Source organism: Pseudomonas sp. RW3S2 (genome assembly GCF_014268955.1).
Classification (GTDB): Bacteria; Pseudomonadota; Gammaproteobacteria; order Pseudomonadales; family Pseudomonadaceae; genus Aquipseudomonas; species Aquipseudomonas wayambapalatensis.
This window is the reverse complement of the sequence record NZ_JABWRM010000003.1, coordinates 1-56,541: the sequence shown is the minus strand read 5'-3', so window position 1 is coordinate 56,541 and position 56,541 is coordinate 1. Positions and strand designations below refer to the sequence as shown.

50 protein-coding genes, 1 tRNA gene and 2 pseudogenes (1 of these 53 only partly in view) are annotated in these 56,541 nt (G+C 62.0%); 17 read left to right on the top strand and 36 right to left on the bottom strand.

What is annotated here, in order from left to right; all coding sequences use genetic code 11:
- The 5 genes from malQ to HU748_RS05555 form a co-directional block, all read right to left on the bottom strand.
- Window positions 1-499 carry the start of a 4-alpha-glucanotransferase gene (gene malQ, locus HU748_RS05575; protein WP_186719594.1) on the bottom strand. 1,571 nt of this gene lie to the left of the window's left edge, so 499 of the gene's 2,070 nt are visible here — the first part of the coding sequence; it begins with the start codon at window positions 497-499; the stop codon falls past the left edge of the window.
- Window positions 496-2,238, bottom strand: a complete 1,743-nt coding sequence (gene treZ, locus HU748_RS05570) for a malto-oligosyltrehalose trehalohydrolase (RefSeq protein ID WP_186709730.1) — start codon at window positions 2,236-2,238, stop codon at window positions 496-498. Before treZ ends, malQ begins: the two co-directional genes overlap by 4 nt.
- Window positions 2,239-2,253: 15 nt before the next feature.
- Window positions 2,254-3,813: a glycogen synthase GlgA gene (gene glgA, locus HU748_RS05565; protein WP_186669459.1), complete on the bottom strand. Its 1,560-nt coding sequence runs from the start codon at window positions 3,811-3,813 to the stop codon at window positions 2,254-2,256.
- A 445-nt stretch (window positions 3,814-4,258) separates the two neighbouring features.
- Window positions 4,259-4,717 carry an SgcJ/EcaC family oxidoreductase gene (locus HU748_RS05560; RefSeq protein WP_186719592.1) on the bottom strand — a complete coding sequence of 153 codons (459 nt, stop codon included), beginning with the start codon at window positions 4,715-4,717 and terminating at the stop codon, window positions 4,259-4,261.
- A 178-nt stretch (window positions 4,718-4,895) separates the two neighbouring features.
- Window positions 4,896-5,063: a DUF6026 family protein gene (locus HU748_RS05555; RefSeq protein WP_186669448.1), complete on the bottom strand. Its 168-nt coding sequence runs from the start codon at window positions 5,061-5,063 to the stop codon at window positions 4,896-4,898.
- Between the two features lie 180 nt (window positions 5,064-5,243).
- Between HU748_RS05555 and gnd the strand changes: the two genes are divergently transcribed.
- Complete coding sequence (gnd, locus tag HU748_RS05550; protein ID WP_288375576.1) at window positions 5,244-6,251, top strand: phosphogluconate dehydrogenase (NAD(+)-dependent, decarboxylating); 1,008 nt, start codon at window positions 5,244-5,246, stop codon at window positions 6,249-6,251.
- Entirely contained in the window at window positions 6,248-7,753 is a 1,506-nt protein-coding gene (zwf, locus tag HU748_RS05545; protein WP_186719588.1) for a glucose-6-phosphate dehydrogenase, read from the top strand. Before gnd ends, zwf begins: the two co-directional genes overlap by 4 nt.
- A gap of 176 nt (window positions 7,754-7,929) precedes the next feature.
- Here zwf and HU748_RS05540 read toward each other — a convergent pair whose 3' ends face one another.
- Window positions 7,930-8,307 (bottom strand): glycine zipper domain-containing protein, encoded by a 378-nt coding sequence (locus HU748_RS05540; RefSeq protein WP_186669443.1) that lies wholly within the window; start codon window positions 8,305-8,307, stop codon window positions 7,930-7,932.
- Window positions 8,308-8,382: 75 nt separating this feature from the next.
- On the bottom strand, window positions 8,383-8,562 hold the full coding sequence (locus HU748_RS05535) for a hypothetical protein (protein ID WP_186719586.1): 180 nt from the start codon (window positions 8,560-8,562) through the stop codon (window positions 8,383-8,385).
- Between the two features lie 224 nt (window positions 8,563-8,786).
- On the opposite strand from HU748_RS05535, the gene HU748_RS05530 reads away from it, so the two are divergent.
- A complete protein-coding gene (locus HU748_RS05530) occupies window positions 8,787-9,932 on the top strand; it encodes a GGDEF domain-containing protein (protein ID WP_186669658.1) in 1,146 nt (381 codons plus the stop codon).
- A 21-nt stretch (window positions 9,933-9,953) separates the two neighbouring features.
- Here HU748_RS05530 and HU748_RS05525 read toward each other — a convergent pair whose 3' ends face one another.
- The 3 genes from HU748_RS05525 to HU748_RS05515 all read right to left on the bottom strand — a co-directional run bounded on the left by HU748_RS05525 (window position 9,954) and on the right by HU748_RS05515 (window position 12,786).
- The gene (locus tag HU748_RS05525) at window positions 9,954-10,907 is read right to left on the bottom strand and encodes an ABC transporter substrate-binding protein (RefSeq protein WP_186719584.1); all 954 of its coding nucleotides are present in this window, start codon (window positions 10,905-10,907) and stop codon (window positions 9,954-9,956) included.
- Between the two features lie 9 nt (window positions 10,908-10,916).
- On the bottom strand, window positions 10,917-11,981 hold the full coding sequence (locus tag HU748_RS05520; protein WP_186719812.1) for an LLM class flavin-dependent oxidoreductase: 1,065 nt from the start codon (window positions 11,979-11,981) through the stop codon (window positions 10,917-10,919).
- 178 nt (window positions 11,982-12,159) lie between these two features.
- Window positions 12,160-12,786 carry a glutathione S-transferase gene (locus HU748_RS05515; RefSeq protein ID WP_186708637.1) on the bottom strand — a complete coding sequence of 209 codons (627 nt, stop codon included), beginning with the start codon at window positions 12,784-12,786 and terminating at the stop codon, window positions 12,160-12,162.
- Window positions 12,787-13,052: 266 nt separating this feature from the next.
- Here HU748_RS05515 and HU748_RS05510 point away from each other — a divergent pair, with 266 nt between their 5' ends.
- Entirely contained in the window at window positions 13,053-14,375 is a 1,323-nt protein-coding gene (locus tag HU748_RS05510; RefSeq protein ID WP_186719582.1) for an OprD family porin, read from the top strand.
- A gap of 105 nt (window positions 14,376-14,480) precedes the next feature.
- Here HU748_RS05510 and glsB read toward each other — a convergent pair whose 3' ends face one another.
- Both glsB and HU748_RS05500 read right to left on the bottom strand, forming a co-directional pair.
- Window positions 14,481-15,401: a glutaminase B gene (gene glsB, locus HU748_RS05505; RefSeq protein ID WP_186669433.1), complete on the bottom strand. Its 921-nt coding sequence runs from the start codon at window positions 15,399-15,401 to the stop codon at window positions 14,481-14,483.
- 94 nt (window positions 15,402-15,495) lie between these two features.
- Entirely contained in the window at window positions 15,496-17,469 is a 1,974-nt protein-coding gene (locus HU748_RS05500) for a DNA topoisomerase III (protein WP_186719811.1), read from the bottom strand.
- 249 nt (window positions 17,470-17,718) lie between these two features.
- On the opposite strand from HU748_RS05500, the gene HU748_RS05495 reads away from it, so the two are divergent.
- Window positions 17,719-19,569 (top strand): polyurethanase, encoded by a 1,851-nt coding sequence (locus tag HU748_RS05495; protein ID WP_186719581.1) that lies wholly within the window; start codon window positions 17,719-17,721, stop codon window positions 19,567-19,569.
- Between the two features lie 135 nt (window positions 19,570-19,704).
- On the opposite strand, the gene HU748_RS05490 is transcribed toward HU748_RS05495, so the two are convergent.
- The 7 genes from HU748_RS05490 to HU748_RS05460 all read right to left on the bottom strand — a co-directional run bounded on the left by HU748_RS05490 (window position 19,705) and on the right by HU748_RS05460 (window position 27,536).
- Window positions 19,705-20,139, bottom strand: a complete 435-nt coding sequence (locus tag HU748_RS05490) for a GNAT family N-acetyltransferase (protein WP_054892342.1) — start codon at window positions 20,137-20,139, stop codon at window positions 19,705-19,707.
- Window positions 20,132-21,298, bottom strand: coding sequence for a cupin domain-containing protein (locus tag HU748_RS05485; RefSeq protein ID WP_186708643.1), 1,167 nt, complete (start codon window positions 21,296-21,298; stop codon window positions 20,132-20,134). Before HU748_RS05485 ends, HU748_RS05490 begins: the two co-directional genes overlap by 8 nt.
- 81 nt (window positions 21,299-21,379) lie before the next feature.
- Entirely contained in the window at window positions 21,380-22,750 is a 1,371-nt protein-coding gene (purB, locus tag HU748_RS05480) for an adenylosuccinate lyase (protein ID WP_186719579.1), read from the bottom strand.
- Window positions 22,751-22,936: 186 nt separating this feature from the next.
- Window positions 22,937-23,563, bottom strand: a complete 627-nt coding sequence (hflD, locus tag HU748_RS05475) for a high frequency lysogenization protein HflD (RefSeq protein WP_186669842.1) — start codon at window positions 23,561-23,563, stop codon at window positions 22,937-22,939.
- Window positions 23,560-24,684, bottom strand: a complete 1,125-nt coding sequence (mnmA, locus tag HU748_RS05470) for a tRNA 2-thiouridine(34) synthase MnmA (RefSeq protein WP_186708645.1) — start codon at window positions 24,682-24,684, stop codon at window positions 23,560-23,562. Before mnmA ends, hflD begins: the two co-directional genes overlap by 4 nt.
- Window positions 24,685-24,742: 58 nt before the next feature.
- On the bottom strand, window positions 24,743-25,183 hold the full coding sequence (locus HU748_RS05465; protein ID WP_186719577.1) for an NUDIX hydrolase: 441 nt from the start codon (window positions 25,181-25,183) through the stop codon (window positions 24,743-24,745).
- Between the two features lie 127 nt (window positions 25,184-25,310).
- A complete protein-coding gene (locus HU748_RS05460) occupies window positions 25,311-27,536 on the bottom strand; it encodes an NADP-dependent isocitrate dehydrogenase (RefSeq protein WP_186669839.1) in 2,226 nt (741 codons plus the stop codon).
- A 429-nt stretch (window positions 27,537-27,965) separates the two neighbouring features.
- On the opposite strand from HU748_RS05460, the gene icd reads away from it, so the two are divergent.
- Window positions 27,966-29,222 carry an NADP-dependent isocitrate dehydrogenase gene (icd, locus tag HU748_RS05455; RefSeq protein ID WP_186669838.1) on the top strand — a complete coding sequence of 419 codons (1,257 nt, stop codon included), beginning with the start codon at window positions 27,966-27,968 and terminating at the stop codon, window positions 29,220-29,222.
- Between the two features lie 74 nt (window positions 29,223-29,296).
- Here icd and cspD read toward each other — a convergent pair whose 3' ends face one another.
- Window positions 29,297-29,545: a cold shock domain-containing protein CspD gene (gene cspD, locus HU748_RS05450; protein WP_186669837.1), complete on the bottom strand. Its 249-nt coding sequence runs from the start codon at window positions 29,543-29,545 to the stop codon at window positions 29,297-29,299.
- 228 nt (window positions 29,546-29,773) lie between these two features.
- On the opposite strand from cspD, the gene clpS reads away from it, so the two are divergent.
- Window positions 29,774-30,136, top strand: coding sequence for an ATP-dependent Clp protease adapter ClpS (gene clpS / locus HU748_RS05445; RefSeq protein WP_054892333.1), 363 nt, complete (start codon window positions 29,774-29,776; stop codon window positions 30,134-30,136).
- A gap of 30 nt (window positions 30,137-30,166) precedes the next feature.
- Window positions 30,167-32,437: an ATP-dependent Clp protease ATP-binding subunit ClpA gene (gene clpA / locus HU748_RS05440; protein ID WP_186669836.1), complete on the top strand. Its 2,271-nt coding sequence runs from the start codon at window positions 30,167-30,169 to the stop codon at window positions 32,435-32,437.
- A 222-nt stretch (window positions 32,438-32,659) separates the two neighbouring features.
- Here the strand turns inward: clpA and infA are convergent, their stop codons facing one another.
- The 3 genes from infA to aat all read right to left on the bottom strand — a co-directional run bounded on the left by infA (window position 32,660) and on the right by aat (window position 34,424).
- A complete protein-coding gene (infA, locus tag HU748_RS05435; protein WP_002553999.1) occupies window positions 32,660-32,878 on the bottom strand; it encodes a translation initiation factor IF-1 in 219 nt (72 codons plus the stop codon).
- Between the two features lie 102 nt (window positions 32,879-32,980).
- The gene (locus tag HU748_RS05430) at window positions 32,981-33,688 is read right to left on the bottom strand and encodes an arginyltransferase (protein ID WP_186669834.1); all 708 of its coding nucleotides are present in this window, start codon (window positions 33,686-33,688) and stop codon (window positions 32,981-32,983) included.
- Between the two features lie 55 nt (window positions 33,689-33,743).
- A complete protein-coding gene (gene aat, locus HU748_RS05425; protein ID WP_186669832.1) occupies window positions 33,744-34,424 on the bottom strand; it encodes a leucyl/phenylalanyl-tRNA--protein transferase in 681 nt (226 codons plus the stop codon).
- Between the two features lie 409 nt (window positions 34,425-34,833).
- Here aat and ftsK point away from each other — a divergent pair, with 409 nt between their 5' ends.
- From ftsK to cysG, 6 genes are all read left to right on the top strand, one after another.
- Entirely contained in the window at window positions 34,834-37,248 is a 2,415-nt protein-coding gene (ftsK, locus tag HU748_RS05420) for a DNA translocase FtsK (protein ID WP_186669830.1), read from the top strand.
- 62 nt (window positions 37,249-37,310) lie between these two features.
- Complete coding sequence (lolA, locus tag HU748_RS05415; RefSeq protein WP_065864365.1) at window positions 37,311-37,934, top strand: outer membrane lipoprotein chaperone LolA; 624 nt, start codon at window positions 37,311-37,313, stop codon at window positions 37,932-37,934.
- Window positions 37,935-37,945: 11 nt separating this feature from the next.
- Window positions 37,946-39,271 carry a replication-associated recombination protein A gene (locus HU748_RS05410; protein ID WP_054892327.1) on the top strand — a complete coding sequence of 442 codons (1,326 nt, stop codon included), beginning with the start codon at window positions 37,946-37,948 and terminating at the stop codon, window positions 39,269-39,271.
- Window positions 39,268-39,642 (top strand): fluoride efflux transporter CrcB, encoded by a 375-nt coding sequence (crcB, locus tag HU748_RS05405; RefSeq protein WP_054892326.1) that lies wholly within the window; start codon window positions 39,268-39,270, stop codon window positions 39,640-39,642. The genes HU748_RS05410 and crcB overlap by 4 nt, the downstream gene beginning before the upstream one ends.
- A 31-nt stretch (window positions 39,643-39,673) precedes the next feature.
- Entirely contained in the window at window positions 39,674-40,954 is a 1,281-nt protein-coding gene (serS, locus tag HU748_RS05400; protein WP_186669828.1) for a serine--tRNA ligase, read from the top strand.
- Window positions 40,955-42,346, top strand: a complete 1,392-nt coding sequence (gene cysG, locus HU748_RS05395) for a siroheme synthase CysG (RefSeq protein WP_186719575.1) — start codon at window positions 40,955-40,957, stop codon at window positions 42,344-42,346.
- Window positions 42,347-42,465: 119 nt separating this feature from the next.
- Here the strand turns inward: cysG and HU748_RS05390 are convergent, their stop codons facing one another.
- The 8 genes from HU748_RS05390 to HU748_RS05355 form a co-directional block, all read right to left on the bottom strand.
- Window positions 42,466-43,425, bottom strand: coding sequence for a glutathione S-transferase family protein (locus HU748_RS05390; protein ID WP_186719573.1), 960 nt, complete (start codon window positions 43,423-43,425; stop codon window positions 42,466-42,468).
- 98 nt (window positions 43,426-43,523) lie between these two features.
- Window positions 43,524-44,522, bottom strand: coding sequence for a glycosyl transferase family protein (locus tag HU748_RS05385; protein ID WP_186719571.1), 999 nt, complete (start codon window positions 44,520-44,522; stop codon window positions 43,524-43,526).
- Window positions 44,523-44,530: 8 nt separating this feature from the next.
- Window positions 44,531-44,866, bottom strand: coding sequence for a TusE/DsrC/DsvC family sulfur relay protein (locus tag HU748_RS05380; protein WP_186669824.1), 336 nt, complete (start codon window positions 44,864-44,866; stop codon window positions 44,531-44,533).
- The gene (tusB, locus tag HU748_RS05375; protein WP_186719569.1) at window positions 44,863-45,159 is read right to left on the bottom strand and encodes a sulfurtransferase complex subunit TusB; all 297 of its coding nucleotides are present in this window, start codon (window positions 45,157-45,159) and stop codon (window positions 44,863-44,865) included. Before tusB ends, HU748_RS05380 begins: the two co-directional genes overlap by 4 nt.
- Window positions 45,159-45,518 carry a sulfurtransferase complex subunit TusC gene (gene tusC / locus HU748_RS05370; RefSeq protein ID WP_186669822.1) on the bottom strand — a complete coding sequence of 120 codons (360 nt, stop codon included), beginning with the start codon at window positions 45,516-45,518 and terminating at the stop codon, window positions 45,159-45,161. The genes tusB and tusC overlap by 1 nt, the downstream gene beginning before the upstream one ends.
- A gap of 1 nt (window position 45,519) precedes the next feature.
- Complete coding sequence (tusD, locus tag HU748_RS05365; protein WP_186669820.1) at window positions 45,520-45,912, bottom strand: sulfurtransferase complex subunit TusD; 393 nt, start codon at window positions 45,910-45,912, stop codon at window positions 45,520-45,522.
- A gap of 86 nt (window positions 45,913-45,998) precedes the next feature.
- Window positions 45,999-47,378 carry a uracil-xanthine permease family protein gene (locus HU748_RS05360; RefSeq protein ID WP_186719567.1) on the bottom strand — a complete coding sequence of 460 codons (1,380 nt, stop codon included), beginning with the start codon at window positions 47,376-47,378 and terminating at the stop codon, window positions 45,999-46,001.
- Between the two features lie 184 nt (window positions 47,379-47,562).
- Window positions 47,563-48,234, bottom strand: coding sequence for a Bax inhibitor-1/YccA family protein (locus tag HU748_RS05355; RefSeq protein ID WP_054892316.1), 672 nt, complete (start codon window positions 48,232-48,234; stop codon window positions 47,563-47,565).
- A 124-nt stretch (window positions 48,235-48,358) separates the two neighbouring features.
- On the opposite strand from HU748_RS05355, the gene HU748_RS05350 reads away from it, so the two are divergent.
- A tRNA-Ser gene (locus HU748_RS05350) sits at window positions 48,359-48,446 on the top strand.
- Window positions 48,447-48,651: 205 nt separating this feature from the next.
- On the opposite strand, the gene HU748_RS05345 is transcribed toward HU748_RS05350, so the two are convergent.
- Together HU748_RS05345 and HU748_RS05340 are read right to left on the bottom strand one after the other, a co-directional pair.
- Complete coding sequence (locus HU748_RS05345; protein WP_238343298.1) at window positions 48,652-49,176, bottom strand: tyrosine-type recombinase/integrase; 525 nt, start codon at window positions 49,174-49,176, stop codon at window positions 48,652-48,654.
- A 124-nt stretch (window positions 49,177-49,300) separates the two neighbouring features.
- A pseudogene (locus tag HU748_RS05340) lies at window positions 49,301-49,540 on the bottom strand (GPO family capsid scaffolding protein); the annotation flags it as partial.
- Window positions 49,541-49,691: 151 nt separating this feature from the next.
- On the opposite strand from HU748_RS05340, the pseudogene HU748_RS05335 reads away from it, so the two are divergent.
- Window positions 49,692-51,449, top strand: a pseudogene (locus tag HU748_RS05335) (terminase ATPase subunit family protein).
- Complete coding sequence (locus HU748_RS05330; protein WP_186719565.1) at window positions 51,446-52,504, top strand: phage portal protein; 1,059 nt, start codon at window positions 51,446-51,448, stop codon at window positions 52,502-52,504. The pseudogene HU748_RS05335 and the gene HU748_RS05330 overlap by 4 nt, the downstream one beginning before the upstream one ends.
- Window positions 52,505-52,612: 108 nt before the next feature.
- On the opposite strand, the gene HU748_RS05325 is transcribed toward HU748_RS05330, so the two are convergent.
- The 3 genes from HU748_RS05325 to HU748_RS05315 all read right to left on the bottom strand — a co-directional run bounded on the left by HU748_RS05325 (window position 52,613) and on the right by HU748_RS05315 (window position 55,687).
- On the bottom strand, window positions 52,613-53,473 hold the full coding sequence (locus HU748_RS05325; protein ID WP_186719563.1) for a DUF5677 domain-containing protein: 861 nt from the start codon (window positions 53,471-53,473) through the stop codon (window positions 52,613-52,615).
- A gap of 70 nt (window positions 53,474-53,543) precedes the next feature.
- Window positions 53,544-54,482, bottom strand: a complete 939-nt coding sequence (locus HU748_RS05320; RefSeq protein WP_186719562.1) for a hypothetical protein — start codon at window positions 54,480-54,482, stop codon at window positions 53,544-53,546.
- Window positions 54,483-55,204: 722 nt separating this feature from the next.
- On the bottom strand, window positions 55,205-55,687 hold the full coding sequence (locus tag HU748_RS05315) for a hypothetical protein (RefSeq protein ID WP_186719561.1): 483 nt from the start codon (window positions 55,685-55,687) through the stop codon (window positions 55,205-55,207).
- Window positions 55,688-56,541 lie beyond the last annotated feature (854 nt).

The window sequence follows — 56,541 nt, the reverse complement described above, 5'->3', positions numbered from 1 at the left end:
CACCAGGGCGGCGCAGGCTGTAGAGTTGCACGGCCAGGCCCCAGCAACGCGGAGGGTGTTGCTCGGTGCCGTCCTGCAGGCTGTGGCAACGCGGCGGCGCGACGGCGATGGTGACCTGTCGGTCATCGATTTCCAGGCGGTGGTAGCCGATAGGCAGTTCGCCGGGCAGTTGTGCCAGTGGGTCGAGGGTCAGCGCGTGCACGCTGCCGTCTTCCTGGGTGCAGCGTACCGGGCTGTTTGGGCTGAACCAGCGTGCCAGGGCCAGCGGCTGGCCAAGGTCGGCGGTGAGCAGTGGCGGCAGGTGCTCGCTGTCCTCGAGCTGCTCCAGGGCGGCCAGGCTGCGCGCGATGGCCGCGTCATCCTCGGCCGGATGGCCAAGCCCTTGCAGAACCCGGCGCAGAGCCTCGTCAGATACCTGCTGGGGACGATCGTTCGCGTCTATCCAGTCGCGGGCAAGGCCCGCGCGGGCGGCGAGACGGTGCAGGGGCATTTCGCTCATGGCGTCTCCAGGCGAGAGGGAAGCAGGCTGACCACGCAGCTGTACGCGGCCAGGGTGGAGTCTGGATGGGCGTTGTCACTGCTGTCGAACAGGCGTGTATCTATGCCTGGCAAAGTAATGGGCTGCGCAGATGCGCCAAGGTTCAAATCGATGCGCAACTCGCAGCCGTCGCCCAGTCGCCAGCGGGCGCTGAGGGCTTTGTCGCCGAGCACTTCGACGCCCAGTGCGCGGCTGCCCACCAGGCGCGGGACGATCTGGCGATGGCGGATATCCAGCAGTTGGTGATAGAGGCCGTGCCAGCCAGCGAGCACTTGTGTGTTGACCGGGCGTGAAGCTTCGAAGGTTTGCAGGGCGTTGGGGTCGGGTATGTGCGCGCGCTTCTCGGGGTCGGCGAAGGCTGCGAAGTGGGCGAACTCGCCGCGCCGACCTTCGCGCACGGCATCGGCCAGCTCATCGTGGAAATCGGTGAAGAACAGGAACGGCTGGCAGCTGCCTTCTTCGTCACCCATGAACAGCAGCGGGATCATCGGCGCCAGCAGCAACAGGCCGGTGGCGGCCCGCAGCGCCGGGGGCGGGCACAGGCGGCTGAGACGCTCGCCAAGTGCGCGGTTGCCGATCTGGTCGTGGTTTTGCAAGAACAGTACGAAGGCACTCGGTGGCAAGTGAGCGCTGGGCTCGCCACGGGGTGTGCCATGGCGATTGGGCTCGCCCTGAAACACGAAGCCTTCGCTCAGGCAGCGGGCCAGTTGCTCGATCGGGCGGTGCTTGTAGTCGGCGTAGTAGCCTTCTGTCTCGCCCGTGAGCAGCACGTGCAGGGCGTTGTGGCCGTCATCGTTCCACTGTGCGTCGAAGCCTTGCTCAAGCAGCGCCGCTTGATTGTGTTCGTTCTCCAGCACCAGCCACACTTCGCGGCCCGGCTCGACAGCGGCGCGCACGCGGCGGGCCAGTTCGACGAGAAAGTCCGGCTGGTCGATGGCGTGCACGGCGTCCAGGCGCAGGCCATCGAAGCGGTAGTCGCACAGCCACATCAGGGCGTTCTGGATGAAGAACTCGCGTACTTCTGCACGGCGAAAGTCGATGGCGGCGCCCCAGGGGGTCTGGCGGTCTTCACGGAAGAACCGGCTGGCGTACTGCGGCAGGTAATTGCCGTCAGGGCCAAAGTGGTTGTAGACCACATCGAGCATCACCATCAGCCCGTGGCCATGGGCCTGGTCGATTAGTGCGCACAATTGATCCGGGCTGCCGTAAGCGTTGTGCGGGGCGAAGGGCAGGGCGCCGTCGTAGCCCCAGTTTCGCTCGCCGGGGAACTGGTTGATCGGCATCAGCTCGATGGCGGTGATACCCAGTTCCGCCAGGCGTGGCAGCTGCTGGGAAACACCTGCATAGCCGCCGAGCAGGCCCACGTGCAGTTCCTGGATCACCGCCTCGTGCCATGGGCGGCCGCGCCAAGGGTGCTGCCAGCCGTAACGCTGGAGATCGACGACTTCACTGGGACCGTGCACGCCGTCGGGCTGGTAGCGCGACGCCGGGTCGGCCACCTTCAGGTGGCCGTCGATCCTGAAATGGTAGCGATCACCCGCCTGGCAGGGAGCGATACCGCTGAACCAGCCATCTCCCTCGGACAGCAGCTCGACAGACGGCTGCCGCTCGATTTCCACGCTCACGTTGCGCGCATCCGGCGCCCAGAGGGCGAAGCGCGCCGACGTGGCGTCCAGTTGCTGTGCGCCATGCCTGTGCATCTTCGTAGCCCTCGTTCAGTAGTGGCGGCTGCGTGCCTGGCAGACCAGTTCCTCGTAGAGGCGAGCGTAGGGTTCCACCGCCTGGCACCAGTTGAACGGTTGGGTCATCGACAGGCAGCGCATGGCATTGAGCAGGTCTTTCTTGCCGTGTACGTAGAAGGCGCGGTTCAAGGCTTCGCGGTAGCTCTCGGCGCTCGACTCGTTGAACAGGAAACCCGTGACGCCATCTTCGATGGTGTCGGCCAGCCCACCGGTATTGCGTGCCACCGGCAGTGAGCCGAAACGCTGTGCGTACATCTGGCTCAATCCGCAGGGCTCGTAGCGCGAGGGCATCAGCAGGAAATCGCTGCCGGCGAACATGCGCCGGGCATCGGTTTCGTTGAAGCCGATGCGCACGCCGATGCGACCAGGATGGCGCAGGGCCAGATCGCGCATGGCCTGTTCCTCTTCCGGCTCGCCGCGGCCGATGATCGCGATCTGCCCGCCTTGCTGGACGATGTCGGCGGCCACGCTCAACGTCAGGTCCAGGCCTTTCTGGTAGACCAGGCGCGAGACCACGGCGAACAGCGGCCCTTCGGACGGCTCCAGGCCGAACAGCTCGCGGACCTGCTCGGCATTGCGCGCCTTGCCTTCCCAGTCGTTGATGCTGAAGTTGTGCAGCAGATGGGTGTCGGTGGCCGAATCCCAGCTCTCGTCGATGCCATTGGGGATGCCGCCCAGCAGGCCTTGCTGGGCCTTGCTGGCGAGAAAGCCGTCGAGGCCGCAACCGAACTCGGGCGTGGTGATCTCTCGGGCGTAGGTGGCACTGACCGTGGTGATGTGGCTCGAGTAGGCCAGCCCGGCCTTGAGGAACGACAGCTTGCCGTAGAATTCCATGCCTTCCTGCTGCATGGCATGGTCGGGAATGGCCAGCTCCGGGCTGCAGCCTCGGCTGTAGACACCCTGGTACGCCAGGTTGTGGATGGTGAACAAAGTCGGTGTATTCAGGCCGCGCCAGTGCATGTAGGCAGGCGCCAGACCGGCTGGCCAGTCATGGGCGTGCACCAGATCGGGGCGCCAGTGCGCCATTGCATCGCCTGCGGCGATCTCTGCGGCGGCCAGGCCCAGGCGGGCGAAACGGATGTGGTTGTCCGGCCAGTCACGGCCATTGTTGGCACCGTATGGGGTGCCTTCGCGCTCATACAACTCGGGGCAGATCAGCACGTAGATGACCAGGCCATCCGGCAGGTCCATGCGCCCGATCTTGCACGGCGGAAGCGCAGCATGGCCACCGAGTTCGCCAACGATGTGAATGGGGTTGTCGCTATCGACCACTTGCGGGTAGCCGGGGATCAGCACACGCACATCGTGCAGGTGTGACAGCGCCCGGGGCAGGGCGGCGGAAACATCGCCCAGGCCGCCCGTCTTGACCAGGTCGGCGATTTCGGAGGTGACGAACAGCACCTTGCGCTTGTGCGGATTGTTGCGGCGCGTGGTAGCGGGTGCCTTGCCTGTCGTGGCGAAGCCAGGTGCAACAGGCTCGCGATTTTCCAGGTTGAATGATTCTGCGTGAGGCTCGACAGCGGCACTGATCATACTTCTCTCCGTCCCTTGTTCATGCGGGTGCTGGCACCCGTTACGTTTATCTCGTATCTGTTCTCGCTTTGGCTTTCAGCATCTTCGTAGTGCATTCCTTGCCCCATGGTCGTGCGCGCAGGCACAGCGCGAGCGGCATTCCGGCCGAACAGGCGCCTGGACAGTGTGGGGTGGGCGGGCTGACGCGTGAGGAAGTCCCTTTGCGTGGCCTACTTACTTCCTGACCTGCCCGTGTTTCGGAAAGTTCGACTTGATTGCGTCACTGGTTTTCGGAGCAAAACACGGGCCGAATCCGCAGTGTAGGGGACGAAAGGTAGGCAGGATGACCCGCTGGTCACAATTTGCATGACCGTTGATCTGCGCAAACGTTGGCGCACCAAAGCCGCAGCGACATTGCGTTGCTGCGGCGCAACAGGCATCCGTTGGGCGGGGAATGCGGGCAGTGTCAGGTGGTCGGCAGCAGCGAGGAATGGTGGTGGTGGATCAGCCACTGCTGGCCATCCCAGCGGTAGGTGAAGGTGTAGCGCGCAGCGACCTGTTGCCCGGTCTTGGCGAAGTCGAAGGTGTACAACCCGGCCAGTGTGGCTTTGTTGCAGGTCTGGCTCAGGTGATGAGTGTCGAGCTTGCCGGAGGGCTGGTCGGCGAGGAAGTGCTTGAAGTAGTCGAGGCGCTCGACGGTGGTCAGGCGTGGGGTTTTGGAGACCGTCGGCAGCAGCACTGCATCGTTTTCGTACAGTTTGGCCACTTGCTGTGGATCGCCGCTGCGCAGGCTGTCGTTCCAGCGTTCGAACAGCGCCAGGGCTTGTTTCTCGTCGAGCTGCTGGCACGGCTGCGGCGCGGCGTGCGCGTGCAGGCTGAGGCTTCCCAGCAAAACGAGCGGGAGCCAGTACGTCAGTTTGTTCATGGGTGTTTTCCACGCGAAGCAGGCACCGGAATGGGCCCGCGGCGTCGCTCAATCTAGGTAGCCTGAGATGAGACCTATATAGGAACAGGCGACTATCTTTGAAGGCATTTTCGCTGGTTAAGGAGGCGGGGTACGACAGGGCGTCGCGTGCGCAGGGGCTGCGCGGTGCGGCGAAAGGTCAGCGTCCGGCAGCCTTGTTGCCCAGGCGGGCCTGTTCGAGCAACAGGTTCAGCTCGGCCACCTGTTGCCGCAGTTGGTCGCGCTCGTCCTTCAGTTGGCGCAGTTCGTCGCGGCGCACGGTGACATAGAGGGTCTGGGGGGGAGTGGCAGGCATGTAGGTACCCATGAGCACACCTCGCAGTTTGGCTGGTGACAGTGACAAGCGTAGACGCTTCGTGCGGCGCGCATTCTGAATTCTTTCCCCGCCCTTGGGAACTTTTTTGTTTATGGTGGTCACGCCGTTCGTCGGTGAACCCTCGTGCGGTACGCTGGACTAACCTGAACACCTGAATCGCGTTCGTCATCTATTTCGCAAGGGGAGCATCGGCACATGCAACTGGGAATCGTCGGGCTGGGCCGCATGGGCGGCAATATCGCAAGACGGCTGATGCGCGCAGGCCACCAGACCGTGGTACATGATCGCAACCGTGAGGCCATCAGCGCCTTGAGCGACGAGGGTGCCCTTGGCGCCCACGACCTGGGCGCGCTGGTACAGAAACTCAAGGCGCCTCGGGCCGTTTGGATCATGCTGCCGGCGGGTGAGCCCACCGAGCAGACCATCACCCAGCTCGCCGAGCTGCTGGAGCCGGGCGACGCGATCATCGATGGCGGCAACACCTTCTACAAGGATGACGTGCGCCGAGCTGCTCACCTGTCAACGCGTGGCCTGCACTATCTGGACGTAGGCACCTCCGGTGGGGTCTGGGGCTTGGAGCGCGGCTATTGCATGATGATTGGCGGCGAGAAGGGTGTGTTCGAGCGGCTGGAGCCGTTGTTCAAGGCGCTGGCCCCGGGTGTGGGTGACATTGCGCGTACGCAGGGGCGCACGGGCGAGCCTGGGCGTGCCGAGCATGGCTACATTCACGCCGGCCCGCCCGGTGCCGGGCACTATGTGAAGATGGTGCACAACGGTATCGAGTACGGCCTGATGCAGGCTTATGCCGAAGGTTTCGACCTGCTGCGCAGCAAGGGCGGCCCCGAGCTGCCCGAGGACCAGCGTTTCGACCTGAATGTGGCAGAGATCGCCGAAGTCTGGCGGCGTGGCAGTGTGGTCACTTCCTGGCTGCTCGACCTCACCGCCGATGCGCTGGTTGCCGATCCGCACCTGGCCCAGTTCAGCGGTTCGGTGTCCGACAGCGGTGAAGGGCGCTGGACCATCGATGCGGCGGTCGAGCAGGCGGTGCCGGTGCCGGTGTTGTCCAGCGCGCTGTTTGCCCGTTTCCGCTCACGCCAGCAGCAAGGCACCTTCGGCGACAAGGTGTTGTCTGCCATGCGCCTGGGCTTTGGCGGCCATGTCGAGAAGAAGGGTTCATGAGCAAACAGACGATTCCCGCAGCGCCGCCTTGCACGCTGTTCCTGTTCGGCGCCAATGGCGACCTGGTCAAGCGCCTGCTGATGCCGGCACTGTACAACCTCAGCCGTGACGGTTTGCTGGACCGCAACCTGCGGATTGTCGGGGTCGACCATAATCACGCCAGTGCCGAGCAGTTCGCCGAGCGCCTGCACGACTTCATGATCGAGCGCGACAAAGGCGGCGAGGGGGCGGGCAAGTGTCTGGACGAAGGGCTGTGGTCGCGCCTGGCCAAGCGCCTGGATTACCAGACCGGCGACTTCCTGGACCCTGCGACCTATTCGGCGATCGGCAAGCGCATCGCCAAGACCCGTCACGGCAACGCCATCTTCTACCTGGCCACTTCGCCGCGTTTCTTCCCAGAGGTGGCCCAGCGCCTGGGCGAGGCCGGCTTGCTCGACGAGTCTGCGGGCGGTTTTCGCCGGATGGTGGTGGAGAAGCCGTTCGGTACCGATCTTGCCAGTGCCGAGGCGCTCAACGCCTGCCTGCTCAAGGTGATGAGCGAGCGGCAGATCTATCGCATCGACCATTACCTGGGCAAGGAGACGGTGCAGAACATTCTGGTCAGCCGCTTCTCCAATGGCCTGTTCGAGTCGTTCTGGAACAACCACTACATCGACCACGTGCAGATTACCGCCGCCGAGACGGTCGGTGTCGAGACGCGTGGCGCGTTCTACGACAATACCGGTGCCTTGCGTGACATGGTGCCCAATCACCTGTTCCAGTTGCTGGCGATGGTCGCCATGGAGCCACCGGCAGCCTTCGGCGCCGACGCCGTTCGCGGCGAGAAGGCCAAGGTGATCGGTGCCATCCGCCCCTGGTCGCAGAAGATGGCGCTGAAGAACTCGGTGCGGGGGCAGTACGTGGCGGGCAAACAGGGGCGCAAGCGGCTGGCCGGTTATCGCGAGGAAAACAATGTCGACACGCAAAGCCGCACTGAAACCTACGTCGCGCTCAAGGTGATGATCGACAACTGGCGCTGGGCGGGTGTGCCGTTCTACCTGCGTACCGGCAAGCGCATGAGCGTGCGCGACACCGAAATCGCCATCTGCTTCAAGCCTGCACCTTACGCGCAGTTCCGCGAGTCGGAGCTGGAGCGACCCAAGCCCAACTACCTGAAGATTCAGATTCAGCCCAATGAAGGCATGTGGTTCGACCTACAGGCCAAGCGCCCCGGGCCTGAACTGGTGATGGAGAACGTCGAGCTGGGTTTTGCCTACAAGGACTTCTTCAAGATGACCCCGGCGACCGGTTACGAAACCTTGATCTACGACTGCCTGACCGGTGACCAGACGCTGTTCCAGCGGGCCGACAATATCGAGAATGGTTGGCGTGCGGTACAGCCATTTCTCGACGCCTGGGCCAAGGGGGGCGAAGTGCACGAGTACGAGGCGGGTGAGGATGGGCCCGAGGAGGGCAATGAGTTGCTGAGCCGGGACAAGCGCGAGTGGCACCGCCTGGGCTGAAAGACGGCTGAGCGTCTTGTTCACAATCTAGAGGCCAGCCCAATCCCTGTGGGAGCGGGCTGGCCCGCGAACACGGGCGCAGCCCGTGCCAGGCTGCGCGGTGTCTTTTTCGCGGGCAAGTCGGGGCGCCGAACCGCCGCTCCCACACGTACCGCTCCTTCAGGCGAGTGCGTCAATCAGTGGCGACGGTGCTTCTTGTTCTTGTCGCCCAGGTGGTTGCCGATCGCGCCGCCGGCTGCGCCGCCAAGGCCGGCGCCGATGGTCGAGCCATTGCTGCCGCCAAGTTTGCCGCCCACCAGCGAGCCGCCGGCCGAACCCAGGCCGCCACCGATGGCTGCTTCGGTGCGGTTGCCCTTGCGTGCGCCAACGGCGCTGCCGGCTGCGCCACCCAGGCCCGCGCCGATGGCGGCGCCGGTGCTGCCGCCGATCTGTTTGCCGACGACGTTGCCCAAGGCACCACCCAGGCCGCCGCCAATGGCTGCGGTACCGTCACCGGCGAACGCTCCCTGGCACAGCAGCAGGCCCAGGGCGAGGGAAGGCAGAGTCAGACGCATGATTTCATGAACCTCGAAGGAATCATCAGGGTTGAATGCCGCAGGTGTGCGGCGGATAGGGATTGGGCAGACGCTTCAGCGGTAATAACGGTCACGGTAGCGACGATCGTCGTCATCGCGATCATCGCGGTGATGATAACGGTGACGGTCGCGGTCGCCGTCACGCCAGCCATCGTCATCATGGTGGCGATGGCTGTGGCAACCGGCGAGGAGCACGACGGCGGCGATCAGCGAAACACTGGCAAGGCGTAGCATGGCGATGGAAATCCTTGATCCGCAAAGGTTTACGGGGCAACTGCTGAGACCGGGCAGGATTCATTTGGTTTCAAAGCGGCACAAAATATTACCGCGCAAGGGACAGGCGGCGTGCCTGTGGGCTGCTGTTCTGTCCCGCTCGGTCATGGTCGCGGGCCTGCACGGCTCCTAGACTGTCAGGCAGGCCGCGACGAAGACGGCCATCTGCCACACGGTGAATCATGATGATCGCCCATACCCCTACGCTGTTCGCTGCGGTCGCGCTGGTGGCGACGATCCTGGCCTTCTGCCTGTTGCTGGTCGGGCAGTTCAACCGAGGCGACAACCTCTTGCTGACCGGTTGTGGGCTGTTGGCCCATGCCTTGGCCTATGTCTGTTACACGTTGTTCGGGCATGCGCCTCTGTGGGTGAGCTATGCCTTGGGCAACAGCCTGCTGTCGCTGGCGCTGGCGTTCTATTCAGCGAGCCTGTTCCGGATGCGCGAGCGCCCGGTGCCGTGGCGGCCTATCTTCGCCATTCCGCTGTTGATGCTGCTGGGCCTGATGTCGCTGCTCGAGACGGTGGAGCCGCGCATGCTGCTGGCGACCCTGGTGCTGATGTTGCAATGCGCGTTGATTCTCTACTGGGCCCGGCAACGGGCCCTGGGCAAGGGCCGGGCACACCTGCTGCTGGTGATCGGTGCTGCCATCAGCCTGGTGGGGCTGGGCATGCGGGTGGTGGCCGTGCTGGCGGGCACGGCGCAGGAGATGCGCTACGACACCAGCAACCTCAAGCAGACGGTGTCGGTGGCCATCGGCACGGTCACGGTGATGATGTATTCCATTGGTTTGGTGCTGATGGCCAAGGAGCGCAGCGAATCGCGCTTGCAGCACCTTGCCGGACACGACGTGCTGACCGGGACGGGTAATCGTCGCGCCATCCTGGAACGTTTCGAGCGTGAGCTGGAGCAGGCGCGCGTGGCGCAGTACAGCCTGGCCGTGGCGATGATCGATATCGATCACTTCAAGCGTATCAACGATGTGCACGGTCATCTGGCAGGGGACGAAGTGCTGTGTCACTGCGTGCGCCAGTTGCAGCAGAGGCTGCGCGAAGGGGACAGCCTGGGGCGCTACGGCGGCGAGGAGTTCCTGCTGCTGTTGCCACGAACCGAGGGGGAAGGCGCCCTGGCGGCGCTGAACGGCCTGCGCGAAGCCATGGCGAAGAACCCGGCGCGGTTCGCCGGGCTGGAGATCGAGCTGTGCTTCAGTGTCGGGCTCTGGTGCGGTGTGCCGGGTGAGGGTGATACCCCGGCACGGCTGATCGCCCAGGCCGATGCCGCGTTGTACCTGGCCAAGGCTGGCGGGCGCAATGCGGTGCGGCTGGCGGCTTGATCCTTCGCACTTACGGGGAGGCTACCGGGCGAATGCGCCGTCGAACGACGTGTCGATGATCGTGCCGGTGTCCAGGTGCTTGGGCAGGGTGCCGGTCTGGACAAGGAAGTCGGCGGTATCCTGGTAGTCCTTCGCGGCCTGCGCATCGACCGGGCCTACGCTCATGTCGGCCTGGCCGATCCAATGACGCGAGACGCTTTGGTCGAGGTTGGCTTTCTTGGCCCAGAGGTCGGCATAGGCTTCCTTGTGCTCACCGACCCAGGCCCGGGCTTTCTGCAGACGGCCCAGGAAGTCCTCAATGGCGGCGTGCTTGCTGTCGATCGAGTCGTTGCGCGCCGCGATGCTGCTCAGGCCAGGCATCAGGCCCTGGGCGGTGACCAGCTTGCGCGCACCGGAAAACACGATCTGTTGCGAGATGTACGGTTCCCACACCGGGAAGGCATCGATACTGCCGTTGGGCAGTGCGGCGGCAGCATCGATTGGCATCAGTTTGACGAACTCGACGTAGTCATGCGGCAGGCCGGCCTTGTCCAGTGCGCGCAAGGTCAACTGCTGGCTCCAGGCGCCGGGCCAGTAGGCGACCTTCTTGCCCTTGAGGTCGGCAATGGTCTTGGCGGGGGAGTCCTTGGGCACCAGCAGGGCGATGGTGTCGAGGTTCTGCCGTGAGACGCCGATCAGCTTGACGGGTGCCCCTTTGGCGGCCAGGAACAGAAAGCCCGAGTCACCGAGAAAACCGATGTCCAGGCCACCGGCCTCCAGCCCTTCGGCCACCGGTGCGGCCGACTGGAAGTGCTTGAACTCGACCTTGTAGGGCGCATCCTTGAGCGCCCCGGAGGCTTCCAGCGATGCGCGCACGTTGTAGTAGTTCTGGTCGCCGATGCGCAGGGTGACCTGCTCGGCGGCGATGGCTTGCGCCAGCGGGGTGCCAAGGAACAGGCCGGCGAGGGTGACGCGAATCAGGTGGTGCAGTTTCATGGGGCTTCCTCAGCTGGCCTGGCGAGTGTCCAGGCGTTCGATCTGGCGATGGATGGCGGGGATCAGGGTCTTGCCGTATTCGATGGTGTCGTTCAATGGATCGAAGCCGCGGATCAGGAAGGTCGAGACGCCGAGCTTGTAGTACTCGCCCAGCGCCTGGGCGACCTGCTCGGGGGTGCCGACCAGCGCGGTGGAGTTCCAGCGTGCTCCGGTCAGGCGGGCAACGCCCATCCACAGGCGTTGATCGAGCACTTCGCCCTGGTGCGCGGCGGCCAACAGACGCTGGGAGCCGACGTTCTCGGGGTGATGGTCGTGCAGCGCTAGCCCGAGTTTCTGGCGTGCGTCGCGGACCTGTTCGAGGATTTCGGCGGCGTGCTTCCAGGCGGCTTCCTCGGTATCGGCGACGATGGGGCGGAACGATACCGAGAAGCGCGGGGCGCGCTGTTGCGCGGCGGCAGCCTTGCGGACCTTGGCGATATGCTCAGCGACGGCGGCCAGGGGCTCGCCCCAGAGCATGTAGGTATCGGCATGTTGCGCGGCGACCCGCACCGCGGCATCCGATGAGCCGCTGAAGTAGATCGGAATATGCGGGCGCTGCACGGTCCTTACGGCGGGCGAGGCGGCGTTGAAACGGTAGAAGTCGCCGGCGAAGTCCACCGGTTGTTCGGCGGTCCAGATGGCCTTCAAGGCGTCGAGGTATTCACCGGTGCGCGCATAGCGGTGGTCGTGATCGAGGAAGTCGCCGTCGCGTTGCAGGTCCTGGTCATTGCCGCCGCTGACCACATTGAGGGCCAGGCGGCCCTTGCTGAACTGGTCGAGGGTCGCCAGTTGCCGTGCGGCCAGGGGCGGGCTGATCACCCCTGGACGGTAGGCGAGCAGGATACCCAGGCGCTCGGTGGCAGCGACGGCGAACGAACTGACGACGGCGCCTTCCGGCCCGTTGGAGAAGTAACCGACCAGAATCCGGTCGAAGCCTGCTGCTTCGTGAGCCTGGGCGAAGCGACGCACGTAGTCGGGATCGACCGCATCGCCCGTGGGTTGGTCGACCTCCGAGCCGGGTGACGCGGTGATCATGCCAAGGATTTCGACGCTCATTGCTGGGTTCCTTTGGTGGGACAAGGCTGCCTGGCGTTGAGCGGTTTATAAGAAAACGAGCTGGCCGGGCTTCTTCTTAGAATCTAACGGCCAGCGATAAATGATGGAAATTCATTTTTTGCATATTCTAATATGCAAAATAATTTTATCCCCCTGGTCAGGGCGTTCCGTTTCTGCCGTGCAGTCGATAGCCTTCCCGCTCGCTCAGGCGCGCGTAGTAGTCATCCACTGCAGGCAGGTGCGGGTGCTTGAACGGTGTCTGGAACCAGCGGTTTACCGACAACCCGATCGGAATGTCTGCCAGGGAGAGCGTTTTGCCGGCAACGTAGGCGCCGGTCTTTGCCAACTGCTGGTCGAGGATCTGCATATGTCGCGACCATTCGCCGATGCTGGCATTGAGCGCCTGTGCATCCTGATGCGCTGCCGACTGCCTGACCAGAGACATGAAGGCGTAGCTCCAGGAGCGGTTGAGATCGCTGGCCTGCCAGTCGATCCATTGATCGACACGCGCTCTGGCCACTGCGTCGGCCGGGTAAAGCCCTGCCGCTTGACCATAGCGGTTGGCGAGATAGCGGACGATGGTGTTGGACTCCCACAGCGTCAGGTCGCCGTCCTGGATCACCGGGACCATGGCATTGGGGTTCAGGGCCAGGAACTCCGGGGTCTGGGTCGACTGAAAGCCTGAGCCCCAGTCTTCCTGTTCGAAAGGCACGCCGATTTCAGCGCAAGTCCAAAGCACCTTGCGCACGTTGATGGAGCTCGCCTTACCCAATATTCGCAGCATGTCATCATCCTTTTTGCATAGCGGCCGAAACAGCAGTGTGCTGTGGCGACCAAGCGTATCTCTAAAAGCCCTGCCTGCGGTCATGGAACTGAAACCTTTCTCCCTGCGGATGGTGGTTTTTTGCTAGCATTCGGTCCCTATAGCACAATCGAATAAAAATCTGTTTCGGTTGTTGTTAAAGTAATAACGCGTGACATTCAAACGTATCGAAAGTCGGCCCTCGCGTTCAGCGAGAGGCCTATAAGAAAAGCTAGAAAGGAGCACACATGTACAAATGCACATTGCCAGTGGCCGTTGCACTGGCCAGCCTGTCGCTGGGGGCGCAGGCTGCAGGTTTCGTGGAAGACAGCAAGGCTTCGGTCACTGCCCGTAACTTCTATATCAACTCCGACAACCGCAATGGCACTGCCAACCCGTCCAAGCAGGAAGAGTGGGGCCAAGGCTTCATCTTCAACTTCACCTCCGGCTACACCCAGGGCACCGTCGGCTTTGGTGTAGACGCCATCGGCCTGACCGGTTTCCGCCTGGATTCGGGCAAGGGCACCCACTACAACCCGACCAGCACTGCCAAGGGCGGTACTGTGTTCCCGACCGATTCCGATGGCCGCGCCGTTGACGACTTCAGCAGCCTGGGCGTAACCGGCAAGGTCAAGATCTCCAAGACCGAAGCCAAGCTCGGTGTACTGCAGCCCAAGCTGCCAGTAGTCACCTACAACGACGGTCGCCTGCTGCCGCAAACGTTTGAGGGTGGCCAGATCACCTCCAACGAGATCGACAACCTGACCCTGATCGGCGGCAAGCTCGAGCATGCCAAGGGCCGTAACAGCACCAACATGGATTCGCTGACCATTGCTGCTCCTAGCGGCGGCACACCCAACCGTCGCAGCAACGCGTTCTACTACGCCGGTGCCGACTACAAGCTGAGCAAGGACCTGCTGCTGCAGTACTACTACGGCAACCTGGACGACTTCTACAAACAGCACTTCCTGGGCCTGACCCACAACCTGGCGCTGCCGGTTGGTGCGTTGAAGTCCGACCTGCGTTACTTCTACAGCGATTCCGATGGCAAGAACGCCAGCACCGAAGGCCGCCTGGCTGGCTATCGCGCCTCGGGCTACCAGAACAACGGTGAAGTGGACAACCGCACCTGGAGCGCCAAGTTCACCTACTCGCTGGGCAGCCACGCACTGAGCGCCGGTTACCAGCGTGTCAACGGCACCAGCGACTTCCCGTTCCTGAACCAGGGCGACGGTGCTAGCGCCTACCTGATCACCGACGTGCAGATCGGCAAGTTCCTGCGTGCCGGCGAGCGCACCTGGCTGGCGCAATATGCCTACGACTTCGCCGCGCTGGGCGTACCAGGGCTGACCGCCAACGCCATCTACCTGAAAGGCACCAACGTCAACTCGGCGGGCTCGGACCGCTCGGAGTGGGAGCGTGATTTCAGCCTGGCCTATGTTGTTCAGGAAGGCACCTTCAAGGGCCTGGGCCTGCAGTGGCGTAACGCTTCGCTGCGCACTGACGTGGCCAACCAGCGCGACCAGGACGAAAACCGTCTGATCGTGAGCTACACCTACAACTTCCTCTGACATCGCGTCAGCCCGGTCACGGGTAGGTGTAATAAAACAAACCCCACCAGGGTTCTCCCTGGTGGGGTTTGTTTTTCATGGCGCGCTGCGCTCGAGGCGTCAGCCCTACAGCACTGCTGAAAACACCGAGCCAGTGATCCGTTCGCTGAGCAGTTCCAAGGCCCGCAGCCCCGCCAGCGAGTTGCCTGAGGCGTTCAGCGCCGGTGACCACACGCAGATGCTGTAGCGCCCCGGCACTACCGCGACAATGCCGCCGCCCACTCCACTTTTGCCCGGCAGGCCCACACGGTAGGCGAAGTTACCCGCCTCGTCGTACAGCCCGCTGGTGGCCATGATCGCATTCACCTGTTGCGCCTGGCGCGGGCTGAGCACGTGCTCGCCGCTGTGCGGGCAGTAGCCGCTGTTGGCCAGGAACGCAAAGCCACGGGCGACGTCCACGCAATTCATCGACAGCGCACAATGATGGAAGTAGCTGCGCAGCACGGCGTCGACATCGTTGTGGAAGTTGCCGAACGCTTGCATCAGGTAGGCCATGGCGGCGTTGCGGGCGCGGTGCTGGTATTCGGAGTCGGCCACGACCGGGTCGCTGACGATGCGTGGGTTGGCTGTCAGGCGGCGAACGAAGTCGCGCATCGACAAGGTCGGGGTGGCATAGCGCGACTGGTTGATGTCGCAGATCACCAGCGCGCCGGCATTGATGAAAGGATTGCGTGGGCGACCTTTCTCCACCTCCAGCTGTACCAGCGAGTTGAACGCCTGCCCGGAGGGCTCGTAGCCCAGGCGCGACCAGATATCCTCGCCGCTGTGGTTGATCGCCTGGACCAGGCTGAAGACCTTGGAGATGCTCTGGATCGAGAAGGGCGTATGGGCATCGCCGGCGCAGTGCAACTGGCCGTCCAGGCTCTGTACGGCGATGCCGAGTTGTTGCGGGTCGACCTGGGCGAGGGCGGGAATGTACTGGGCGACCTGGCCCTGGCTGAGCAGCGGGCGGACCTGGTCGAGGATTTCTTGCAGTAATGCTTGCATGGGGGCCTGCGCGGAGCGGGTGATGGGGCTCAGGGGTTGTCTGCTGTACAAGACGAGCGTTGGCGAGGCGGCGACACACCCCGTGAGGTGATCGTCAGCTGGATTTGCCCGAAGGGCGCCTTGTGGATTTGCTTGCACGGGGCGCTGCTTTGCTGCCGGCGGTTTTGCCTTTACCGCTGCTGCGGCGTTTTTTCTTCCAGGGTGCACCCTTGCCACCGGCAGGCAGGGGCGGGCCGCTGATGGTCAGGCGCATTCCCGCGCAGCGTTGCACCAGCTTGCCCATCCAGGCCGATTGCCGGGTGACGAACTCTTCCAGGCTCATTTCGCCGCTCTGCACCATGTCCAGCGCCTGTTCCCAGATCGCGGTGGTGCCGGGGTCGGCGATGGCCCGGGGTACGACGTCGATCAGGCTGAAGGCTGCGGGCGTGGCGGACAGCGCCTTGCCGTTCTTGACCAGGTAGCCGCGGTCGAGCAGGCCCTGGATGATGCTGGCCCGGGTCGCTTCGGTACCGATGCCGGTGGTTTCCTTGAGTTTCTGCTTGAGCTGCGGGTCATCCACCAGCTTGGCGACGTTCTTCATTGCCTTGATCAGGTCGCCCTCGGTGAACGGCTTCGGTGGCTGGGTCCACAGGTCTTTCAGTTGCAGTTCCTGCACCCTGCAGTCGTCGCCCTCGCGCAGTTGCGGCAGGACTTGCGCGGGTGGTGCTTCGCGGCCCTTGGTTGGGGTCAGTGCCTCGGGCAGGGCACGGCGCCAGCCGGGTTCGACGATCTGCTTGCCCACGGCACGCAGGGCGTGGCCGGCACAGTCCAGGTCGGCCTGGGTGCGGTCGTACTCGTGATTGGGCAGGAACTGCGCCAGGTAGCGTGCCCGGATCAGGGTATAGACCGCTTTGTACTTGGGTGGCAGGCGCGCAGGATCGCTGGCGGCTGCGGTGGGGATGATGCCGTGGTGGGCGCTGACCTTGGCGTCGTTCCAGGCGCGGGAGCGGCGGTGCGGCTCCAGGTGCGCCTGCAATGGCGCAAGGCTTGTGTCGGCGCGTTGCAGGGCGGCGAGAATGGCGGGCGCTTCAGCGTGCTGGCTAAGCGGCAGGTAGCCGCAGTCGCTGCGCGGATAGGTGATCAGCTTGTGGGTTTCGTAGAGTGCCTGGGCGATGTCGAGGGTTTCCTGGGCGCCAAGGCCGAATTTCTTCGAGCACAGCTCCTGCAGGGTGCCGAGGTCGAAGGGCAGTGGTGCGGCCTCGCGCACACGCTCGGTCTGTACCTGGAGCACCTGTGCGCTACCTGCGGCCTGCATCTGGGTGGCGGCCTGCTGGGCGAGTGCCTGGTTGAGGCAGCGGCCCTGGTCGTCGCAGGCGTCTTGCGGTGCACGCCATTGGGCGGTGAACAGGTTACCTGTGTGTGCCAGTTGCACTTCGATGGCCCAGAACGGTACGGGCACGAAATCGGCGATGCTGCGGTCGCGGTCCACCACCAGGCGCAGTGTCGGAGTCTGTACCCGCCCAACCGGCAGCACGCCCTGGTAGCCGGATTGGCGGCCAAGCAGGGTGAACAGGCGGCTCATGTTCATGCCGATCAACCAGTCGGCCCGCGAGCGACCAAGGGCGGAATGATAGAGACTGAAGGTTTCGCTGCCGGGGCGCAGGCGCGCCAGCGCCTTGCGGATCGAGGCGTCATCGAGTGCGCAGAGCCACAGGCGCTGGATCGGGCCACGGTAGCGGCAATGCTCGACCAGTTCGCGGGCGATCATCTCGCCTTCGCGATCGGCGTCGGTGGCGATCACCAGCTCCCGGGCCTCGCCGAGCAGACGCTTGACCGCCTTGAACTGGCTGGCGGTCTTGGGCTTGACCAGCATCTTCCATTTTTCCGGAATGATCGGCAGGTCATCGAGCGACCAGCGTTTGTAGCGTGCATCGTAGCTGTCGGGCGGTGCGGTTTCGAGCAGGTGGCCGATGCACCAGGTGACGCAGACATCGGTGCCTTGCCAGCAGCCGTCGGCCTTGCGGTTGGCACCCAGTACCTTGGCGATGTCTTTTGCCTGGGAGGGCTTTTCACACAGAAAAAGGCGCATGGCCGTGAACGCTTCATCGAGGTTGATGGCGACTAGGATGCTCAAGACAGGACGTGCAGGCAAGATTTATCTGTATGCATGTACAGCTTTGTGCCAGGAAATATGTCCGCAGGTTTGGCACGAATGCCTCGGGATCGGGCTTGGATGACCGGCCGGTACCGTGCCAGCTTTGTCGTTCGCCTGCCAGATGTGTCAATGGACGATGTCGCTTGGGGGCCTTCACTCCAACCACAACAAGGAAGTCAGATCATGCCTCTGTTCGATTACCGTCAGCTCGACGGTGCTGCCTCCTACGCGCTCTACAAGGATGCCATGGCCCTGGCGGTCTATGCCTATCATGGTATCGACGACGGTTTCTCTGCTGGCTACCAGAAGCACGGCTTCGGCCTCGGGTTGCCGGCAACTTTGGTCAAGGCCCTGATCGGCGGCACCGACAGCCAGGGCGTGATTCCTGGCATCCCCTGGAATCCCGACTCCGAGGCCAAGGCCCTGGCGCAGGTCAAGGCGGCTGGCTGGACGCCGATCAGCGCCGCACAGTTGGGTTACCAGGGCAAGACCGATGCGCGTGGCACCTTCCATGGCGAGGCGCCGGGCTACACCTCGGCGCAGGTCGAGGTGCTTGGCCGTTATGCAGGCGATGGCCAGCTCATTGGCCTCGGCATCGCCTTTCGTGGCACCAGCGGCCCGCGGGAGAATCTGATTGGCGACACCCTCGGCGATGTCATCAACGACCTGCTGGCAGCGCTGGGGCCAGCCGACTACTCACGCAACTACGCCGGTAATGCTTTCGACCGCCTGCTGGGCGATGTCGCGACGTTCGCCAGGGCCCACGGCTTGTCAGGTGCCGATATCACCGTCAGCGGCCACAGCCTTGGCGGGCTGGCGGTCAACAGCCTGGCCGACCTCAGTGTTTCGCGCTGGGGCGGCTTCTACCAGGATGCCCGCTATGTTGCCTTCGCCTCGCCCACGCAGGCTGCCGATCCCGACAAGGTGCTCAATATCGGTTACGAGAACGATCCTGTATTTCGCGTGCTCGACGGCACGGCGCTGACCTGGGCGACCCTGGGCGTGCACGATGCCGCCAAGCCTTCGACCACTGACAACATCGTCAATTTCAATGACCACTACGCTTCCGACGCGTGGAACCTGCTGCCGTTTTCCATCGGCAATATCGCCACCTGGCTCTCGCACCTGCCGGCAGCCTACGCCGATGGCCTGGGTCGGGTAGTGGATTCGCCGTTCTACCCCTGGACCAGCCGCGACTCCACCGTCGTGGTCAGCAACCTGTCCGACGCCACCCGCGGCTCGACCTGGGTACAGGACCTCAATCGCAACGCCGAGCCGCACTCCGGCAGTACCTTCATTGTCGGTTCGGCCCAGGACGACCTGATCCGCGGTGGGCGCGGCAACGACTACCTGTATGGCGGTGCTGGCAATGACACTTTTCGCGACGACGGCGGGTTCAACCTGATAGACGGTGGCGCCGGGCATGACACCCTGCACCTGGGAGATGCACTGGCGCGCTTCTCGGTCGCCCGGGATGGCGAGGGTACGCTGTATGTGCGCGATGCCGATGGAGGGATCAGCCAGGTGCGCAATATCGAGTCGCTGGTGAGCAAGGAAAGCAGCCTGGTGTTCTTCAGCAAGGACGTCAGTCACGCCGTGACCGCCAATGGGCTGCTCAGCAGCGGCAAGCTGGACCCCTATGCCCTGTCGGTCAGCGGTGGGCAAGGTAATGACCAGTTGGTGGCGGGCAACCAAGGGCAGTGGCTGTTCGGCCTGGGCGGCGATGATCGTCTGGTGGGTGGGGCAGGCAACGATGTGCTGGTGGGCGGCGCGGGGAATGATGTGTTGAGTGGCGGCGGTGGGCGGGACACCTTTCTGTTCAGCGGGCACTTCGGGCAGGACCGGGTGCTGGATTTCACCGGCCAGGACCGGTTGGTGTTCATGGGCGTGGAAGGCGGGACGGCAGTGCCGGATTGGCGTGACCACCTGAGTCGGGTGGGGGATGATCTGGTGCTGACGTTCGGGCGCGATAGCGTGACGTTGGTGGGGATCGCGGGGCAGGGGGTGGGGGATGGGCAGATCGTGATTGGCTGAGCAAGGGTGGGGCTGCGCTGCGGCCCAATCGCGGGCAAGACCGGTCCCACAGGCCCTCCGCGCCGTTCAGAGCAGCGGTGAAGCTGTGGGAGCGGGCTTGCCCGCGATTGGGCCGGCAGCGCCGGCCCTTTCCGATCAGGCGATCTCGCGCGAATCGCGAACCATGTCCACGTGCGGAATGCCGGCCTCTAGGAACTCTTCGCTGACCACCTTGAAGCCCAGGCGCTCGTAGAAGGGCGTAGCGTGTACCTGGGCGCTGAGCATCTGCTGCTTGAGGTCCCGGTTCTGCGCTTCGATGATGACCGCGTTCATCAACGCGTCACCGACTTTCAAGCCGCGCCAGTCCTTGAGCACCGACACTCGACCGATGGTGCCGTCTGGCAACAGGCGCGCGGTGCCGATCGGATAGTCACCTTCCATGGCCAGGAAATGCACGGCGGTGGGGTCTTCGGCATCGAACTCCAGCTCCGGCGGCACGTGCTGCTCGGCGACGAACACCGCGCTGCGGATACGGTGGATATCGGCGTTGTCTTTATGCCAGTCGGCGAGGCGAACGCGGATCTTATTCATTGGCAAATCCCAGGCTTCCTTGTTGGACCAGCTGGCAGACCAGCGTCAGGCCCTCTTCATCTGCGAGCCACTCTACAAGGTTTTCGCTGTGCAGGGCGTCGGCTGAACAAATCAGTTGCAAAAGAGCGCGCAGGTGACCGGACAGCAGGCGGCTCTGGCCGCTGGCGAACAGCAGCAGGTTGTCATCGACTTCCGACCAGGCCAGGCGCGCGCTCGGGTTGCGCACCAGGATCGCGCCCTGTTCGAGATAATTGATCAGCTCTTCCTCGCTCAGCGCTTCGCCTGCAACCTGCTCGGGGTAGCGCGGCTCGGTCATGAACTGGCCGAACCAGGTCAGCAGCAAGCGCTCGTCACCCATGTGCTCGGCCAGCAGGGCCTTGAGGCGGTCGAGGGCATCGTGCTGAATCTGGTGCGGATCGCTGACAGGTTGGGCGTCGGCGTCGCTGTAGCGCTCCTCGTCAGGCAGGAACTGGCTGAGGAAGTCGGTGAAGTGGGTCAGCACTTCGGCAGCGCTTGGCGCGCGGAAGCCGACCGAGTAGGTCAGGCAGTCATCCACGGCCACGCCGTAGTGGGCCAGGCGCGGCGGCAGGTAGAGCATGTCGCCCGGCTCAAGGGTCCACTCGTCGCTCTGCTCGAAGTCGGCGAGGATGCGCAGGTCGGCGTGCTCGATCAGCGGGCTGTCGCTGTTGCACATCTGGCCAACTTTCCAGTTGCGCTTGCCGTGGCCTTGCAGCAGGAATACGTCGTAGTTGTCGAAGTGCGGGCCGACGCTGCCACCAGGGGCGGCGAAGCTGATCATCACATCGTCGATACGCCAGCTGGGCAGGAAGCGGAAATTTTCCAGCAGCTCGGCCACTTCCGGGACGAACTGGTCCACGGCTTGTACCAGCAGGGTCCAGTCACGCTCGGGCAGGGTGGCGAAGGTGTCTTCCTCGAACGGGCCGCGACGCAGCTCCCAGGGGCGCTCGCCGTGCTCCAGCACCAGGCGCGATTCGACCTCTTCTTCCAGGGCCAGGCCGGCCAGTTCGTCCGGATCGATCGGGCTTTCGAAGTCGGTGAAGGCCTGGCGCACCAGCAGGGGCTTCTTCTGCCAGTAGTCGCGCAGGAATTCACGAGCGGTGAGGCCGCCAAGCAGCTGCAGTGGAGTATCAGGATTCATGTTCAACCTATTGAAAAAACGTAATTTTCGTCCGGGAATAAAAACGCCCGGCTGAGCCGGGCGTTGTACGCAGGGCGCAGATTAGATGCGTTTGGCCTGGGCGGCTGCGTTGCCGATGTAGGTGGCGGGGGTGAGCAGCTTGAGCTCGGCCTTGGCGTCGGCCGGCATGTCCAGGGCGTCGATGAAGGTCAGCAGCGCTTCTGGGGTGATGCCCTTGCCACGGGTCAGCTCCTTGAGCTTCTCGTAGGGGTTCTCGATGTTGAAGCGGCGCATGACGGTCTGGATTGGCTCGGCCAGTACTTCCCAGCAAGCGTCGAGGTCGGCGGCGATGCGCGCTTCGTTGACTTCCAGCTTGCCGATGCCCTTCAGGCTGGCTTCATAGGCGATGACGCTATGGGCGAAGCCCACGCCCAGGTTGCGCAGCACGGTGGAATCGGTCAGGTCGCGCTGCCAGCGCGAGATCGGCAGCTTGCTGGCCAGGTGCTGGAACAGCGCGTTGGCGATACCGAGGTTGCCTTCGGAGTTCTCGAAGTCGATCGGGTTGACCTTGTGCGGCATGGTCGAGGAGCCGATTTCGCCAGCGACTGTCTTCTGCTTGAAGTAGCCCAGCGAAATGTAGCCCCAGACGTCGCGGTCGAAGTCGATGAGGATGGTGTTGAAGCGCGCGATCGCATCGAACAGCTCGGCGATGTAGTCGTGCGGTTCGATCTGGGTGGTGTACGGGTTGAACTGCAGGCCCAGTTCGTCTTTGATGAAGGCGCGGGCGTTCTGCTCCCAGTCGATCTGCGAGTAGGCCGACAGGTGGGCGTTGTAGTTGCCCACGGCGCCGTTGATCTTGCCCAGCAGCGGCACGGCGGCGACCTGAGCGATCTGACGCTCCAGGCGGTAGACGACGTTGGCCAGCTCTTTGCCCAGGGTGGTCGGCGAGGCCGGCTGGCCGTGGGTGCGCGACAGCATCGGCACGTCGGCGTGAGCGTGGGCCAGGGCGCGGATGGCGTCGGCGATCTGGCGCATCAGCGGCAGCAGCACCTCGTCACGGCCGGCGCGCAGCATCAGGGCGTGGGACAGGTTGTTGATGTCCTCGCTGGTGCAGGCGAAGTGGATGAACTCGCTGACCTTGGCCAGCTCGGGCAGCTTGGCGGCCTGCTCCTTGAGGAGGTATTCGATCGCCTTGACGTCGTGGTTGGTGGTGCGCTCGATTTCTTTCACGCGCTCGGCGTGCTCGAGCTTGAAGTCGGTCGCCAGACTGTCCAGCAGGGCGTTGGCTTCGGCGGAGAACGCCGGCACTTCGCCGATCTGCGGGTGGGCGGCCAGACGCTGCAACCAGCGCACTTCGACCAGGGCGCGGAAACGGATCAGGCCGAATTCGCTGAAGATGGGGCGCAAGGCCTGGGTTTTGCCGGCGTAACGGCCGTCTACAGGGGAAACCGCAGTGAGCGAAGAGAGCTGCATGGGGTGTTCTCGGACAGTCAGGCTTTTGGAAGGGCGCATATCATACATGAAAATTGCGCCTGGGTCGGGTGGCTGACCAAAGGTCGGCCGTCGAAACGCGTGTCGCGGTTCCTGTGGGAGCGGGCTTGCCCGCGAATGCGGCGGTGAATCCGGCATCGCATTCGCGGGCAAGCCCGCTCCTACAGGTCAGGAAGGCGCACGCATCATGTCGTACAGTTCATTGAGCAACTTGCGGCGGCTGAACACCAACTGCCAGCGATGCCCGCCCAACTGGCGCCACAGGCGGGCGGCGCGGATGCCTGCCAGCAGCAGGGCACGAATCTTCGAGGCGTTGCTGGCCTGCTGCAGGAAGCGCATGTCGCCGTGTACCTGGATGCGCTGACGCAGGGTGCTCAGGGTGTCCTGGTACAAGGCTCCGCTGGAAGCGATGACATTTTCGTGAACCAGGCCGAAATGATCGGCTTGCGACTGGATCTGCGGCAGGCGATTGCCGATGGTGTCGAGCAGGTCGCCACGCTTGGCCAGCTGGCGCTCCAGACCCAGCATGGACAGTGCGTAGCGCAGCGGCTCGCGTTGCAGGCTGCTGGGGTCGCGCTCCAGGGCGCCGACCAGTGCACGGTAGCCGTCGCGCAGGTTCAGGTCGTCGCCGCCGAACACTTCCAGGGTGTTGTTCGGGTCGCGTACCAGCAGGCTGCCGAGCATGCAGCCGATATTGGCTTCGCTGGCCTGCCCGGTGCGGGCGATACGATCGACCAGCACCGCGGCCTGGAACACGCCACCAAGGGCGATCAGTTGCTCCTGCAGATTGCTCATGCGCGTGGGCTCCACGGCTCCGCGCTCTCGATCACGCCGCCGCCCAGGCACACTTCGCCGTCATAGAACACTACGGATTGACCCGGCGTCACAGCGCGTTGTGGCTCGTCGAACACTGCGCGGTAGCCGTTCGCGGTGCGTTCCAGGGTGCAGTGCTGGTCGCTCTGGCGGTAGCGCACCTTGGCGGTGAGTCGGCGTGGGCTGCTCAGGTCGACTGGGTTGACCCAGAAGATGTCCGAGGCGAGCAGGGCGCGGGAGAACAGCCAAGGATGTTCGTTGCCCTGGCCCACCACCAGCACATTGCGCGCCAGGTCTTTTTCCAGCACGTACCAGGGTTCGTCGCCGGCGTCTTTCAGGCCGCCAATGCCCAGGCCCTGGCGCTGGCCGATGGTGTGGTACATCAGGCCGTGGTGCTGGCCGATCACTTCGCCGTCGGTGGTCTGGATCTCGCCGGGTTGGGCGGGCAGGTACTGCTTGAGGAAGTCGCTGAAGCGGCGCTCGCCGATGAAGCAGATGCCGGTGGAGTCTTTCTTCTTCGCCGTGGCCAGGCCGTTTTTCTCGGCGATGGCGCGTACCTCGGGCTTTTCCAGCTCGCCAACGGGGAACAGGGTGCGGGCGATTTCCGCGCCGCCCACGGCATGCAGGAAGTAGCTCTGGTCCTTGTTCGGGTCCAGGCCCTTGAGCAGTTCGGTCAGCTCGCCGGTATCACGGCGGCGTACGTAGTGGCCGGTGGCAATCAGGTCGGCACCCAACGACAGGGCGTAGTCCAGGAAGGCCTTGAACTTGATTTCGCGGTTGCAGAGGATGTCCGGGTTGGGGGTACGGCCGGCTTTGTACTCTTCGAGGAAGTGCTCGAACACGTTGTCCCAGTACTCGGCAGCGAAGTTGGCGGTGTGCAGCTTGATGCCGATGCGATCGCACACGGCCTGGGCATCGGCCAGGTCTTCGCGGGCGGTGCAGTACTCGGTGCCGTCGTCCTCCTCCCAGTTCTTCATGAACAGACCTTCCACCTGGTAGCCCTGCTCCATGAGCAGAAGGGCGGAGACGGAAGAGTCCACGCCGCCGGACATGCCGACGATGACGCGGGTCCTGGAGGGGTCTTTGGGTGCTGGGCTGGTCATGGCTACCGATGTGTATCTGGGGGAAAAATTCCGATTCTATCAGGACGGCGCATCCGCGTCAGTCGCGCAGCAGCGAGAGGCTGTGCAGCGGGCCTGCCAGATAGTCGTCAAGGCAGCGTGGCACCAGCTCGCTGCGCCAGCGTGCGGGATCGGCCAGCAGCTCGTCGCGGGTCAGCCACAGGGCGCGGGTGATGTCGCTGTCCAGGGCACGCTTGGGGTGGTGGCGCAGGGGGCGGGCGGCGAAGCAGATACGCTGATAGGTCACGCCGTTGCTCGGCGCAGTGTAGAGGTAGATGCCGACCAGGCCGGTCAATTCGACCTCCCAGGCGGTTTCCTCGAGGGTTTCGCGCAGGGCAGCCTGGGGTAGCGTCTCGTTGGCCTCGAGATGGCCGGCGGGCTGGTTGAACACGTGCTGGCCGGCCTTGAACTCTTCGACGAAGAGGAACTTGCCGTCCTGTTCGACGATGGTGGCGACGGTGATGTGAGGTTGCCAGGTCATGAACAGCTCCATAAGGCTGGTACGGACCCTGTAGGAGCGGGTTCCCGTAGGCCGCTAGACATCTTTTATCCAGAAAGCACAAACCCCGGTGCGTGGCCGGGGTTTGTGCTGTTACTTCAAGCGAACCTTACAGGGCGGCGATGGCGCTGTTCAGGGTCTGGCTTGGGCGCATCACCTTGGCGGTCAGCTCGGCATCGGGGGCGTAGTAGCCACCGATGTCGGCCGGCTTGCCCTGGACGGCGTTGAGCTCGGCGACGATGGTCGCTTCGTTCTCGGTCAGGGTCTTGGCCAGTGGTGCGAAGCGTGCCTGCAGGGCAGCGTCGTCGCTCTGGGCAGCCAGGGCCTGGGCCCAGTAAAGGGTCAGGTAGAAGTGGCTGCCGCGGTTGTCGATACCGCCGACCTTGCGCGAAGGCGACTTGTTGGTGTCGAGGAACTTGCCGGTGGCCTGGTCCAGGGTATTGGCCAGGACCTTGGCGCGTGGGTTGTCGTAGGTGTTGCCCAAGTGCTCGAGCGAGGCGGCCAGGGCCAGGAATTCACCCAGCGAGTCCCAACGCAGGAAGTTCTCTTCGACCAACTGTTGCACGTGCTTGGGTGCCGAACCGCCGGCGCCGGTCTCGAACAGGCCACCGCCGTTCATCAGCGGCACGATCGACAGCATCTTGGCGCTGGTGCCCAGTTCCATGATCGGGAACAGGTCGGTGAGGTAGTCGCGCAGCACGTTGCCGGTCACCGAGATGGTGTCCTTGCCTTCGCGGATGCGAGCCAGGGAGAACTTGATGGCGTCGACCGGGGCCAGGACGCGGATGTCCAGGCCAGTGGTGTCGTGGTCCTTCAGGTACTTCTGGACCTTCTCGATCATCACACCGTCGTGGGCACGAGCCGGGTCCAGCCAGAACACCGCCGGAGTGTTGCTCAGGCGGGCGCGGTTGACAGCCAGTTTCACCCAATCCTGGATCGGTGCGTCCTTGGTCTGGCACATGCGGAAGATGTCACCGGCTTCGACGCTCTGTTCCAGAACGACGTTGCCCTTGCCATCGACCACGCGCACGACGCCGTCGGCCTTGATCTGGAAGGTCTTGTCGTGGGAGCCGTACTCTTCGGCTTTCTGCGCCATCAGGCCAACGTTCGGCACGCTGCCCATGGTGGTCGGATCGAAGGCGCCGTTTTTCTTGCAGTCTTCGATGGTGGCCTGGTAGATGCCGGCGTAGCAGCGGTCCGGGATGATCGCCTTGGCATCTTGCAGCTCGCCTGCGGTGTTCCACATCTTGCCCGAGTCGCGGATCATCGCTGGCATCGAGGCGTCGACGATGACGTCGCTCGGTACGTGCAGGTTGGTGATGCCCTTGTCGGAGTTGACCATGGCCAGGGCTGGACGCTCGGCGTACAGGGCCTGGATGTCGGCTTCGATCTCGGCCTGCTTGTCGGCTGGCAGGTCCTTGATGCGGGCATACAGGTCGCCGATGCCGTTGTTGGCGTTGAAGCCCACTTCAGCCAGCGCAGCCGCGTGCTTGGTCAGCACGTCGTTGTAGAACTCTTCGACGATGACGCCGAACATGATCGGGTCGGAAACCTTCATCATGGTGGCTTTCAGGTGCACCGACAGCAGTACGCCAGAAGCCTTGGCATCGGCGATCTGCTCGGCGATGAAGGCTTTCAGGGCCTTGCGGCTCAGGGTGGCGCAGTCGATGACTTCGGCGGCCTTGACGGCGGTTTTCTCTTTCAGGACGGTGGTGGAACCGTCCTTGGCGACCAGTTCGATGCGCAGGCTGTCGTCAGCCTCGATCAGTGCGGCTTTCTCGCTGCCGTAGAAGTCGCCCTGGGTCATGTGGGCAACGTGCGACTTGGAGTCGGCGGCCCAGGCACCCATCTTGTGCGGGTGCTTGCGTGCGTAGTTCTTGACCGACAGCGGTGCACGACGGTCGGAGTTGCCTTCGCGCAGTACCGGGTTCACGGCGCTGCCCTTGATGCGGTCGTAGCGCGCGCGGGACTCTTTCTCTTCGGCGGTGGCCGGCTCGTCGGCGTAGTCGGGGATGTTGAAGCCCTTGGCCTGCAGTTCCTTGATCGCCGCCTTCAGCTGTGGAACCGAAGCGGAGATGTTCGGCAGCTTGATGATGTTGGCTTCAGGGGTGGTGGCCAGCTGACCCAGTTCCGCCAGGTGATCGCCTACCTGCTTCTCTGCGCCCAGTTGCTCCGGGAACGCCGCGAGGATACGGCCAGCCAGGGAAATGTCACGGGTTTCGACAGCGATGTCAGCCGAAGCGGTGAAGGCTTCGATGATCGGCAGCAGCGAGTAGGTGGCGAGGGCGGGGGCTTCGTCGGTGAAGGTGTAGATGATCTTGGAACGGGTGGGCATGCGGGTTAACTCTCTATGTGCTGAGCGTACTCGAGTCTCGAGGTGCGCAGGGTAGGCGCTTCGCCCTGGCGACGCCATGAGCGGATGGTCGAGAGGCTGCGAGCGGTGATGGTGGATGCATCAGTCGAGCGTCAAATGCTGGGATGCGGTAACAGCCCAGGCTTTCTGGCCTTTCCTGGCCGAGGGCGAGCCGCATTTTCCAAGGGTTCGCCCCGATGACCCTGCGGTCAGGGCCGGAGTATATCAAACCCTTTGGGCTAATCAGCAAGGCGAAGTGATATCGACGCCTTTATAAGACCAAAGATGTACGGGCAATGTGGCGTGATGCCGCAGGTGCCGGGGCTGTCCGGCTTGCAGGTCGGCGGATGTGGTTTAGGCTGATTGGATCGCATGATGTCCAACCACACCCGACAGCGGAGTAGTGCAAGCATGGGATACCAGAAAATCAAGGTTCCGACGGATGGCGCCAAGATCACCGTCAATGCAGACCATTCGCTCAACGTTCCCGATAACCCGATCATCCCCTACATCGAGGGCGACGGCATCGGTGTCGATGTCTCTCCGGTCATGATCAAGGTGGTGGATGCCGCCGTGCAGAAGGCCTATGGCGGCAAGCGCAAGATCGCCTGGATGGAGGTGTACGCCGGCGAGAAGGCCACTCAGGTCTATGACCAGGATACCTGGCTGCCCCAGGAAACCCTCGATGCGGTGCGCGACTACGTGGTGTCGATCAAGGGGCCACTGACCACGCCGGTTGGCGGCGGTATCCGCTCGCTGAACGTCGCCCTGCGCCAGCAGCTCGACCTGTACGTCTGCCTGCGCCCGGTGCTGTGGTTCCAGGGCGTGCCCAGTCCGGTGAAGAAGCCTGGCGATGTCGACATGGTGATCTTTCGCGAGAACTCCGAGGATATCTACGCCGGTATCGAGTGGAAGGCCGGCTCGCCGGAGGCGAACAAGGTGATCAAGTTCCTGAAGGAGGAAATGGGCGTCACCAAGATCCGTTTCGACCAGGACTGCGGCATCGGGGTCAAGCCGGTCTCCCGCGAAGGCACCAAGCGCCTGGTGCGCAAGGCCCTGCAGTACGTGGTGGACAACGATCGCGAGTCGCTGACCCTGGTGCACAAGGGCAACATCATGAAATTCACCGAGGGTGCGTTCAAGGACTGGGGCTACGAAGTGGCGAAGGACGAGTTCGGCGCCGAGCTGCTCGATGGCGGCCCGTGGATGAAGTTCCGCAATCCGAAGACGGGGCGCGAGGTCATCGTCAAGGACGCCATTGCCGATGCCATGCTCCAGCAGATCCTGCTGCGTCCGGCCGAGTATGACGTGATCGCCACGCTCAACCTCAATGGCGACTACCTGTCCGACGCGCTGGCGGCGGAGGTGGGCGGCATCGGCATTGCGCCGGGTGCGAACCTTTCCGATACCGTGGCGATGTTCGAGGCGACCCACGGGACGGCGCCCAAGTATGCCGGGCAGGACAAGGTCAATCCGGGGTCAGTGATCCTGTCTGCCGAAATGATGCTGCGGCACATGGGCTGGACCGAAGCGGCCGACCTGATCATCAAGGGCACCAACGGCGCAATCGCCGCCAAGACCGTGACCTACGACTTCGAGCGCCTGATGGACGGCGCCAGGCTGGTGAGCAGCTCGGGTTTCGGTGATGAGATGATCAAGCACATGTGAGGTAACAAAAAAAACCGGCCGCTCCTTGTATAAAGAAGCGGCCGGTTTTTTCGTATACGGCAGAAGGTAAGGGGTCAGGCCTCGGCTGTCCGGCTCGCTTGAGGGCTGTCAGCTGTGGCGCCGGCGTTTTTGATATTGACCGCGTGCAGTCCCTTGGGGCCTTGGACGATGTCGAAGGATACGCTCTGGCCGGCCTTCAATGTCTTGTAGCCGTCCATCTGGATCGCCGAGTAGTGGGCGAACAGATCGTCTGTCTTGCCCTCTTCGTTGATGAACCCATAGCCCTTGGCATTGTTGAACCACTTGACTTTACCGCTTGCCATCCCTACGTCCCTCTGCAAAGGACTCCATCACTGGAGTATCATCCACTTCATCCGCATACGAACCGTGCGAAAAATCTGGTTGACTGCGCGGATCTTTATAGACCACGGTGGGTTCTTATTGGTTGTAACACCGTTTTGCCGATAGTCAAGGTCATGCGGCGGCCGCTCCTGCGGTGACTGCGCGGTCAATCCATTACCCTAACCTGTCGATATGATGAAATTCTTTCCATGCATGCACTCAGGCAGATTCGACTAACATTCAATCAGGATCATCCGAAGTCCGATGAGGACGACGGTGCAGGTCTGGCAGTGCAGGAAGCCAAGCCGATCCTGCAGGCGCCACCGATGTACAAGGTGGTTTTGTTCAACGATGACTACACACCGATGGATTTCGTCGTCGAAGTGCTCGAGACGTTCTTCAGTCTGAACCGCGAGCTGGCGACCAAGATCATGCTGACCGTCCATACCGAAGGGCGGGCAGTGTGCGGATTGTTTACCCGGGACATCGCCGAGACCAAGGCCATGCAGGTCAATCAATACGCAAGAGAAAGCCAGCATCCGCTACTCTGTGAAATCGAGAAGGACGGTTAATCGCCGACCACTTGGGTATGAGGTGAAGCTATGTTAAACCGCGAGCTCGAAGTCACCCTCAATCTGGCCTTCAAGGAGGCCCGTTCGAAGCGTCATGAATTCATGACCGTCGAACACCTGTTGCTGGCACTCCTTGACAATGAGGCCGCCGCGACCGTTCTGCGCGCCTGTGGCGCCAATCTCGACAAGCTCAAGCATGACCTGCAGGAGTTCATCGATTCGACCACGCCACTGATTCCCGTCCACGACGAGGACCGCGAAACCCAGCCTACGCTCGGTTTCCAGCGTGTGCTGCAGCGCGCCGTTTTCCACGTGCAAAGCTCCGGCAAGCGTGAAGTGACCGGCGCCAATGTGCTGGTGGCGATCTTCAGCGAACAGGAAAGCCAGGCCGTGTTCCTGCTCAAGCAGCAGAGCGTGGCGCGCATCGATGTGGTCAACTACATCGCCCATGGCATCTCCAAGGTGCCGGGGCACGGTCCGCATACCGACAGCGACCAGGAAATGCAGGATGAGGAAGGGGGCGAGGCGTCCTCGTCCAGCAACCCGCTGGACGCCTATGCCAGCAACCTCAATGAACTGGCCCGTGCCGGTCGTATCGATCCGTTGGTGGGGCGTGAGCAGGAGGTCGAGCGCGTCGCGCAGATCCTGGCCCGCCGTCGCAAGAACAACCCGCTTCTGGTCGGTGAGGCGGGTGTCGGCAAGACTGCCATCGCCGAAGGCCTGGCCAAGCGCATCGTCGATGGCCAGGTGCCCGACCTGTTGGCACAGAGCGTTGTCTACTCGCTCGACCTGGGTGCCCTGCTGGCCGGCACCAAGTACCGCGGCGATTTCGAGAAGCGCTTCAAGGCGCTGCTGGGTGAGCTGCGCAAGCGGCCGCAGGCGATCCTGTTCATCGACGAGATTCACACCATCATTGGTGCCGGCGCGGCATCCGGTGGGGTGATGGATGCGTCCAACCTGCTCAAACCGTTGCTGTCCTCCGGAGATATCCGCTGCATCGGTTCGACCACCTTCCAGGAGTTCCGTGGCATCTTCGAGAAGGACCGTGCGCTGGCGCGGCGTTTCCAGAAGGTCGATGTCAGCGAGCCGTCGGTGGAAGATACCGTGGGTATCCTGCGAGGCCTGAAGGGGCGTTTCGAAAGCCACCACAACATCGAGTACAGTGATGAGGCCCTGCGTGCAGCTGCGGAGTTGGCTGCCCGCTACATCAACGATCGGCACATGCCGGACAAAGCCATCGACGTGATCGACGAGGCGGGTGCCTATCAGCGCCTGCAGCCGGAAGCCAGCCGGGTCAAGCGCATTGAGGTGCCGCAGGTCGAGGACATCGTCGCCAAGATCGCGCGGATTCCGCCGAAGCACGTCACCAGTTCCGACAAGGAACTGCTGCGCAACCTGGAGCGTGACCTCAAGCTGACCGTGTTCGGCCAGGATGCGGCGATCGACTCGCTGTCCACCGCCATCAAACTGTCGCGTGCAGGCCTGAAGGCACCGGACAAGCCAGTTGGTTCGTTCCTGTTCGCAGGGCCTACCGGTGTCGGCAAGACCGAGGCTGCGCGTCAGTTGGCCAAGGCGCTTGGGGTGGAGCTTGTGCGCTTCGACATGTCCGAGTATATGGAGCGCCACACCGTGTCGCGACTGATCGGCGCGCCGCCCGGCTATGTCGGTTTCGACCAGGGCGGTCTGCTGACCGAGGCGATTACCAAGCAACCACACTGCGTGCTGCTGCTCGATGAAATCGAGAAGGCCCACCCTGAAGTCTTCAACCTGCTGCTGCAGGTGATGGACCACGGTACGCTGACCGACAACAACGGGCGCAAGGCAGACTTCCGCAATGTGATCCTGATCATGACCACCAACGCGGGTGCCGAAACCGCGGCGCGAGCCTCGATCGGCTTCACCCAGCAGGACCACACGTCCGATGCCATGGAAGTCATCCGCAAGAGCTTCACGCCGGAGTTCCGCAACCGTCTGGACACTATCATCCAGTTCGGCCGCCTGAGCCACGAGACGATCAAGAGTATCGTCGACAAGTTCCTCATCGAACTGCAGGCTCAGCTGGAAGACAAGCGCGTGTTGCTGGAGGTCAGTGACGAGGCGCGCGGCTGGCTGGCCGTCAAGGGCTACGACGTGCAGATGGGGGCGCGACCGATGGCGCGACTCATCCAGGACAAGATCAAGCGGCCTCTGGCCGAAGAGATCCTGTTCGGCGAGTTGTCCGAGCACGGTGGCGTGGTGCATGTCGAGTTGCGTGACGGTGAACTGGTCTTCGACTTCGAGACCACGGCCGAGGTTGCGTGACAGCTGTGCCTGCGCAGGCAGCTGCCTTGTTCAAAATTCAAAGGCTGGCCCAATCCCTGTGGGAGCGGGCTTGTCCCGCGAACACGGGCGTAGCCCGTGCCAGGCAGCTCGGTGTCTTTTTCGCAGGCGGGCACGCTCCTGCAGCCCTGTGAAGCCGCTCCTTGCGATTGCGCAGATACAAAAAAGCCCGGCACATTGGCCGGGCTTTTTCATGGCTGGAGCTTAGCGCGCACGGTAAGTGATGCGGCCCTTGCTCAGGTCGTACGGCGTCAGTTCGACGCGGACCTTGTCGCCAGTGAGAATGCGGATGTAGTTCTTGCGCATCTTGCCGGAGATGTGCGCGGTAACGACGTGCCCGTTTTCCAACTCCACGCGGAACATGGTGTTGGGCAGGGTGTCGACGACAGTGCCTTCCATTTCGAAGCTGTCTTCTTTCGACATGCAGTAAAGCCCTCGGTATCCAGAGATGGCCCGACGCACGACTGCACCGGGCAAAAAAGTGGCGTGGATTATGCCCGAAAACTGTGTTTCAAGCCAATGCTTTCAGTTGAGGCTGACCCAACGCTGGTTGATCAGCAATTCGATGGGGCGATACTGGGTCTTGTAGTTCATCTTCTTGCAGTTCTTGATCCAGTAGCCCAGGTAGACCGCCTCGAGATTCTGCCGCAGTGCCTCGGTGATTTGCCAGAGAATGGCAAAGCGCCCCAGGCTGCGACGTTCTTCATCGGGCTCGTAGAAGGTGTAGACCGCCGAAAGGCCGTTAGGCAGCAGGTCGCACACGGCGATCGCCAGCAGGCGGCCTTCGAGGCGGAACTCGTAGAACCAGCAGAATGGCAGGTCGCGCACCAGAAAGGTGGAGAACTGGTCGCGGCTGGGCGGGTACATGTCGCCATCCGAGTGGCGCTGTTCGATGTAGCGTCGATACAGGTCGAAGTACTCTTCCTTGAACGCCGGGCGCGCAGCAGTGACGGTGAGGTCGGCGTTGCGCTTGAGGATGCGCCGCTGCTGGCGGTTAGGGATGAAGCGTGCTGCAGGGATGCGAGCCGGTACGCAGGCATTGCAATTCTGGCAGTGCGGGCGGTAGAGATGATCGCCGCTGCGACGAAAACCCATTTCCGAAAGGTCGGCGTACACATGTACGTCCATCGGCTGGCTAGGGTCCAGGAACAGCGTGGTCGCCTGCTCCTCCGGCAGATAGCTGCAGGAGTGAGGTTGAGTGGCATAGAACTTCAACCGCGCCAACTCTGTCATGATTGACCCCTCGGCAAGACGTTGTCTTAAGTGTATGCCAGCAATGGGAACTCGCCTAGCGAACCCAGGTTGCCTTGCAGGGCTGGTCGAGGTGGCGCGCGAGGTAGCGGGCGAACTCGGCGCGGCTGATGGCACGGGCGCCGAGGCTGTGCAGATGGTTGGTCGGCATCTGGCAGTCGATCAGGGCAAAGCCAGCCTGGCGCAGGTGCTCGACCAGGGTGGCGAAGCCGACCTTCGAAGCGTTGTCGGCGCGACTGAACATGGACTCTCCGAAGAACAGCTGGCCCATGGCCAGGCCATACAGGCCGCCGACCAGCTCGCCATCCTGGCGCACCTCCACCGAATGGGCGATGCCGCGTCGATGCAATTCACAGTAGGCGGCCCGCATGCTGTCGGTAATCCAGGTGCCGTCAGCATAGTCGCGGGGTGCGGCGCAAGCGGCGATGACCCGTTCGAAGTCGCTGTCGAAAGTGACCTGGTAGCGGCCCTGGCGTATGAGCTTGGCCAGTGAGCGCGAAACGTGCAGCTCGTCCGGGAACAGCACGGTGCGCGGATCCGGTGACCACCAGAGGATGGGCTGGCCGTCCTGATACCAGGGGAAGCAGCCATGGCGATAGGCCTGAACCAGGCGCTCGGGCGTCAGGTCGCCACCGGCGGCGAGCAGGCCGTTGGGCTCGTGCAGGGCTTTTTCCAGGGGCGGGAAGGTCAGCGAGTCGCGGGTCAGCCAGGTGAGCATGGTCTTTCGGCGGTGGGGGAGGGGAGCGGGCAGCATGGCGGCTGCAAGAAGTGTGGTCAACGTCTGGTCTTGTGCTGCCTGGGGGAGGTTGCCGGCGGCCAGGGTTGGTCCCTGCCCGTCATGCCTGGTTTTGGCGCAGCGTTTGAGGCGGTTTCCTACGCATTAGTGAGCCATCCGGCACCAACCCGGACATTTGCTGTCATACCTGTGCAAAAATACAGCATAAGCCTTTGTCACAGAACAAAATGCATGCTCAAATTGCACCCATGGAAATCGGCCCTCTGTTCATGTGCCATGCGGCGTGCCGCCATGGCGGCGGGCGGGCAGTAATGATAAAAGTAGTGGTTCGTCGGCCAGTCATCGGCTCGATCACTATTTAACGCGCAGCGAGCGCAGGAATAGACGCGTTTTGAAGAAATCCACCGCAACCCCGACCCCTTTGCCCGTGCCGTTGTGGCGCCAGCAGTTGCATTACCGCCTCAAGGAGGGCGCGCTGATCGCCGTCGGTGCCCTGTGCCTGTATCTGTGGATGGCGCTGCTGACCTACGACACCTCCGACCCAAGCTTCAGCCACACCAGCAACGTCGACCAGGTGCAGAATGCTGCCGGTCGCGCCGGTGCCTTCTTCGCCGACATCCTGTTCATGGTGCTCGGCTACTTCGCCTACATTTTCCCGTTGCTGCTGGCAATCAAGACCTGGCAGATCTTTCGCGAGCGCCACCAGCCCTGGCAGTGGAGCGGCTGGTTGTTCTCCTGGCGCCTGATCGGCCTGGTATTCCTGGTGTTGTCGGGCGCGGCGCTGGCGCATATCCATTTCCACCCTCCCGCGAGCATGCCGTTCTCCGCTGGCGGCGCCCTGGGTGAAAGCCTGGGCGACCTGGCGCGCAACCTGCTGAACGTGCAGGGCAGCACGCTGATGTTCATCGCCCTGTTCCTGTTCGGCCTGACCGTGTTCACCGACCTTTCGTGGTTCAAGGTCATGGACCTCACCGGCAAGATCACCCTCGACCTGTTCGAACTGGTGCAAGGTGCGGCCAACCGCTGGTGGGAGGCGCGCAACGAGCGCAAACGCCTGGTGGCGCAACTGCGCGAGGTGGACGACCAGGTCGATGAAGTGGTCGCCCCTGTGGTTACGGACAAGCGCGAGCAGGTCAAGGCCCGCGAGCGCATCATCGAGCGCGACGAGGCCCTGACCAAGCATGTGGCCCAGCGCGAGCAACAGCCGGCGCCAGTGATCAATATCCCGGCCCCGGTCAAGGCGCCCGAACCGAGCAAGCGGGTGATGAAGGAGAAGCAGGCACCGTTGTTCGTCGACAGCGCCGTGGAAGGCACGCTGCCGTCGATCTCCATCCTCGACCCGGCCGAGCAGAAGAAAATCGAGTATTCGCCCGAGTCGCTGGCCGGCGTCGGTCATCTACTGGAAATCAAGCTGAAGGAGTTCGGTGTCGAGGTGTCGGTGGACTCCATCCATCCGGGCCCGGTGATTACTCGATACGAAATCCAGCCGGCTGCAGGTGTCAAGGTCAGCCGCATCGCCAACCTGGCGAAGGACCTGGCGCGTTCGCTGGCAGTGACCAGCGTGCGGGTGGTCGAGGTGATTCCCGGCAAGACCACCGTGGGCATCGAGATTCCCAACGAGAACCGTCAGATGGTGAGGTTCTCCGAGGTCCTGTCCTCGTCTCAATACGACGAAGCCAAGTCGCCGGTAGCCCTGGCGCTGGGGCATGACATCGGCGGCAAGCCCGTGATCACCGATCTGGCCAAGATGCCGCACTTGCTGGTGGCCGGTACTACCGGTTCCGGTAAATCGGTGGGTGTGAACGCGATGATCCTGTCGATCCTGTTCAAGTCCGGCCCCGAAGATGCGCGGCTGATCATGATCGACCCGAAGATGCTCGAACTGTCGATCTACGAAGGCATTCCGCACCTGCTGTGCCCGGTGGTCACCGACATGAAGGACGCCGCCAACGCCCTGCGCTGGAGCGTCGCCGAGATGGAGCGCCGCTACAAGCTGATGGCCGCCATGGGCGTGCGTAACCTGGCGGGCTTCAACCGCAAGATCAAGGATGCCCAGGAAGCGGGCGAGGTTATCCACGATCCGCTGTACCGCCGCGAGAGCATGGAAGACGAGCCGCCGACGCTGAAAACCCTGCCGACCATCGTGGTCATCGTCGACGAGTTCGCCGACATGATGATGATCGTCGGCAAGAAGGTCGAAGAGCTGATCGCCCGAATCGCCCAAAAGGCGCGGGCGGCGGGTATTCACCTGATTCTCGCTACCCAGCGTCCATCGGTCGATGTGATCACCGGTCTGATCAAGGCCAACATTCCTACCCGCATGGCGTTCCAGGTGTCGAGCAAGATCGACTCGCGGACCATCATCGACCAGGGCGGTGCCGAACAGTTGCTCGGCCACGGTGACATGCTCTACATGCCACCGGGTACCAGCCTGCCGATCCGGGTCCATGGTGCGTTCGTATCCGACGATGAAGTGCACCGTGTGGTCGAAGCCTGGAAGCTGCGGGGGGCGCCGGACTACAACGACGACATCCTCAACGGCGTCGAAGAGGCTGGCAGCGGCTTCGAAGGTGGCGGCGGCGGTGGCGATGGCGACGATGCGGAAACCGACGCCCTGTACGACGAAGCGGTGCAGTTCGTGCTTGAAAGCCGTCGTGCATCGATTTCAGCGGTACAGCGCAAGCTCAAGATCGGCTACAACCGTGCCGCGCGGATGATCGAGGCGATGGAGATGGCCGGTGTGGTCACTCCGATGAACAGCAACGGCTCGCGGGAAGTGATTGCCCCAGGTGGCCCGCGCGATTGATGATCACTTTGTCGGGCGCCAACGACGGCGTCCGGCCTATTCACTGCTCAATGAGGATTCCCATGCGCGCGATTCGCATGCTGTTGGTTTCTGCCCTGACCCTGGGCTCGGTTACCGCTTATGCCGGTGAGCAAGATGTACAGCGCCTGACCCAGTTGCTGGAAAAGTCCCAGACCATCGAGGCCAACTTCTCTCAGTTGACTCTGGATGCCAGCGGCACCAGCTTGCAGGAAACGACCGGCAAGATGACGGTCAAGCGCCCGGGGCTGTTCTACTGGCACACCGATGCACCGCAAGAGCAGGTGGTGGTGTCCGATGGCCAGAAAGTCACCCTGTGGGACCCGGACCTGGAACAGGCCACGGTGAAGAAGCTTGATGTGCGTTTGAGCCAGACCCCGGCGTTGCTGCTGTCCGGCGATGTCTCCAAGATCAGCCAGAGCTTCGACATCGCGTCGAAGGAGCAGGGCGAGGTCATGGACTTCACCCTCAAGCCCAAGACCAAGGACACGCTGTTCGACTCCCTGCGCATCTCGTTCCGCAAAGGGCTGATCAATGACATGCAACTGATCGACAGCGTCGGTCAGCGCACCAACATCCTGTTCAACGGGGTCAAGGCCAACCAGGCTGTCCCGGCGAGCACGTTCCAGTTCAAGATCCCGGAAGGCGCCGACGTCATCCAGGAGTAACGCGAGGCATCATGGACCTGTTTCGAAGCGAACCCGTTGCCCAGCCTCTGGCTGCTCGCCTGCGTCCGTCCAACCTGGATGAGTACGTGGGCCAGGAGCACTTGCTGGCGCGTGGCAAGCCGCTGCGTGAAGCGCTGGAGCAGGGTGCGCTGCACTCGATGATCTTCTGGGGGCCGCCGGGAGTTGGCAAAACCACGCTGGCCCGGCTGCTTGCGCAGTTCTGCGATGCGCATTTCGAAACGGTCTCGGCGGTGCTGGCGGGGGTCAAGGAAATCCGCCAGGCCGTCGAGGTGGCCAAGCAGCAGGCCGGCCAGTATGGCCGGCGCACCATCCTGTTCGTCGACGAAGTGCACCGCTTCAACAAGTCCCAACAGGATGCCTTTCTACCCTACGTCGAAGACGGCACCTTGCTGTTCATCGGCGCCACCACTGAAAACCCCTCGTTCGAGCTGAACAACGCCTTGCTGTCACGGGCTCGGGTCTATGTACTCAAGAGCCTGGACGAAGCGGCCCTGCGCAAGTTGGTCAACCGTGCGCTGACCGAAGAGCGTGGGCTGGGCAAGCGCAACCTGCGGGTCGGCGATGAGGCGTTCAAGATGCTCATGGCCGCTGCCGATGGCGATGGTCGGCGCATGCTCAACTTCCTCGAGAACGCTTCCGACCTTGCCGAGGATGGCAGCGAAATCGACGTGCAGATGCTGCAAAGCCTGCTTGGCGACAGCCGCCGCCGCTTCGACAAGGGCGGCGAGGCGTTCTATGACCAGATATCGGCGCTGCACAAGTCGGTGCGCGGCTCCAACCCCGACGGCGCGCTGTATTGGTTCGCGCGCATGCTCGACGGCGGTTGCGATCCTTTGTACATCGCTCGCCGCGTGGTGCGTATGGCCAGCGAGGACATCGGCAACGCCGACCCCCGCGCACTGAGCCTGTGCCTGGCGGCCTGGGATGTCCAGGAGCGCCTGGGCAGCCCCGAGGGCGAGCTGGCAGTGGCGCAGGCCATCACCTACCTGGCCTGCGCACCCAAGAGCAACGCTGTCTACATGGGCTTCAAGACCGCCCTGCGCGAGGCCGCCGAGCACGGCTCGCTCGAAGTGCCACTGCACCTGCGCAACGCACCGACCAAGCTGATGAAGCAACTGGGCTACGGCGACGAATACCGCTACGCCCATGATGAGCCGGACGCCTACGCTGCGGGCGAAGACTATTTCCCCGACGAGCTCGAGCCACGCCCCTATTACCAGCCAGTGCCACGAGGCCTGGAATTGAAGATTGGCGAGAAACTGCGCCACCTTGCCGAGCTGGACCGCAACAGCCCTCGTCAACGGAGAAAAACGTGATTGCTCTGATCGCCTCGGTGAGCGCCGCCGGTATTGCTGGCACCTTGCTTCGCTTTGCTGCGGGCAACTGGGTCAATGCCCACTGGCCACGACACTTCTATCTCGCTACGCTTGCGGTCAATCTGGTGGGCTGCCTGATCATCGGTGTGCTGTACGGCCTGTTTCTCAACAAGCCCGGCGTGCCGATCGAGGTGCGTGCGGGGCTGATCGTCGGCTTCGTCGGCGGGCTGACCACCTTTTCGTCCTTTTCACTGGATACCGTGCGCCTGCTCGAAAGCGGACAGGCGCCCCTGGCCTTCGGCTATGCCGCCGCCAGCGTGCTGGGCGGGCTGCTCGCCACCTGGGCCGGCCTGGCCCTGACCCGAATCTGAACCAACACCTAAAACACAACGAGAGAACGATATGCTCGATTCCAAACTGTTACGCGGCCAACTTCAGGAAGTGGCGGATCGCCTGGCCTCCCGTGGCTTCAGCCTGGATGTCGCGCGCATCGAATCACTGGAAGAGCGCCGCAAGTCGGTGCAGACCCGCACCGAGCAGCTGCAGGCCGAGCGTAATGCCCGTTCCAAATCCATCGGCCAGGCCAAGGCCAAGGGCGAAGACATCGCCCCGCTGATGGCGGATGTCGAGCGCATGGCCAACGAGCTTGCAGCCGGCAAGACCGAGCTGGACGAGATCCAGGCCGAGCTCGACGGCATCCTGCTGACCATCCCCAACCTGCCGGACGCCAGCGTGCCGGTCGGCGCCAGTGAAGACGACAATGTCGAAGTGCGCCGCTGGGGCACGCCGCAGGCCTTCGACTTCGAGATCAAGGATCACGTTGCCCTGGGTGAAGTCAGTGGTGGCCTGGACTTCGAGGCCGCGGCCAAGCTGTCCGGCGCTCGCTTTGCCGTGCTGCGTGGGCCGATTGCCCGCCTGCACCGCGCCCTGGCGCAGTTCATGATCAACCTGCACACCGGCGAGCACGGCTACGAGGAGCACTACACCCCTTACCTGGTACAGGCCCCGGCCCTGCAGGGCACCGGCCAGTTGCCGAAATTCGAGGAAGACCTGTTCAAGATCACCCGCGAAGGCGAGGCCGACTTCTACCTGATCCCGACCGCCGAAGTGTCGCTGACCAACCTGGTAGCGGGCGAGATCCTTGACGCCAAGCAGCTGCCGCTGAAACTGGTGGCCCACACCCCGTGCTTCCGCAGCGAAGCGGGCGCATCGGGTCGTGACACCCGCGGCATGATCCGCCAGCACCAGTTCGACAAGGTCGAGATGGTCCAGGTCGTGGAGCCGTCCAAGTCCATGGAAGCCCTTGAAGGCCTGACCGCCAACGCCGAGCGCGTGCTGCAGTTGCTGGAACTGCCATACCGCGTGCTGGCCCTGTGCACCGGCGACATGGGCTTCGGCGCCGTGAAGACCTACGATCTGGAAGTGTGGGTGCCGAGCCAGGGCAAGTACCGCGAAATCAGCTCCTGCTCCAACTGCGGCGACTTCCAGGCCCGCCGCATGCAGGCCCGCTGGCGCAACCCGGAAACCGGCAAGCCGGAGCTGGTGCACACGCTCAACGGCTCCGGCCTTGCAGTGGGCCGCACGCTGGTTGCGGTGCTGGAGAACTATCAGCAGGCCGATGGTTCGATTCGTGTGCCCGAGGTGCTCAAGCCCTACATGGGCGGCGTCGAGGTTATCCGCTAAATGAAGTACCTGCCGCTGTTCCATAAGCTGCAGGGCGGCCGGGTACTGGTCGTCGGCGGCGGTGAGATCGCCCTGCGCAAGGCGCGCCTGTTGGCGGATGCCGGCGGCGTGCTGCGGGTGGTCGCGCCGGAAGTCGACGGCCAGCTGGCCGCGCTGGCCAGGGAAGGCAGCGGAGAGGTGCTGGTGCGCGGCTATCAGGTCGCTGACCTGCAGGGTTGCCGTCTGGTGATCGCAGCCACTGATGACCCGGGGCTCAACGCACAGGTATCGGCGGACGCACAGGCGCGCAACCTACCGGTCAACGTGGTGGATGCACCGGCCCTGTGCACGGTGATCTTCCCTGCCATCGTCGATCGCTCGCCGTTGGTGGTGGCGGTTTCCAGTGGCGGCGATGCGCCGGTGCTGGCACGTTTGATCCGGGCCAAGCTCGAGACCTGGATTCCTTCCACCTACGGCGAGTTGGCAGGCCTGGCCGCGCGTTTTCGTGACAAGGTCAAGGCGCTGTACCCGGACGTCAACCAGCGTCGCGGCTTCTGGGAGACTGTGTTCCAGGGGCCGATCGCCGAGCGGCAGTTGGCCGGGCAGGGCGCCGAAGCCGAGCGGCTGTTGCAGGCCATGGTCGATGGCGCGCCTGTACAGCAGGGTGGCGAGGTCTATCTGGTCGGTGCCGGCCCTGGTGATCCCGACTTGCTGACCTTCCGTGCCCTGCGCCTGATGCAGCAGGCCGACGTGGTGCTTTACGACCGTCTGGTGGCCCCGGCGATCATCGAGATGTGTCGGCGTGATGCCGAGCGCATCTATGTCGGCAAGCGCCGCGCTGACCATGCTGTGCCCCAGGACCAGATCAACCGCCTGTTGGTTGATCTGGCCCGCCAGGGGAAGCGGGTGTTGCGCCTGAAGGGCGGCGATCCGTTCATCTTCGGCCGTGGCGGCGAGGAGATCGAGGAACTGGCCGACGAGGGCATCCCCTTCCAGGTCGTTCCGGGTATCACGGCGGCCAGCGGCTGTTCGGCCTACGGCGGTATTCCACTGACTCACCGCGACTACGCCCAGTCGGTGCGCTTCGTCACGGGCCATCTCAAGGACGGCACCAGCAACCTGCCCTGGAATGACCTGGTGGCGCCAGCCCAGACACTGGTGTTCTACATGGGCCTGGTAGGCTTGCCGACCATCTGCGCCGAGTTGATCCGTCATGGCCGTGCGGCAAGCACGCCGGCAGCGCTGGTGCAGCAGGGCACGACCCGCAATCAGCGCGTGTTCACCGGGACCCTGGCAGACCTGCCGGACCTGGTGGCCCGGCATGAAGTGCATGCGCCGACCCTGGTGATCGTTGGGGAAGTGGTGCAGTTGCGTGACAAGCTGGCCTGGTTCGAAGGGGCGCAGAACAGCTGATCCTTGGGGCCACTTCGTGACCCCTTTGCGGGCAAGCCCGCTCTTACAGGTACGGCGCCGCTTTAAACCTGTGGGGGCGGGCTTGCCCGCGAATGGGCTGCAAAGCAGCCCCAATGATTTCAACCCTGCCATATGCCCTTGCCCGCCAACCGTTCACGATCATGGGGCAATGTGAAGTCCTGCAGTGGCCCCTTGGGTACGATGCCGTTCGGGTTGATGGTCTTGTGGCTCATGTAGTAGTGCTTCTGGATATGTTCCATATCCACCGTCTGCGCCACCCCTGGCCACTGATAAAGCTCGCGTAGCCAGTTGGAGAGGTTCGGGTAGTCCGCCAGCCGCCGCAGGTTGCACTTGAAGTGCCCGTGATACACCGCGTCGAAGCGCACCAGCGTGGTGAACAGCCTTACATCCGCCTCGGTCAGGTATTCGCCGGCCAGGTAGCGCTGGCTGTCGAGCAGCGCTTCCAGGTGATCCAGCTCGTTGAACACCTCATCGAGCGCTGCCTCGTACGCCTCCTGGGTCGTGGCGAAGCCTGCGCGATACACGCCGTTGTTCACCGTCGGGTAAATGCGTTCGTTGAGCGCATCGATGGTGCTGCGCAGTGGCTCGGGGTAGAGGTCCAGGCGATTGCCGGTCAACTCGTCGAACGCGCTGTTGAAGATGCGGATGATTTCCGCTGACTCGTTGTTGACGATGCGCTGCTCTTGCTTGTCCCACAGGACCGGTACGGTCACTCGGCCCGTGTAGTGCGGATCATCCACGGTGTAGCGTTGATGCAGGTACTGTAGGGCGTCGAGATGATCGCCGGTCGAGCCCTGTGCGATGTCGAAGGTCCAGCCGTGCTCGCCCATCAGCCAGCTCACCACAGATACGTCGATCAGTGGCTCCAGGCCCTTGAGTGCGCGGAAGATCAGGGTGCGGTGCGCCCATGGGCAAGCCAGTGAAACATACAAGTGGTAACGGCCTGCTTCGGCCGCAGGCAGCGCATTGCGGCGCTGGGCGTTTTCGCGGCGGAAGGCGCCATCCTTGCTGTTCTGGTACCACTGGTCATGCCAGCGGCCGTCGATCAAAAGGCCCATGTGGAGCTCCAATTACCAAATAGTCTGTCGTTGGAGCTCAGTCTAGGGCATACCGTTCGAATAAATAGCGCAAATATCGCCAGTTATTGATCGACTGGTTAGATGTTTCGGTTTGACCAGAACGTGCGCGCGGTGTCGAACGCCTTTTCGCGATCATGGCCCAGGCCGCGCAGCGCCAGGGCCATGGTCGCGACGACCGCCAGCTCGCCATAGCTGTCCTGCGCCGCGCCGTGCCATACCGCCAACAGATGCTCGGGCTCAAGCTTTGCTGGCTTGACGTGGCGTTGTGCACTCAGCGCGGGCCATTCTTCGTCCCAGGCCTCGCTGCCGGTGGTGCCGTACAAGTGGCTGATGACATCCGGATTGACTTCGATCTCGCCGCCATCACCTTTGATCACCAGGGCGTGATCGCCGAGCAGGCGACTGGCCTCGCGGTGCACGGCCTGGTAGCCCGGGTGGAAGATGCTTTGCAGGCCGCAGCGCGCGCCGAGCGGGTTGAGTACGCGGGCCAGGGAGTGGATCGGCGAGCGCAGGCCCAGGGTGTTGCGCAGGTCGATCATCCGCTGCAATTGCGGCGCCCAGTCCTGCAACGGGAAGAAGGCCAGGCGCTGTTGGTCCAGGCTGTCGGCCACCGCCTGCCAGTCACGGCACAAGGGGATGTCCAACAGGGCGAGCAACTGTTCGGTGTACAGGCGCCCAGCCGTGTGGGCGCCGCCGCCGTGCATGAGAATGCGAATGCCGCTGTTGGCCAGGCACTTGGCAGCCAGCAGGTACCAGGGCAGGTGGCGCTTCTTGCCGGCGTAGCTTGGCCAGTCGAGATCCACAGCGATCGATGGGGCTTGCAGGTGGGTGCGCAGGGCCTCGGTGAAACCTGCCAGCTCCTCGGCACTTTCCTCCTTGTGCCGCAGCAGCATCAGAAAGGCGCCCAGTTGGGTGTCTTCGACCTTTCCTTCGAGCAGCAGTGTCATCGCTGCGCGCGCTTCCTCGCGGGTCAAGCCCCGTGCTCCGCGCTTGCCCTTGCCGAGAATGCGCACGAACTCGGCGAAGGGGTGTTCGGCCGGGGTTTCCAGGGTCAGGGGGCTCGGGCTGTCGGTCATCGGCTCGGTCATATGCAGTTGGTCGGCTTGGGCAGGCCCGCCAGCTTGGCGGCCAGTTTGGCGGGGGTGCCATTGAACAGACGGTTCAGGTGCGGGCTGTTGCCCTTGTCCGGGCCCAGCTTCAGGGCGGTGTACTTGATCAGCGGACGGGTCGCTGGCGAAAGCTGGTATTCGTCGTAGAACTGGCGCAGCAATTCGAGGACTTCCCAGTGGTCCGGGGTCAGTGCGATCGCTTCACGGGCGGCCAGGGCTTGGGCGACCTCATGGGACCAGTCCTGCAGGTCGACCAGGAAGCCGTCCTTGTCCAGGGCAATCGAGCGATTGCCTACAATCAGGTCGCTCATAGCCAGGTATTGACCTTGTCGTAGTGCAGCGAAAGCGCGACGAAGGCGGGATAGTCCACGGCCTTTGCCAACTCGCCGGGGATTGCGCGGGCCTGCAGGTCTTCTTCGAGGGCGAACAGGCGTTGCTCCAGGCCAGCAGCCTGCAATACACGGTGAGGCTCGCTGCCGGGCTTGAGGGCGTAGGTTGCATCGCCGCACAGCAGCAGCGCGTCCTGGTTGTCCAGCAAACGCAAGCAACTGGTCAAGCGGTTGTCGCCGAAGGGCGAATGGCTGATTACATGCAGGGTCGTCATCAGAGGGTCACCACCTGGTCGAAACGGGCGATCAGTGCACGCAGTGCTGCATCGTCGAGGACCTGTACCGGCAGCTCTAGCGTGCTGCCGTCCAGTCCGCGTTGCTGGAGGCTGTGCGCGCAGGCGAACAGCTCCTCGACCCCGAACATCGGGAGCGCCTGCAGGTTGGCGGCAAGGTTCTTCTGCTGCAGCAGGGCCGGTTGCTGGCCGCTGGCGAGTTGGAAGACACCGTCATCGAGAAACAGCATGCCCAGCGGTAGGTCGAAGGCGCCACCGGCAAGCGCGATATCCAGCGCTTCGCGGGCGGATGGCCCATTCCAGGGTGCCTGGCGGCTGATGATCAACAAAGAGCTGGCCATTTCAATCGCCTCCGAAGCAGACCAGACGGTCTGCCACTTGCGCAGCTTCGTGCAGTTGCCCAAGACCAGACAGCTCCCACGGCTTGGGCAGGTTCACGGCAGGGCGCTGGTAGCGATTGGCTTCGGCCTCGTCGAGCACGCCCCGGCGCAATGCCGCGGCGATGCAGACCACCGCATCGAGTTGATGGTGGCTGACGAAGCTGCGCCATTGCGCCGCCACATCCTGTTCATCCTGAGGCGCGACGACGTTGGCCGAGGCGCTGTGCACCCCGTCCTGGTAGAAGAACAGTCGAGTAATCTCGTGTCCGCCGGCCAGGGCCGCCTCGGCGAAGCGCAGCGCGCGGCGCGAGGAGGGCGCATGGGCCGGAGAAAACACCGCGATGGCGAATTTCATGGAAGGCTCGTGTAAAAAAGTGCCGTCATGATAAAGCAAAAAGCCCGCACCTGTAGGCGCGGGCTTTTGTCTGCCTGCAAAGATGGTCAGGCGCGTTCCCGGCTCTCTGGCAGGAACCAGTTCAGCACCAGGGCACAGATACCGCCGGTGGCAACACCAGACTCCAGTACGTTACGCAGCGCCGCAGGCATGTGCGCCAGGAACTCCGGCACCTGCGCCACGCCCAGCCCCAGGGCCAGCGACACGGCGATGATCAGCAACGCCCGACGATCCAGGCGGGTGCTGGCCAGGATATTGATCCCTGATGCCGCCACCGCACCGAACATCACCATCGCCGCACCACCCAGTACAGGCTCCGGCACGGCCTGGATCACCCCGGCCACGCTCGGGAACAGCCCCAGCAATACCAGCATGAGCGCGATCCAGACACCGATATGACGGCTGGCGATACCCGTCAGCTGGATCACCCCGTTGTTCTGCGCAAAGATCGAGCTGGGGAAGGTGTTGAACAGGCCCGCCAGCAGCGAGTTCGCCCCATTGACCAGCACCCCGCCCTTGATGCGTTGCATCCACACCGGCCCCTCGACCGGCTGACGCGACACTTTGCTGGTGGCTGTCACATCGCCGATGGCTTCCAGCGAGGTCACCAGGTAGATCACCAGCATCGGAATGAACAGCGCCCAGGAGAAGTCCAGGCCGAAGTGCAGCGGTACCGGCACCTGGAACAGCGCGGCCTCGTGCATGCCAGTAAAGTCCAGACGCCCCAGGTAGCCTGCCAGCGCATAGCCCACCGCCAGCGCGATGACGATGGCGCAGCTGCGCATCCACACCACCGGAATCCGGTTGAGGACCACGATGATCGCCAGCACCACGCCTGACAGCAGCAGGTTCTCGCCATTGGCGAAGGTGCCGTTGCCCATGGCCGCAAAGCCGCCACCCATGCTGATCAGGCCAACTTTGATCAAGGTGAGGCCGATCATCAGCACCACGATGCCGGTCACCAGCGGGGTGATCAGGCGCTTGATGAATGGCAGGATGCGCGAAACGCCCATCTCCACGAACGAGCCGGCGATCACGACCCCAAAGATTGCCGCCATCACGCCTTCGATCGGCGTACCCTGCTTGACCATCAGCGCACCACCGGCAATCAGTGGTCCGACGAAGTTGAAGCTGGTGCCCTGGACAATCAGCAACCCTGCGCCGAATGGCCCGAAGCGCTTGCACTGGACGAAGGTTGCGATGCCCGAGATCACCAACGACATCGACACGATCAGGTTGGTGTCCCGCGGCGAAACGCCCAGCGCCTGGCAGATCAGCAGGCCAGGCGTGACTATTGGCACGATGATCGCCAGCAAGTGCTGCAGAGCCGCCAGCAGACCGATCAGTGGCCGCGGCTTGTCCTCGAGGCCAAGGACCAGTTCGTTGGCAGGCGCCGTCGCGCCCGGCTCGTGTTCGAGTGAACTCATGGGAAACCGCCCCGAAGAAAAAAGGAGCGCATTCTACGGGGCCCGACGGCGAAGGGGTAGAGGTACGTCTTGACTGGGCTGCTCTTTGCTTCTTCGTGGCGGAGAGGGGCGTGCACCCCAAAAGCATCCACGCACAAAAAAGCCCGCCGAAGCGGGCTTTCCTGAATCGTCCAATCGCTAACGATCAGTCGTCACGACCCATGATGCCGAACAGCTGCAGCAGGCTGACGAACAGGTTGTAGATCGATACATACAGGCTGATGGTTGCCATGATGTAGTTGCGCTCGCCGCCATGGATGATGGCGCTGGTCTGGAACAGGATGCAGACCGACGAGAACAGCACGAAGCCAGCACTGATCGCCAGTTGCAGGCCGCTGATCTGGAAGAAGAAGCTCGCGACCACGGCACCCAGCAACACGAAGAAGCCCGCGGTGATGAAGCCGCTGAGGAAGCTCATGTCGCGGCGGGTGATCAGCACGTAGGCCGACAGGCCACCGAAGACCAGTGCGGTCATGGCGAAGGCCGAGCTGACCACTTCAGCGCCACCGGCCATGCCGAGGTAGCGGTTGAGGATCGGGCCGAGGATGAAGCCCATGAAGCCGGTGAGGGCGAAGGTAGAAACCAGGCCCCAGACCGAATCACGCAGCTTGGCGGTGAGGAAGAACAGCCCGTAGAAGCCGATCAGCACCACGAAGATGTTCGGGTAGCCGACGCGCATCTGTTGAGCGACGAAAGCCATCACGCCGCTGAAGGCAAGCGTGAGCGCCAGCAGGCTGTACGTGTTGCGCAGGACCTTGCTGACCTCCTGCTGCTCGACCTGCTGGCCGTGTTGTACGGCGTAATCCTGTTCGCGCATGGCGACACTCCTGTGGGTTTGAAACGTTCAGATGCAAAGATCATAACAGAGCCTCTGCAACGGGCGACAGAGAGAGTTTGACAGCGTGTTTCATTACGGTATGATTGCCGCCGCAAAACAAGCTGGAAGCGTGGCCGAGTGGTTTAAGGCAACGGTCTTGAAAACCGTCGATGGGCAACTATCCTAGAGTTCGAATCTCTACGCTTCCGCCATCTAAGCGCCTGATTTCATTGATGTTTATCTTAGGCGACCCCTCAAAAGGGAACGTTTTGGGAACATTTTGGGAATCGAGGGCAAAAGGAAGGGGCCGTCATGGCCCCTTTTTTTATGCGTTTCAGCTCAACTTGAGCGCCTGGTTCAACAACCCCACCACATCCGGCCCGTCCTGGCTGATCCACTTCGCGTAGTGCCTGAAGATCATGGCCGTCGAAGTGTGCCCCATCTGATCCGCAATCCACTCTGGCGTGGCCAGTCCGCTGCTGAGCATCTGGCTGGCGTGGCCAGTCCGCTGCTGAGCATCTGGCTGGCGAAGGTGTGCCGGCAGGTGTTCGGACCACGCTGGCGAACGCCGGCCTTCTCCAGGTGGCCGATCCACCACCCGTGCCGCAACACGTCCGAGGACCGGTACGGTTCACCTGTGGCGGTGTTGTGGAAGACAAAGCGCACACGCTGCTCCCGAATCGTCCGGTTGTCGCGCTCGACGACCTGGATCAGTTCCGCCGGCAGTTGCCTGGTGAACCTCTCCTGCGCCTGCAGCGCGCGAAGGGCAGGTGCGAGCAGCTTCACCTTGCGCGTCGACCGCCGTGTCTTGGTCACCTTGTATTGCCCGGCGACCCGCGCGCGACGGATCTCCACGGTACCGGCCGCCAAGTCGACGTCCTCCCAGGCCAAGGCAATCGCCTCGCTGACCCGCGGGCCGGACCAGATCATGTACTGCGACAGGTTGATCTCCTGCTGTCGCTCGGTCGTTTGCGTGAGAATCGCGTCGATCTCTTCCCGGGTGAATGGATCGGGATCGTCAGCATCCGGCAGGGAAATGGTGATGCCGTCGGTGGGATCGAACGCCGACTTCTTCGGTCTTGAGCGCTACCACGTCGCCATAGGCTTTGAAGGGGCCATCAGGCAGCAGGCTGCGGAAGTGCTCCAGCCACACACGGGCGCCATAGGTATTGGTGCTGTAGGTCTCGGCAGCGTCGACCAGCCACTGGCGTTCGATGGTGCGGCCATCGGTGGTGGCGCCTTCGACGGCGACGCGGAAGAACTTGCTGCGGTGTTTCTTGGCTGGGGTCTCGGTCTTGCCGGCCATGCTGGGCGTCCTCGTTGCGGTGGCGGTGTGCCTTGCGTTGAGGGCATGGTCCGCAGCGCGCCGGTCGGCAGCAATGCGCGGGGTTTGTAGGGCAGGGGCCTACAGGCAGCGCTAGTAGGGGATCGCGCGCGCGAACGGCAGCATCGGCGCCATGAACGCTATCGCCCAACCCACCACCGACGCACGCCGCCAAGCCAAGTTCCTGTATTGGACCGGGTGGCGTATCACCGATATCGCCGACTTCCTAAGCGAGAAGGAGAAGACCGTCCACAGCTGGAAGGCCCGCGACGAGTGGGACAGGGCGGACAACGTCGAGCGGATCGGTGGTGCCCTCGAAGCACGCCTCGTGCAGCTGATACTCAAGGAGGGCAAGACTGGCGGGGACTTCAAAGAGATTGACCTGCTGCACAGGCAGTTGGAGCGCCAGGCGCGAATTCAGCGCTACCAGGGCGGCGGTACCGAAACCGACCTAAACCCCAATATCGCCAAGCGTAACGAAGGGCCGAAAAAGCAGGCGGTGCGCAATGCACTGGACGAACAGCAGATCGAAACGCTTGTTGAGGCGTTCCGCTATAGTTGCTTTGACTACCAGATGGACTGGTACCGGGCCGGTAACCAGCGCACCCGCATGGTACTCAAGAGCCGGCAGATCGGCGCTACCTTCTACTTTGCTCGGGAAGCACTGATCGACGCGATCACGACGGGTCGTAACCAGATCTTCCTGTCAGCTAGCAAGGCCCAAGCGCACCAGTTCAAGACCTACATGCAGTCGTTCATGAATGAGGTGCTGGGCGTCAAGTTGACCGGTGACCCGATAGTGCTCTGGAACAATGCCGAGCTGCACTTCCTTGGCACGAACTACCGCACGGCCCAAGGCCGAACTGGCAACTTCTACTTCGACGAATTTTTCTGGGTCCACGGGTTCAAGGAGGTCAACAAGGCCGCCTCGGCCATGGCCCTTCAGAAGCGCTGGCGGAAGACGTATTTCTCGACCCCAAGCAGCATGGCGCACCCGGCATATACATGGTGGACGGGCGAGCGTCTGAACAAGGGCAAGCCGACCGCCAAGCACATCAAGCTCGATGTGAGCCATCAAGCGCTGCAGTAGGGGCGATTGGGGGAGGACAAGATCTGGCGCCAGATCGTGACGATCCTCGACGCCGAGGCGCGGGGGTGCGATCTGTTCGATCTGGACGACCTGCGCATTGAGTACGACGCCGAGGCTTTCCAGAACCTGCTGATGTGCGAGTTCGTCGACGATGGTGCAAGCATCTTCCCGCTGGCGATGCTGCAGCCGTGCATGGTGGATAGCTGGGCGGTGTGGGATGACTACAAGCCCTTCGCAGCCAGGCCGTTTGCCGACCGGCAGGTCTGGGTCGGCTATGACCCGGCTGAAACGACCGACAGCGCGGGTCTGGTCGTGGTGGCGCCATCGCTGGTACCGGGCGGCAAGTTCCGCATCCTCGAGCGGCACCAGTTCCGTGGTATGGATTTCGACGCCCAGGCCGAGACCATCCGCAAGGTGACCCAACGCTACTGGGTGACCTACATAGGTATTGATACCACGGGCTTGGGCGCTGCCGTGGCCCAGCTGGTGCGCCAGTTCTTCCCAGGTCTGCGGACGTTTTCCTATAGCCCCGAGGTGAAGACGCGCCTGGTGATGAAGGCCGTGGATGTGATCAGCAAAGGCCGATTGGAGTTCGATGCCGGTTGGACGGACGTCGCCCAGTCGCTCATGGCCATCCGCAAGACCATCACCGCTGGCGGGCGACAGTTCACCTACACCGCCGGCCGCAACGAGGCCACCGGCCACGCTGACCTGGCTTGGGCACTCTTTCACGCACTGCAAAACGAGCCGCTGGAGGGCCAGACCGCGGCCAACACCGGCTTCATGGAGATCTACTCATGAGCAAGTCGAACAAGCGCCGCCAGCGCGGTGGTGCACTGGCGCAGCCGGCCCGCGAGGGCGAGGTGCTGGTCAAAGGAGCCGGTGGGGAGTCGATGGCGTTCACGTTCGGCGATCCGGTACCGGTGCTGGATGGTCGCGAGATCCTGGACTACCTGGAGTGCTGGTCCAACGGGCGCTGGTACGAGCCACCGATCAATCTGGATGGTCTGGCCCGGTCGACCAAAGCCAGCGTGTACCTGCAGTCGGGGCTGACGTTCAAGCGCAACATGCTGGTGCGCAGCTTCATTCCCCATCGGCTTCTGACCCGGCACGCGTTCGAGCAGATCGTTATGGACTGGGGGTGGTGCGGAAACCTGTATCTGGAGAAGCGCGACAACATGCTTGGCCAGGCCATTGGGCTGCAACCGTGCCTGGCTAAGTACATGCGCCGCGGTATCGATCTGGAGACCTATTACCAGGTGCGGGGTTGGAAGGATGAACATGCCTTCAAGACCGGCAGCATCTGCCACCTGCGCGAGGCCGATATCAACCAGGAGATTTACGGCCTGCCCGAGTGGCAGCCCGCTTTGCAGAGTGCGCTACTGAACGAGAGCGCCACGCTGTTCCGGCGCAAGTACTACCAGAACGGCAGCCACGCCGGCTTCATTCTCTACATGACCGATCCGGCCCACAGCGAGAAGTTCGTCGACGACCTGCGGGATGCAATGAAGAACAGCAAAGGGCCGGGCAACTTCCGCAACCTGTTCATGTACGCGCCCAACGGGAAGAAGGACGGCATCCAGCTGCTGCCGATCAGCGAGGTGGCGGCCAAGGATGACTTTGGGGCGATCAAGAACATCAGCCGGGATGACCTGCTCGCGGCCTTGCGCATTCCGCCGCAGTTGATGGGCATTGTGCCTCAGAACGCTGGCGGGTTCGGATCGATCAAGGAAGCGACGGAGATCTGGGCGATGAATGAGCTGGAGCCGGTCCAGACGCGCCTGGGCCAGGTCAATGACTGGATTGGAGAGGAGGTGGTGCGTTTTGCACCCTTCGAGGTACCAGCGCGGAGGTGAAATCCCCTGCGCAGTGAACGAGGCGACCAGCTGGTAGTGGAACACCAGCTCTACGTCGAAACAATCAAAGATGTGAAAAAACCGTCATCGAGACGGCATGTTTTTAGTTTATTTCTCATATAAGAAATTCATATCTTCTGCTCGGAGATGCCATCTATCCACTAATGCCTTGGCGGCGCTTTTTTCTAATACTGCTTTGGCTGTGGGGAACATTTCGGCGTAAAAGTAAGTGAAATGACCCAAGATCATGAGATTAGTAGAAATTGAGGCCACGCCTAGCATGTACTGATCCTGGAGCGTTTTCGCTTGCCCTACCTGAAGGGCGCTTATGAAATCGCTGTGTGTGTATCCGCTCAGATATGGGTATATTGAAGCAAAGTAGGTATGGTGCAGTCCAGCCTCTTTAGCGAGGTCTTTCCAAGTCCAGTCAACATCCCATAAACCTTTTCTGACCTTTTTTCGCTTTTCCGAATCATAGCCTTGATAAATTGGAGAAGTTTCAATCAAGCTTAGAAGTCCTGCTGCGTTTTCCTCTGCATGCAGAGTAGCTTCTCTGGCCTCAGGGGTGCCTGCAAAAAGCTTGGTTCGCTTTTTCCAACCTGAATATACCCATATGCGGTGATTGAATTCGCGGCGCGAATCGCTCTCTGCCTTGAATATCCAGTGCATAACCAAATAATTCTCAATGGATGATCTGGTCAAGACTGCAATTGAGGAATGATCAATATACCCAAACGGGCGGTGAGTGGGTGTGCCAAAAGGGCAAGGTTCAAGAAGCGTTCTCGATGAGCATAGGTGCTTGAAGAGCTTCATCGACAGATCATGCAGGTCATATGACCACTGAGGAGGCATTTGCCCCATAGGAGGAAGCATTGCTTGAGTAGTGATCATTTCAGCCATAAGGCCAATCATCGCGTTAAATTCAGATTCTAATTCCTCATCCCTTTTGTAAAGATTTCCATTCTTCATTCTCAGGCCCCTTGGCTCGTTTGGCAGAGTTGCGCTGCAATCGTTAGTGTGCAGGTTTTTGTATGCTGTCTTAAGAGGTTTTTTTATTTTTTTTATTTGCACATTTGTTTCTTCTGTTCATCATGAGTCTCGAGTAGCGCGTGTATATGGGGCCGAAAATATAATAATAAAACGCGCTCCATCTCTCTGCGATGATCTCCTCGCCCTTGTAATGATCCCTGATGGTGTTTGTGTTTTCTTCAAAGTCATGAACTTTAATGATTGAGTCTTTTGAGATTAAACCATATTGTTGTTTTTGCTCTAAATATTTCTGAAGGGAGTCTTTAGACTCCAGGCAATCCTTGGTTAGGTTGAAATTTTTGAAAATTTTCAGTCGATAGTCTGATCTCATAAGCTGTATTGTTTCTGTTGTTTGATCCTTTCTTGTGATGTCAACAATAAATGCGATATTTCCTCCGATGCATTCGCCGTTATGAGTAACTCTGATTGTATGAATTATCCCTGTTAAGTGGTTTTTGAAAAACTCCCCGATAGGAGACCATCGCTTAACCCTCTTGGGGACTACATACTTCCCCTCACTGGTTGAAAGTACTATGCGTTTTTTTGTTTTTTCGTCCTGTAGTAGTTTCTCCATTTTTATTGTGTTTGAGTTAACTGCATAGGAAATTATCTCTCCCATTTTTTTATGGTATGTCTCGTAGGGCTTCATTATAAGGGGTGAATCATTATGGTCTTCTAGATCTATGTAGAAGTTGTGGCCTACCTTAAGGTATATCCCATAAATCGTCACTGCTCTGTCTTTCAGGTTTTCAAGAATGATATGGGATACGTAGCTTTCTTCGCATCTTGAGCTTGATGTAATTCCAAAGTTGCCGCTAATAGCTATTCCAGATTTTCTCTTGTAGTTCTTTATGGCGACTATCAGTGCAAATGTTGCTATTGGTGCAGTTATTATTAAGGCTCCCCAGTTCTTGGGGTCGATGAGCCAGTTTATTAATATTTCAGTCATTATCTATTTCTTGTTGAGTTAAGTCTAGGGTTTAGAGTGCCCTGGTGACGGTAAGGGCAATTTGGAGAACTTCTGAAGTCACGAACTTCTCTTAGATCTATGCAGCATCCGCGCTCGGCGCCGCGCTGTGGGGCGGATGAGGCTTTGAGTGGTTCGGCTGAGGTTCCGATGATACTGCAACAAGATCGGGATGCCGAGGTAAGCCAACGCCCGGAGCGCGCACTCGTCCCCCGCCACGCCTGCGAGCTAAACGTGTCGGAATTTCCGCACCCCTGCTCAGGGGCGCGGCAGGCGCAGGCATGAGTCTAGGGAAATAGGCAGGGGGCGAATGCGGTTCTGCAGATCCCTGCGGCACCCTAGCGTTGTCTGTCGTGACAAGCCAGGCTTGCTATGAGACGCGAACGGCTTATGAAACGGAGGATTTCTGCGAGTCTTTTTAGGTCTTTGTAGAATGGCGAACTCGCAATCAGAGTCCCCAAACCGAGGAGTCGAGTTCAGGCCTAAAGCTACTTATCTCCTCCTAAATTGGGGCCAGGGCCATAGTGACGTCGATTGAAGATGTCTCGAGGTGGCAGGAGGTCGTGGCTGGACCGGTGGCAGCGCCCACAGGGTGTGCCAGAGAGAGTGGTTGCATTTTTTTGGGCTGCCTATGCACAGTGTTAGCCCACACCAGTGTCCCCCACAACGAACCCTGTGGAGGACTCGCCTAGGGGGAAAGGGGACTAGTTCTTGCCGTTCAGCAGCATGCCAACAAACTCTAGAGCTCGAGCGGCCGTGAATTCGCGACCAGACTGAGGGTTGATCATCAGATCAACACCTGTCGGGAGGGTTCGACAGACGAAAGACAAGCTTCGATTGGACACCGCGTAGGTGATTGTCCCGATCAAGGCATTGATCGTTGGTGTAATTTCATAGGCCTCATCACCCAGAATTAGCTTGAAAGAGGGGATGGTGGCAACCCTATCGATACCTTTTAGGGTGAAGCTAACCGGTACTTCGGTGATTTCGAGCCCGCACAGGTAGATTCCCCGATATCTACCCTTTTCGAGGAGTCCTTCCAGGCCTTGTTCTAGGGCATTTTTCAAGAGCGCCCCAGCTTGTTCGTAGTTAGCAGTGGCCACGTCTGCATTCGATTCTTTTTCCAAGCGCTCGTCCAAGCGGCGAGAAATCTCTGCTGCCAAGGAATCAACTGTTGCATAAAGCATATTGAGTGTGAACTCCGTCAGTCCATGAGGGGAGCACGGAGCATAGCACCATGACACTAGTGGTTGCACATCCAGCTTAAGCCCACCTCAGAGCTGAAAGAGGGCGGCAGCGGTGAAGACGGTACTCATCGGGCACAGCATTGTGTTCTCAATCAGGCATAGGGCAGCTTCACTGATCAGGGGAGTGTGTGAGAGTGGTTTTTTCGGGGGTATTGGAAAATGGTAATTTCGGTTAGGAGGGGTATAGAGCAGTGCTGTAGGCCTTGTGACACAATGCTTTGAGCGATTACCTCAAAAGGTAATCAGAGGTAAGGGTAACGGTAATTTTTTCTTAAGTGGCTGATTTTAAAGGGTTTGATATTTAGGTCCCCAACCCTGCTTTGAGGTAATCCAATTACCTTTCAATTACCCAGAAATTACCTTTTTCAGAATCGCGGCAACCCTTTATCCACGCGGTTTCCAGAGCTTTTCCTGAACTCAATTACCAAAATTACCATTTTTTGATGGGTCGACCTGAAACGGCGTTTCCCCTACTGGGGTGCCCCTGGCGAGGTGCCGTACACGCCCGCTCTGGGAACACTCTGGGAACAAAATCACTCGCAAACGCACTCTGCACCCCACGAAAATCAAGGCCTCCAGCCCGGTCGCTGTGATTTTGTTGAGTTCGAATCTCTACGCTTCCGCCATATTCAAAGCCCTGATTATTCAGGGCTTTTTGCGTTATTAGGGTATTGAAAAATTTCCGAAGCGCTTCCGCCCCGTTAGTTGTTCGGCAGGTTTGTAGTGGTCAACTCATCCCGGACACGGTTTTGAGTTTTTCTTCAGCTTTCGCCGGAGCCAGTCCATCGTTGAAC

Bases quoted from the DNA above. Each gene is read 5' to 3' on its own strand.
- tusC (WP_186669822.1), bottom strand. From the start codon at position 45,518: ATGGCCAGCTCTTTGTTGATCATCAGCCGCCAGGCACCCTGGAATGGG.
- HU748_RS05535 (WP_186719586.1), bottom strand. From the start codon at position 8,562: ATGCTACGCCTTGCCAGTGTTTCGCTGATCGCCGCCGTCGTGCTCCTC.
- cspD (WP_186669837.1), bottom strand. From the start codon at position 29,545: ATGGCAAGCGGTAAAGTCAAGTGGTTCAACAATGCCAAGGGCTATGGG.
- lolA (WP_065864365.1), top strand. From the start codon at position 37,311: ATGCGCGCGATTCGCATGCTGTTGGTTTCTGCCCTGACCCTGGGCTCG.
- glgA (WP_186669459.1), bottom strand. From the start codon at position 3,813: ATGATCAGTGCCGCTGTCGAGCCTCACGCAGAATCATTCAACCTGGAA.
- zwf (WP_186719588.1), top strand. From the start codon at position 6,248: ATGAGCAAACAGACGATTCCCGCAGCGCCGCCTTGCACGCTGTTCCTG.
- glsB (WP_186669433.1), bottom strand. From the start codon at position 15,401: ATGCAAGCATTACTGCAAGAAATCCTCGACCAGGTCCGCCCGCTGCTC.
- HU748_RS05410 (WP_054892327.1), top strand. From the start codon at position 37,946: ATGGACCTGTTTCGAAGCGAACCCGTTGCCCAGCCTCTGGCTGCTCGC.
- HU748_RS05555 (WP_186669448.1), bottom strand. From the start codon at position 5,063: ATGGGTACCTACATGCCTGCCACTCCCCCCCAGACCCTCTATGTCACC.
- HU748_RS05315 (WP_186719561.1), bottom strand. From the start codon at position 55,687: ATGCTTTATGCAACAGTTGATTCCTTGGCAGCAGAGATTTCTCGCCGC.
- HU748_RS05560 (WP_186719592.1), bottom strand. From the start codon at position 4,717: ATGAACAAACTGACGTACTGGCTCCCGCTCGTTTTGCTGGGAAGCCTC.
- HU748_RS05390 (WP_186719573.1), bottom strand. From the start codon at position 43,425: ATGGGCCTTTTGATCGACGGCCGCTGGCATGACCAGTGGTACCAGAAC.
- HU748_RS05525 (WP_186719584.1), bottom strand. From the start codon at position 10,907: ATGAAACTGCACCACCTGATTCGCGTCACCCTCGCCGGCCTGTTCCTT.
- aat (WP_186669832.1), bottom strand. From the start codon at position 34,424: ATGCTCACCTGGCTGACCCGCGACTCGCTGACCTTCCCGCCCCTGGAA.
- HU748_RS05485 (WP_186708643.1), bottom strand. From the start codon at position 21,298: ATGAATCCTGATACTCCACTGCAGCTGCTTGGCGGCCTCACCGCTCGT.
- tusB (WP_186719569.1), bottom strand. From the start codon at position 45,159: ATGACGACCCTGCATGTAATCAGCCATTCGCCCTTCGGCGACAACCGC.
- HU748_RS05380 (WP_186669824.1), bottom strand. From the start codon at position 44,866: ATGAGCGACCTGATTGTAGGCAATCGCTCGATTGCCCTGGACAAGGAC.
- HU748_RS05430 (WP_186669834.1), bottom strand. From the start codon at position 33,688: ATGACAGAGTTGGCGCGGTTGAAGTTCTATGCCACTCAACCTCACTCC.
- HU748_RS05540 (WP_186669443.1), bottom strand. From the start codon at position 8,307: ATGCGTCTGACTCTGCCTTCCCTCGCCCTGGGCCTGCTGCTGTGCCAG.
- HU748_RS05360 (WP_186719567.1), bottom strand. From the start codon at position 47,378: ATGAGTTCACTCGAACACGAGCCGGGCGCGACGGCGCCTGCCAACGAA.
- infA (WP_002553999.1), bottom strand. From the start codon at position 32,878: ATGTCGAAAGAAGACAGCTTCGAAATGGAAGGCACTGTCGTCGACACC.
- HU748_RS05465 (WP_186719577.1), bottom strand. From the start codon at position 25,183: ATGACCTGGCAACCTCACATCACCGTCGCCACCATCGTCGAACAGGAC.
- HU748_RS05355 (WP_054892316.1), bottom strand. From the start codon at position 48,234: ATGCGCGAACAGGATTACGCCGTACAACACGGCCAGCAGGTCGAGCAG.
- treZ (WP_186709730.1), bottom strand. From the start codon at position 2,238: ATGCACAGGCATGGCGCACAGCAACTGGACGCCACGTCGGCGCGCTTC.
- HU748_RS05500 (WP_186719811.1), bottom strand. From the start codon at position 17,469: ATGCGCCTTTTTCTGTGTGAAAAGCCCTCCCAGGCAAAAGACATCGCC.
- HU748_RS05495 (WP_186719581.1), top strand. From the start codon at position 17,719: ATGCCTCTGTTCGATTACCGTCAGCTCGACGGTGCTGCCTCCTACGCG.
- icd (WP_186669838.1), top strand. From the start codon at position 27,966: ATGGGATACCAGAAAATCAAGGTTCCGACGGATGGCGCCAAGATCACC.
- HU748_RS05385 (WP_186719571.1), bottom strand. From the start codon at position 44,522: ATGACCGACAGCCCGAGCCCCCTGACCCTGGAAACCCCGGCCGAACAC.
- hflD (WP_186669842.1), bottom strand. From the start codon at position 23,563: ATGAGCAATCTGCAGGAGCAACTGATCGCCCTTGGTGGCGTGTTCCAG.
- serS (WP_186669828.1), top strand. From the start codon at position 39,674: ATGCTCGATTCCAAACTGTTACGCGGCCAACTTCAGGAAGTGGCGGAT.
- HU748_RS05325 (WP_186719563.1), bottom strand. From the start codon at position 53,473: ATGAAGAATGGAAATCTTTACAAAAGGGATGAGGAATTAGAATCTGAA.
- purB (WP_186719579.1), bottom strand. From the start codon at position 22,750: ATGCAGCTCTCTTCGCTCACTGCGGTTTCCCCTGTAGACGGCCGTTAC.
- tusD (WP_186669820.1), bottom strand. From the start codon at position 45,912: ATGAAATTCGCCATCGCGGTGTTTTCTCCGGCCCATGCGCCCTCCTCG.
- HU748_RS05330 (WP_186719565.1), top strand. From the start codon at position 51,446: ATGAGCAAGTCGAACAAGCGCCGCCAGCGCGGTGGTGCACTGGCGCAG.
- HU748_RS05490 (WP_054892342.1), bottom strand. From the start codon at position 20,139: ATGAATAAGATCCGCGTTCGCCTCGCCGACTGGCATAAAGACAACGCC.
- HU748_RS05530 (WP_186669658.1), top strand. From the start codon at position 8,787: ATGATCGCCCATACCCCTACGCTGTTCGCTGCGGTCGCGCTGGTGGCG.
- HU748_RS05520 (WP_186719812.1), bottom strand. From the start codon at position 11,981: ATGATCACCGCGTCACCCGGCTCGGAGGTCGACCAACCCACGGGCGAT.
- HU748_RS05515 (WP_186708637.1), bottom strand. From the start codon at position 12,786: ATGCTGCGAATATTGGGTAAGGCGAGCTCCATCAACGTGCGCAAGGTG.
- mnmA (WP_186708645.1), bottom strand. From the start codon at position 24,684: ATGACCAGCCCAGCACCCAAAGACCCCTCCAGGACCCGCGTCATCGTC.
- HU748_RS05320 (WP_186719562.1), bottom strand. From the start codon at position 54,482: ATGACTGAAATATTAATAAACTGGCTCATCGACCCCAAGAACTGGGGA.
- clpA (WP_186669836.1), top strand. From the start codon at position 30,167: ATGTTAAACCGCGAGCTCGAAGTCACCCTCAATCTGGCCTTCAAGGAG.
- HU748_RS05460 (WP_186669839.1), bottom strand. From the start codon at position 27,536: ATGCCCACCCGTTCCAAGATCATCTACACCTTCACCGACGAAGCCCCC.
- cysG (WP_186719575.1), top strand. From the start codon at position 40,955: ATGAAGTACCTGCCGCTGTTCCATAAGCTGCAGGGCGGCCGGGTACTG.
- clpS (WP_054892333.1), top strand. From the start codon at position 29,774: ATGCATGCACTCAGGCAGATTCGACTAACATTCAATCAGGATCATCCG.
- HU748_RS05510 (WP_186719582.1), top strand. From the start codon at position 13,053: ATGTACAAATGCACATTGCCAGTGGCCGTTGCACTGGCCAGCCTGTCG.